Source organism: Paenibacillus apii, from assembly GCF_011043685.1.
Taxonomy (GTDB): Bacteria; Bacillota; Bacilli; order Paenibacillales; family Paenibacillaceae; genus Paenibacillus_AQ; species Paenibacillus_AQ sabinae.
On sequence record NZ_JAAKGU010000004.1, the window covers coordinates 115,344 to 173,014 of the forward strand.

Consider the following 57,671-nt stretch of genomic DNA (forward strand, 5'->3'; position numbering starts at 1 on the left):
CGCGAGCGGCTGAAGGAGCTGTGCACCACCGAGCACTCCTCGGTGGACCTCGTATGCGGCATGAACGCCTATCTTGCCGAGAAATTCGCCGAGGCTTCGCTTGAGGCCGTACGCATCGCCGGGATGAGCATGGAAGATATCGATCTGATCAGCTCGCACGGCCAGACGGTCTGGCATATCCCCGAAGGAGACGCCGTTGATCCGTATAAGGTCCGCTCCACGCTGCAATTGGGAGACTTGTCCGTGCTGGCCAAGCGGACCGGCCGGCCGGTCGTCGGCGATTTCCGCCCGGCCGATATGGCGGTCGGCGGCCAGGGCGCGCCGCTCGCCCCGTACGGGGACCTGATTCTGTTCCGCCATCCGTCCAAGGGACGGCTGCTGCAAAATATCGGCGGCATCGGCAACTGCACCGCCCTGCCGCCCTCAGCCGGACCGGAAGATGTATTCGCCTTCGACACAGGACCCGGCAATATGGTGATTGACCAAGCCGTGTATCTGCTGTCGGATGGTCAATTGTCTTATGACGCTGAAGGCTCCTGGGCCGCCAAGGGCAGCCCCGACGAAGCGCTCGTTGCCGAACTGCTGGAGCATCCGTACTTCGCAGCGGCGCCGCCGAAATCGACGGGCCGGGAGCTGTTCGGCAAGGCGTATGCCGCCGAATTCGTCTCCCGGGCTGCGGCGCGGGGGCTTGCCGGAAGCGACATCGTCGCTACGGCGACCGCTTTCACGGCGCGCACGATCGCCGAGGGCTGCAAGCGCTTCGTCTTTCCGCGCTGCGCCATCGACGAGGTAATCGTCAGCGGCGGCGGCGCGCACAACCGCACGCTGCTTAAGATGCTGCATCATCTTCTGCCGGGCCAGGCCGTTCGGACCTCGGGCGAGCTGGGCGTCAGCGACGATGCGAAGGAAGCGGTCATTTTCGCGCTGCTGGGCAATGATTTCATGCACGGCATCAGCAACCATCTGCCTTCCGCCACAGGCGCGGGCCGTTCAACGGTGCTGGGAAAGCTGGCTCTGCCTTGAGGAGGCGGATAACACATATAAAATAAAACCGTTCTTCGGTGGTGGAGGCGCATTGCCTTCGTAACCTAAGAGCGGTTTTATTTTTTTAACTGGCCGATATCGCTGCGATATTATAAAGTAAGTACAAGAGAGATTTAGGTAAAAAGGAAGGTGAAAATATGGGCTGTGGTGGCATAACAATGGAACAAAGACATGTGGGCGTGATGTGGAAGACGGTTTCGGAGGACTGCAACCTGGCCTGCGATTACTGCTATTACAGCACATGCGGCGGCAAGCCGGGACCGAAGATCAACCGGATTGATTCCGTTATTTTGGAAAAATTCATTAAAGAATATATGGCCCGGTCGCGGGGAGCGGCTTCTTTTGCCTGGCAGGGAGGGGAGCCGCTGCTGGCGGGTATGGAGTTCTTCGAAGAGGTCGTGTCGCTTCAGGCTCGCTACGCGCCAAAGGGGACGAGCATCGGTAATTCCATTCAGACGAACGGAACGCTGATTAACGACCGCTGGGCGGCTTTTTTTAAAAAATACAATTTTCTGGTCGGCGTCAGCCTGGATGGTCCTGAAGCTATTCATGATGCGCGGCGGGTGGACTCGCGTGGTCAGGGCAGCTTTCACCGGGTAATGAAGGGGATCGAGCATTTACGGCGGCATAACGTGGACTTCAACATCTTGTCCGTGATTCACAAAGGCAATGTGGGACAAGCGGCAGAGATTATGGCTTTCTTTGAACAGGAAGGCTTCAGCTACGTCCAGTTCATTCCTTGCATGGATTTTCGGTCCCAGGAGCCGGACAAGCCGGGCGTCTACGATATTACGCCTCAGGAATATGGCCGGTTTCTGCGCGAAGCCTTTGATTACTGGTACAATGGAGGGAACCCGCGGGTTTCCGTGCGGTTTTTTGACAACATGCTGGCCGGTTATACCGGTCGTGAGGCGGAGCTGTGCATTCACCGGGCCGCGTGCCCGACCACGATTATCCTGGAGCAGAACGGGGACGCTTATCCGTGCGACTTCTACATTTCTCCGGAATGGAAAATCGGCAATGTGGCGACCCATTCGATCGAAGAGCTTCTGGCGCATCCGCTGTATGCCCGTTTTCTCGGGATGAAGCCTGCGCTTCCCGAAGGCTGCCGAACCTGTGAATGGAAGCGTCTCTGTCATGGCGGCTGCCCGCGCAACCGGGAATGGGGAGCTGAGCTTGAGGCTAAGGGTAGAGATTATTTCTGCGCCAGCTACAAGGAGATTTATTCGTACGCCGACGAGCGGATGAAGCAGCTTGGGGAGAGTGTCCGAAGCAACCTATTCCACCAGAACGTGAAATATTACTTAAAAGGAAAGCTCCCTGGCCGCAACGATCCTTGCGCCTGCGGCAGTGGCAAGAAATACAAGCAGTGCTGCTTGGGTGTGGTGACGATTTGATTTAATTCGGACGCTGAGTTGTTATTAATGACTTCTATCCTTATAGTGTACTCGTTAAACAAAAAAATCGCGGCCCTGTATGCCTCGATTTTTTTGTTGTTTTATAGAGTTTTCCTATTAAAAGATGGCTTCATCTGGTCTAAACAATTGGACCCTACTGCTTGCTTTATGTGGTATTTCTGGTTGGTGAGTTGGGTAGATGGTTTATTGGCCGGTGAGTTGCTGGGTTGGTGAATTGGTAGGTTAGTGTGTGGGGGCGGTGGGTAGGTGGATTGCGGACCGGTGCGTTTGGTGAGTGTGGTTAAGGACATTCCTGCGTGTATACATCTTTTTTCGTCCAACTCCTCCCACCCAGACTCAATTCCTGCTAAGGTGCAGGCATTTCCCCTCCTATCCCCTTCTAATCGGCCCACAAGCACAAGTAGCTGCACAATTGCATCTTTTCCTTCTTCCTGCGCGAAATTCACTTGATAAACCTGCAGATTTGCAGGAACACCCCTGCCACCGTAAAAACGGGCATAGATTGAACAGAAAATTCACCTAATAAGCCTTCAAATTTTCAGGAAATCGCTAGCTACCGCACACCCGCCACCCTACAACGGGCAGTCTAAACAGAACTAGTGAGTGGTACCCTTTAGTTAAACAGTTTCTAAATATTGATTTTTTTAATCGCTTTACACTATTAGGGTTTGTGATATCACTTAATATTTTAATTTCATTATTTGATGTTATTATCTTTTTCATGGAGTCAATCTCCCCACGCCCCTCTCATTACTTAAACACTAATTCCCCAAAAAACCCGTTTTGATGGTAATCCGGCGAAGCCGAATCAACCCGGTTCCAGCACCCGTAATGGGGGACCGGCGTTTCGTCGCCGCATTTATAGAAGTTGCCGCGGATGGCTTGGCCGGGCTCGGCCTTGAATCCGGGAAACCGGCTCTGCAGCCAATCGAAAGGAATGGAGAACGACAGCTCCCAATATGTCGCCCCGCTGTGCTCATCGACCCGATTAACCGCTGTTTCGATTTGAAAAATCGCCGGAGAATCCGATAGGGTAGTCCGGTTCTCTCGTCCTTCGCCGATCTGCAGCAGGATAGTGGCGGCCGCGTTAAATTCGAAGTTAAGATAACGGGGATCGGAGCCGGGAAGCGGCTGCATGAAAAATTCGGCGCAGCTGTCCGTGTAGACCGGATCATTCTGCTCCTTGTACCGAACGAGCGGATCTTTTTCATAAACCTTGAAACGGATGTGCAGCCGCCCAGCTGTGTAGTACAGCCTAACCTCAACTTTGGGCGTATAGCCGCTGTCCAGCCAGAGGTACTCGTCCACCGAAAGCGGAGTAATATCCTCCCAATCGGTTCGACCTGTATAGTGTGCAATTGAATATGAGCGGGTTGGGTTCATCATTTGTGTCCTCCTTGGCAGCAAAAAATTGCGGCAATAAATATAGTAACGTTCGAATCCGGTCCTCGTACCGCCAGCCTCACAAAATCCGGGAAAGCTTGCGGTACGCGCGGGGGGAAATGCCCTCCTGGGCCGAAAAGGTTCTGCTGAAATAGTGGATATCCGGATAACCAACCTGCTCTCCTACTTTCTCGACGGGCCAGTCGGTCTCCCTAAGCAGCTTGCGCGCTTCCCGGTGCCGGATGGAACGGAGATATTCGCCCGGAGGCATCCCGGCAATCTGGCGGAACAGCTTGGAGAAATGGTCCTCATGCAGATTCATCCTGCCCGCCATCGACCGGTTGTTCCAGTCCGACGCGGGCATGAGTTCGATCTCCTCCATCAGCGCCCGAATCCGTTCGCCATGCACGGAAGCTTTAGCCAGTCGGCGCGAGCTTTGCGTGCGCAGCAGGGAAGTGAGGATGCCGAGCATGAGTCCCCGGCAGACCAGCTCATAACCGGTCGGGCGCATTGTAAACTCCTGCACGAGCTGCTCCATGGCATGGACACATTCTGGAGGCGGCGCATAAATCGGATCTTCGGACAAGGGCAGAAAGGGCGCGGCCACCGCTTCCACGGCGAATTTACCCGGAATCACTTCCTCTTCATTGACCACCATGTCTTCTTCACGCAAGATCCGGGATTCGCCGAAGAAATCAAAATGGATGCCGAGCAGCTTCGCGGGAGACGACAGGATCGAATTTTGATGATAGACGCCGGGCGCAAGAAAAATGAGCTGGCCGGGAGTCAGCGAATGAAGCGCACCGTTCATCCTGGTCGTCAGTTCCCCTTGGCGTACGTACAGCAGCTCGAAATCATACAGCCTCCGTTCGGGAAAGCTGCAGGGCTGAAGGCTTTGAAACTGGGCGTAGTGGATTCCGGGCGACCATTCGCGAAAGGGCGTTTCTTTTTTAACCGGATGGGCAATCTCATTTTCCTGCATGGCAAGGCCTCCCATAACGAACGGGGCAACCAAAGATATATACCGGAATAATGCAAAAAGTATCTTTTTCCCCTAAATAAATTAAAATTCAAATCTAATATACTATAAAAAAGCTAAGGAAAACAGCAAAACACAGCCACATTTCTATAAAACGGAAAATAACAAAACCGGAGGGTGATCGTAATGAAAAAAGGGATTAACATTTGGTCGTTTAGCGAAGGGACGCCGATCAAGGAGTGCGTGCGGCTGGCCAAAGCGGCAGGCTTTGACGGCATTGAATTGTCACTGAACGAGTCCGGTGAAATGGGTCTGCAAACGACCGAGAAGGAAGCCCGCGAGCTGCGCGATTCGATCGCCGAGGCGGGTCTGGAAATCGCCGGACTGGCAACGGGACTGTATTGGTCCTATGCGATGACGAGCGAATCGGAGGCGAACCGCACCAAGGCGATGGATGTCTGCAAAAAGCAGCTGGAGCTCGCAGCCGTTCTTGGAGCGGATACGATTCTGGTCATTCCAGGCGCGGTAGGCGTCGATTTCATCCCGGGCTCCGAGGTTGTCTCCTACGACAAAGCCTACGACAGAGCGCTGGAGTCGATTGGCAAGCTGGCGCCGGAGGCCGAGCGGCTGGGTGTATCCATCGGCATCGAGAATGTATGGAACAAATTCCTGCTGTCCCCGCTTGAAATGCGCGGTTTCATTGACGCCGTTGGCTCCCGCTTCGTCGGCTCGTACCTCGATGTGGGGAATATCGTTCATTCCGGCTATCCGGAGCAGTGGGTGCGGATTCTGGGCGACCGGATCAAGAAGGTGCATTTCAAGGATTACCGCCGGGAAGCGGGAGGCCTGCACGGCTTTGTGGACCTGCTCGCCGGAGATGTGGATTATCCCGCTGTCGTCAGCGCCCTTAAGGAGATCGGCTACGACGGTTATGTCACAGGCGAGATGATCCCTGCTTACAAGCATTACACGGAGCAGATTATTTTCAACACTTCAGCGTCCATGGACGCCATTTTGGGCCGGACGGATTACAAAGCCTAAGCGGGAGTGAGAGAAATGCTTAAAGTAGGACTGGTAGGATTCGGTTTCATGGGCCGGATGAACTTTGACCAATACGTCAAGCTGAATGAAGACGGCTACCCGATCGCTCTGACGGCAATCTGCGACCCGCGGATCGAAGAACTGAAGGGCCAGAAGGCAGGCGGAAATATGAACACGGCCCATGAGGTCTACGATTTGTCCGCCTATCATCTATATCGGGATTTGGAGGAAATGCTGGCTAACGAGCAGCTGGATGTCGTCAGTCTGGCGGTCCCAACGTATCTGCATGCCGAAATGGCTTGTTCCCTGCTGGAACGGGGCTACCATGTGTTCTGCGAGAAGCCGATGGCCCGGCATTCGGCGGAGGCGGTGAAGATGGCGGAAACGGCGGCGCGGACAGGGAAGAAGCTGATGATCGGACATTGCCTCCGGTTCTGGCCGGCTTACGAATATTTGAAGGGGAAAATAGACAGCGGTGAATTCGGCCAGGTTACGGCAGGCTATTTCTACCGGGGCTCCGGCGCGCCGAAGGGCTGGCTCGTAAATGACGAACTGAGCGGCGGCTGCATGATGGATATGCATGTCCATGACACCGATATGATTCAGTATCTGTTCGGGAAGCCGGGCAAGGTTTCCTCGCTCGGACGCAATGTCGTACCGGGGAGCGGCTACGATATCGTGTCCTCCCATTATCACTATAAGGATGGAAAAGTCATCAACGCGCAGGCGGACTGGACGCTGGAAGGAGATTTCGGCTTTTACATGGGCTACCGGGTCAATTTTGAGCGGGGAAATCTTGTGTTCGACGGCAGTAAAGTCAAAGTCAATCCGAACAGCCAGCCCGGCTTCACGGCCTATCTTTCTCCGCATACGGGCTACTACCTTGAGCTGATCTATTTCCTGAACGCGATTCTCCAGGATAAGCCGGTCAGCGTGTGCGCGCCGGAAAGTACGGCTCTGTCTATTGAAATCATTGAAGCTGAAATAGAATCCGCCCGGAATGAAGGGGTATGGGTAACACTGTTCTAAAGCGACAACACATTAGCGGGAGGCGATTATTGGCATGTTGAAAATAGGATTGGTCGGTTTCGGCTTTATGGGCCGGATGCACTTTGACAATTACGTCCGGCTAATGGAGGAAGGCCGCCCTGTCTCGCTCGTGGCGATCTGCGATCCGCGGATTGAAGAATTAAAGAACGGAAAAGCGGACGGGAATATGAGCACGGCCCGGGAAGTGTACGATTTGTCCGCTTACCATCTCTACACCGATCTTGAGGACATGCTGGCGAACGAGCAGCTGGATGTCATTGATATTGCGGCTCCCACGTATCTGCATGCCGAAATGGCCTGCTCGCTGCTGGAGCGCGGCATCCATGTATTCTGCGAGAAGCCGATGGCAAGGCATTCGGCGGACGCGCGGAAGATGGTCGAGACGGCTAAGCGCAGCGGGAAGAAGCTCATGATCGGGCAGTGCCTCCGGTTCTGGCCGGGCTATGAGTATTTGAAGGAAGTTGTGGACAGCGGCAAGTTCGGCCAGGCGACGGAGGGCTATTTCTATCGCGGCTCCGGGGCTCCGAAGGACTGGTTCCTCGATGAGAAGCTGAGCGGCGGCTGCATTATGGACATGCATATTCACGATACCGATATGATCAACTATCTGTTCGGCAAACCGGAGAAGGTATCGACGCTCGGACGCAATGTGCTTCCGGGAAGCGGCTACGATATTGCCTCCACGCATTATTATTATAAAGACGGGAAAGTCATCAACTCCCAGGTAGACTGGACGCTGGAGGGCGATTTCGGCTTTTACATGGGCTACCGGGCCAATTTTGAAGGGGGAAGTGTGGTGTTTGACGGAAGCACGGTCAAGGTGAATCCGAATGACGCCCCGGGCTTTACCCCGGAAATCTCCTCTGAAGCCGGCTATTACCGGGAGCTGGACTATTTTCTGGATGCGGTCATCCATGACAAGCCCGTTGACATCTGTACGCCTGAGAGCGCGGCGGAATCGCTGGAAGTCGTGGAAGCGGAAATCCGCTCGGCCGATGCCCAGGGAGAATGGGTGAAGCTCGTCTAAGCGGCGGAATCCGTCCGGACAAATAACCGAGTCTTGCTGCGTGCAAAGCTCGGTTATTTGTGCAATAGTCTATATTTGTAACTTATTATTCATCATGCTATCATTTTCAGGTAGAATAAGTGCAAATATAGGTCCGAAGGGGAAGCCGAATGAAGAAGATCAAGAAAGTTCAGACGCACGAAATGGTCTCGAAGGAAATCAAGGATTATATTCAGCAGAACAATTTGAAGAAAGGAGACAAGCTGCCCTCCGTAGAGCAAATCATGGAAAATCTTGGCGTCGGCCGTTCCTCGATCCGTGAAGCGATCCGTTACCTGGAGGCTTTGGATATCATTGAAGTCCTTAACGGCAAAGGCATATTCGTCAAGGAGCCGTCCTTGTATCAATTGTCGACGAAATTTACAGTGGAGGATGAGAAATCCGCGCTTCTTCAGCTGTGCGACGTCCGCAGAGGCCTCGAGGGAATTGCTGTGGAGCTGGCGGCGGTACGGGCCAGTCAAGAGCATGTGGACGAGATGTGGTACTATTACGAGCTGATCGGCAAGACGACCGGAGCGGAAAGCTCAATTGCGGATATGAAGTTTCACCAGGCGATTTACCGGGCTTCGGGCAACGTCATTCTGCAGGAAATCATCGGATCGATCTGGAATACGTTTGTCGAGTTTTGGCGGGCGCCGTTTGGCAACAAGGACTTTTTCTATGACAGCTATCCTTTTCACAAATCTGTCGTTGAAGCGATCGAGGAGAAGAACCCGGAGAAGGCGAGAGTAGAATTCAACAAAATGATGGACGTTATGGTAAAAGCCATCACCGAAGTGGAGTGAACTTTTCTGACATAAGGATTGACACAAGGGAAATGGGGTGTTAAGATTCATTAAGAATTTAACTAAAACTTTGTTCAATCCTTGGAACAATGATTCAAAATTCAACATCAGTGGCATGTAACATGACATGAACCGAAGGTCTTTGGCAAAAAGAATGAAATTCTCAGGCTCCAACCTGTCAGATAGGTTTACAGCATTACTGGCAGCCAGATATTTCCTCCAGCTGATCCCCTGAAGAGAGGGTGAGCAGGAGCCTGCGTCTCAACCTGTATGACAGCATGACAGTATGGAGACCTGGATGCGGCATGAATGAGAATTATGAAGGGACTATGGACCTTTTATAATAATATTTTTTCTGAATGAGGGGGATTTTTGTGAGAATCGGTAAAAAATGGTTCGCATCAACTTTATTGCTCGTAACAGCACTCAGCTCGTTAACAGCATGCGGGAGCGGGACAAGCAGCGAAGGAGCTGCGGGAAGCGGCTCTACGGAACCGGTGAAGATCCGGATGATCGAAAGCTTGACCAGCCCGGCCCGAACGGAAGTTCTCAAACAAATGGTGAGCAAATTTGAAGAGGCCAATCCGGGAATTGATGTGGAACTGATCTCCCCGCCGCTGGACAGCGCCGATACGAAGATTGCGCAAATGCTGTCGTCCAAAGCGGATATCGATGTGCTGGAAGTCAGAGACTCAACGGTCAAGCAATTTGTAACGAACAACTGGATTACCGACTTGTCGGCCTACACGTCCAAGTGGTCCGGTTACGGCACGCTGAACGCCAGCGCACAAATGTCCGCCAATTATATCGAGAACAAGCCGTACTACATACCTTATGGCCTGTATGAGAAGATTTTGTTCTACCGCACCGACTGGTTCAAGGAAAAAGGTCTGGAAGCGCCCAAGACGTGGGAAGACCTGTATGCAGCGGCGAAGGCGATCACCGATCCGTCCAAGAACCGCTACGGCTACTCCTTCCGCGGAGGCAAAGGCGCCGACAGCTACATCGTCGACATGATCCGCGACTACAATGGAACGAACACTAACCCTGATGACGCGATGTTCCTGAAGAACGGCAGCACCATTTTCAGTACTCCGGAAGCCAAGCAGGCGCTGGAGAACCACCTGAATATTTACAAAGACGGCTCTCCGAAAGATTCGGTGAACTGGGGATTCGCGGAAATGGTTGAAGGCTTTGAGGCCGGCGTTACCGGCATGCTGATTCAAGACCCGGATGTCATCGACGTCGTCAAGCAAAAAATGGGCGAAGGCACCTGGAGCACGGCCGCTATTCCGGCAGGCCCGTCGGGCGTAACCCACTACAAAGTCGGCGCAGCCGGATGGGGGATGGCCGCTCATTCCGAGCATAAGGACGAAGCCTGGAAATTGATCGAGTTCCTGTCCAGCCCGGAACAGAATGAGTTCTTCACCCAAAAAATCGGTCTGATTCCCGTGCACACCACCGCCTCGGAGAACGAGTTCTACAAGACCGGCTACTACAAGCCTTACATGGATATGAACGCAGATGCCGCCCACTATATTCCGGTTAAGCCCGAAACGGACTACAAAGGCTTCGGCGAATGGCGCTCGATCATCCAGCAGGATACGCAAGCGATCATTTTCGGCAAGCTGTCCGTGGACGACGCCCTGAAGAAATGGGACGCATACTGGCTCGACCAGAAGAAGCAAGGCAAGTAAATATTCATTCAAACATATGGGTACGGGTGCTGCCGCCCATATGTTTGTTTTAAGAGGAGGTTCCTGTCCTAATGAACAACACTGGCGTCCGCAAACCTCGCCTGAACCGCACCGCCGCTTTTATCCTGTTCTGTCTGCTGCCCGCGCTTATACCGGTGCTTGTGCTTACATATTTTCCGATACTCAAAGGGATCGTGATGGCGTTTCAGAACTACTCGCTTTTTAATTTGAACGACATCCGGTTTATCGGCTTTGACAATTTCAGAACGGTGCTCCAGGACCCGAACCTGCCGACCATTCTGAAAAATACGGGGCTCTGGGTGTTCATCTCCCTGATCCTGCAGTTCGCCATCGGATTCCTGCTATCACTTCTCTTGTACCGGAAATTCCCGGGTAGAGGCGTTTATCAAGGCTTGATTTACTATTCCTGGGCGATGTCCGGCTTCCTGATCGGGATTATCTGGCGCTGGATGTTCAACGGCCAAATCGGCGTCATTAATGATCTGCTGCTCAAAACGGGGCTGATCTCGGAGCGCATCGGATTTCTGTCCGACCCGAAATGGGCGATGTTCTCGGTTATCGTGGCGAATATTTGGTACGGGGTTGCTTTTTTCGCCATCATGCTTACGGCTGCGATGCAGTCCATTCCCGAAGAATTGTTCGAGGCTGCTGATATGGACGGCGCGAACGGACTTCAGAAGATGCTGCACGTCATTATTCCCTACATCCTGCCGACGATCATTACGACCACGGCGCTGCGGGTCATCTGGATTTTCAATTTCCCGGATATTATCTATGCGATGACGAACGGCGGACCGGCCAATTCGACGCATATTCTGTCCACGTTCATGCTGGATAAAATCGTATTCGGCGGGGATTACGGCCTGGCAGGCGCAGTCGGGGTCATTTCGATCGTGCTGCTGCTGCTGTACACCCTATTCTATCTTTTTGCTACGAAAGCGAGTAAGGCGGGTGATTTTTAGATGAAACGGAAGGTTGTAAGAAAGGTTAATTTAAGCGCCAAAGTGATCATACTCGGGATCTGGCTGTTATTCATGATCTTTCCTTTATATTGGATGATTCTTACTTCGCTGAAGCCGAAGAATGATATCTTCCAGTTTCCGCTGGAGTATCTGCCGGAGAAGATTTCGTTTGAGAACTATGCCAACATCTTCGCGATTTCAAAATTCCATGTGTACATCGGCAACAGCCTGCTCGTTTCGCTCTTGTCGGCGTTTATCGTCATTGTTATTTCCATATTGAGCAGCTATGTGCTGGCGCGCTTTACGTTCCGGGGCAGCCGGCAGATTATGAGCGGTTTCTTCCTTACGCAAATGATTCCGATGTTCATCGGATTTGGTCCACTTTATAGCATCATGTCTCAATTGAACCTGCTTAACAAGCAGGGGTCCCTTGTCCTGATGTATTCCGTGCTGCTCATCCCGTTCTGTACGCTAATGCTAAAAGGATTCTTTCAGCGGATTCCTTCCAGCCTGGAGGAAGCGGCGATGATTGACGGATGCTCCCGATTGGGCGGATTGATCCGCATTATCCTTCCGGTGATGAAGCCGGGGATTTCGGCGACGTTTATTTTTGCCTTCGTGCAGAACTGGAACGAGCTGTTCCTGGCCATTATGTTCATCGACCGCGAGGAGGCAAAGACGATCCCCGTTGCTATGAACTCCTTCATTACCAAGTTTGATATTGACTGGGGGGCCATGTCGGCTGCGACGGTTCTGTCCGTCATTCCTACCATGATCCTGTTTGCCCTTTGCCAGCGGTTGATTGTACAAGGCCTGACGGACGGCGCTGTGAAAGGTTAGGGATCTGTGGATACTTAGATGAGAAAGGATATGACGAGTGATGTCGGAAACAGAAAAAATAGCGGCCGGCCGGACACCCGATCCGCAAACCGTTGTCGTTCATGACAAGCATGACGAGCGTCACCAAGGCTCCGTAACGGTGCCGCAATACCAGACAAGCCTGTTCAGCTTTGCCACGCATGCGGAATTCGACCATGCGGCGGCGGAGGAGCCGGACCGGCCGATGTATTCGAGGGGCAATAATCCGACCGTTCAACAGCTGGAGCAGAGGCTCGCCGAGCTGCAAGGCGGAGAGAAAGCCCGCTGCTTCGCCTCAGGCATGGCCGCCATCTCGACAGCCATCCTGGCTGCTGTCCGCACGGGAGATCACATCGTGTGCGTCAGCCAGGTGTACGGTCCGACCCGCAAGCTGCTGGAGAATTTTCTGCCCAAATTCGGTGTGGAACACACCTTTGCCGACGGTACTTCCCTGGACGCTGTCCGGTCCGCCGTTCGCGCGAACACCAAACTGTTTTACCTGGAAAGCCCGACCAGCCTGCTGTTTCAGCTTCAGGATCTGAAGGCTTGCACGGAGCTGGCCAAGAGCGCCGGGGCGCTGACCTACATCGACAATACGTGGGCGACGCCTTGCTTTCAGAATCCGTTCGCGCTGGGCGTCGATCTGGTCCTCCATTCGACCAGCAAGTTTATCGGCGGGCACAGCGATTCCGTCGGCGGTGTGGCCATCGGCTCGAAGGAGCTGATCGGGCGGATCAACGAGAGCGAGTACTTGCTGCTCGGCGGAGTGATGACCCCGCATACCGCTTCCTTGACCATGCGCGGACTGCGCACGCTGCCGCTTCGCATGGAGCGGTTCGAGAAGAATGGCCTGCGGGTGGCCGAAGCAATGGAACAGCTCCCGCATGTCCTCAAGGTCCATCATCCGGGCCTGCCTTCGCATCCGCAATATGAGCTGGGCAAGGAGCAGATGTCCGGTTACAGCAGCCTGTTCGCGTTTGAGACGGACCTGCCGGTCGATGTGATCAAGCGTTGGGCAGACCATCTGGAATATTTCCGGATCGGCGTAAGCTGGGGCGGCTACGAAAGCCTTGTGACCGTTCCAGCTCTTCCTGAAGGCTATGAATCGGCATCCGGCCCGGTCGTCCGGTTATATATCGGATTGGAAGATCCGCAGCTGCTGATTGAGGATATTAAGCAGGCTTTTGAGAAGGTGACCTGAATACATAGCCCTCCAGCAGGTGTCTTGGAAAAATAAAGTATTTTCTTAGTGTATAAAGGACGCAGCCCAAGCGAAGAAGCGGGAGCGTCCTTTAATATTTGTTGAAATGGCAGGATAGCGCAATCAAGAGCTCTTGATTAATGATACGGTTCACCGTAATGTATCCAAGCACAAAGTACATTTTGAACATGAAATTTACATCAGTATATAAAGACAAAGCCACTCCTTTGACAATGGAGTGGTTTCTTCGGATATACTTCTCTTTTATTAATCTATCTCTATTTGTTTAATAGGGCAAACAATCTAACACGCTTTTAGTTTTTCGAGGTTTTGCTTGTGAAATCCCTTCACAATCAACCAGACTGCCAAACTCAATTCATAAACGCCCACAGGTAGAGCAATAAGTCCTTTTGCTGCAGAGAGAGGTTCTACGATACCGAACATTTCTAATAGACCGGCTATGAATACGAGTACAGCTGTAATCATACCAAACAGCGCTAACGGTCTTGGCACCAAACCTGTTTTAAAAAGCAAATAGCTATACAATGCCGTATTGATACCCAGCATAAAATTGGGACCTAACATCGATGTCCAACGATGGAAAGCTTGCAGCATGTAACCGATCTCGTGAAGATTTTCTTCACTTGCTAAGCTGTTTGCTTCATAATGTATACTAAGCTGCAATAAACCTAATATACTCACCACACCTATTGCAATAAGAACAGCTTCCATAAATCGAAAGCATAGATGTCCTAGTGCTAGTTGTTCATTCCAACGACGGAGATAAGGAAACAGCATAACCGCTGTACCTACTGCTGTCAGAACGAGCAAGAGATCGTTAATGACACCGAGCAAAACCTTTGTTTTAAATCCATTTGCCACGGACATATACCATTGTTCTGACAATACCGGCTCATATAAGATAACAGCGATGACTGATGTGACCGCAGCTACAATATAAAAAATGCCGATTATGATCCCATTTATTCTGTCTTGCGTCATTAACCTAACCTCCTTTGGCTGATCACCATTGTAATAATAATCATAGAATATTCTGAAAAAAATGATTGGGGGTTATTATGGACCATTATGAAGTTATAGAGAGTTCTTTAATCTATATTGAGAACAATTTAGACCAGTCTTTAACACTAGAGTCTGTGGCTAATACCTTTAACATGTCCAAATATTACTTTCACAGACTTTTTTCTGCCATGATGGGTTGTTCTTTAAACAACTACATACTATCCAGAAGATTGAACGCATCACTACCATTCATTCAAACCGATCATTTACCACTAACAGATATAGCCTACATGCTAAACTTTGGAACACAATCCTCTTTCAACCGCGCTTTCAAACGCCAATACGGTATTGCTCCAAGCTCTCTGAGAGTAAAAAATTTGAACATACTTCAAAGTCCAGTGCCATCTGTCGTTAAAAGACCCATTAAAAACATCAATGGTGATATTGTCACCGATTTTACTCTAACGGAGCTTAAATCAATCCGGTTGAGCGGCATAGCCTTTGAAGTTGACTTGGCAACTGATGATTACAAAACGAAGATTCGGTCTCATTCAAACAAAACAAGCTGTTAAATGACATTGATGAAACAGTAACTGGCTCATGTTATGTCATTTATTCGAATTGCCAACCTAACTCAACCCGCTTCAAGGTCTTGTTCGGGATTCCAAATGATATTCAAATAGAGAAACCTTTTTATTTTACCGTTGATGTACCGCAGCTCTTCTGTGCCAAGTTTAAATATTTTGGTGATCTCCTTGATATAGGTGATGTTTTCATAACTGATTATGCAAGATTTTTGAAGATTTCCAGGTAGGAAGCTGACGATTCTCACATCGAACTTATTCAATTTTTTGATGACATCCATAATCTTGATTCGGCCTACCACATCTACGCACCTATCAAAAAACTAACGATTGACTCAGATTATTAATATCGCCATATGGTAATCATAATCTTCTTTATGTGCCTCCATTCCGTTTCAGTAATAATTTGATGAACATAAGATAACATCATGGCATAAAATGCACTTTCCAAATCTTGCTGTAATTAAAAAAGCACCTCTACCTGAGATGCATATTCATCAACGATGTGACCTATTTTCTTTTAGTGAATAGCGGTACCACTCGACCTCGCTGTTACTTATGGTACGGTTCAAGACTGGTACTTTACTACATATTTTAAGATAAACTTGAAAAGGGTCTATGATTTGATCACTAAATCAGCGGATTAGGCTGCTTACTATTTCAGAGTTAGTTTTGCCAAGGCTGCAAAAAAGCCGGCAAAGTGATTTGCCGGCTTAAAGAGGATTATATACCGCGGGTTTTAACGAAACATGTAATAACGCTGGATGGCGGAATACAACAGGACGGTACATCAACGAATTTTGGCAAAAGAGATCCAGCTGAGCAGGTTGACCCGTGACTTTTTCCCCTTATCCTTGACCATGCCGTAAAACTGGCCTAAAAAATGCTCCCACTTCCCGCCGATCTCCTTGCTGGAGGCTTGATTGTCCGCCACGCTATGCATGCTTTGATTGATGGCTTCCTCCAAATGCGCGAGCGCTTCCTGAAGATGCTGATCAATGGTCAGGTTCTGCATGCAGTGTGCCTCCTGTCTCTCCGGCTGAAGAGGATTCCGCGGAAATCTCCTGATCCAGCCGCTTTCGCATCCGTTCGAACTGGGCTTCGGCGACAATGTCTTCCATTTCATCGCGGGCGATCTGTACGGCGTATTGAATTCGATCCGTCAGGAATGTGGCGCCCTGCACTCCGGTTTCTGTGAGCGGCTTCAAGGTATTTTTCACAATCGGCCAAAGCGTGGAGGCGGCAAAAGCGAGCGCGGTGCCCACGATAAGTCTGTTTGTGTTTCGTTCCAGCATGTTCGGATAACCTCCCTAAAGTGGATATAAAAAGACTATCCCGCAGCTAGGCTGCGGAATAGACAGGGACCGCCGTTCCCGTCGTCTGTTCCTTTCCTTCGAGCAGGGACAGAATCGGTCTCGAAAGCCAGGAAATCGAGCCGGCGACAAGCAGAATCGGCCCCCAGAGATGCAGAGGAATGGGCGCGGTATGGAAAAACTGGTTGAGCGGAGGCACATACAGTGCACCCAGCAGGGCGAGCCAGGAAATGCTCAACGCGCCGACGAGGAAGCGGTCTTTGCTCCAATCGCCCACCTTTTGCTCGGTGTCCTCCTGGCGCCAGGAGAACGTCTGGATCAGCTGGCCGGCCACCAGTGTCGCGAAAGCGACGCTTTGCGCCACAGCCACGGGCTGACCGGAGGCCAGAGCCAGGCCGAACAGACCGAGCGATCCCGCGCCAAGCAGCACTCCGCGCGTAATAACCTTGCGGTACAGCGGTTTGTCCACGATATTCGCCCGTTTCGTCCGCTTGGCTTTGCTGCCCGGGTTGACGGCCAGAACCATGGCCGGGAGCGCGTCTGTCAGCATGTTCATCAGCAAAATTTGAATAGGCACAAGCGGAATCGGCATACCGAGTATCACCGCAGTGCTTGTAACGAGAATTTCCGCGAGATTGCCGGTGAGCAGACAGCCCAGCGCCTTGCGGATATTGCCGATAATGGTACGGCCTTCCTTGACCCCCTCTACGATGGAGCCGAAGTGGTCTTCCTTCAGCACGATATCGGCGGTTGCTTTGCTGACCTCCGTACCGGCCCGGCCCATTGCGATCCCGACATCCGCCCGCTTGATCGCCGGGCTGTCATTCACGCCGTCCCCGGTCATGGCGACGATATGCCCTTTCTTGCGCAGCAGGCTGACGATGCGCAGCTTATGCTCCGGCGTCATACGGGCAAAGATGGATACCTGATCGACCGACTGCTCCAGCTCCTCGTCGCTCATGCGGTCCAGTTCGTGACCGGTGAGGACCTGACCCGGCCGGTTGCCGCCCGTAATGCCGATTTGCTCGGCAATGGCAATCGCCGTAATCGGGTGATCCCCGGTAATCATGACCGGCTTCACGCCGAGGGAGAGCGCTTCTTCAATGCTTTGCCGCACATCGGCCTTCGGCGGGTCGATCATGCCGGCCATGCCGACATAGATCATCTCTCGCTCGTCAAGGTCTTCCTGCTGCTCATGCTCCTCCGCTTCCAGCGCACGGTAGGCGAAGCCGAGCACCCGCAGCGCGCCGGAAGCGAGCCGTTCGCTTTCCTTCAGGATGTCCGCCCGCAGCTCCATGGTGAGCGGGTGTACTTCGCCGTTCTGCTGGTACCTGCTGCAGCGGCGGAGGATCGATTCCACAGATCCCTTGGAGAAAATATAACAGGCTTGCCCGGACGAAGTGTCCTTGCATACCACGCTCATTTTTCCCGTCCCGGAATCAAAAGGCACCTCCGCGCCGCGGTGCCAGTGGGTTAGCTGCTCCGGCTTGACCCCGCCTTTATGAGCCATTGCCAGCAGCGCGCCCTCGGTCGGGTCTCCCTGTATCGACCAGCCCGAGCCTTCCTTGATCAGCTTGCTGTTATTGCACAAGCAGGCAATCTGCAGGATTCGCTGCAGCTCCGGCTGAGCGGAGGTGCTTTCATTGGCCGCTAAATCCGGCTGGCCTGACCCGACGTCTGTCCGGTTTATTCCACGGAAACCGCCCGCGGGGTCATATCCGCTGCCGGATACCTCCCAGGCATGGCCGACGGCGGCAACTTGCTTGACTGTCATTTCATTTTTCGTCAGCGTGCCGGTCTTGTCCGTACAGATGATCGTTGCATGGCCCAGTGTCTCAAGCGCCGACAGCTTGCGGACGAGCGCGTTTTTTCTGGACATGCGGAAGATGCCCGCGCTCAGCGCGATCGTAATCGTAACCGGGAGCCCTTCGGGAATCGCCGAGGCGATGAGAGTGATCGAGGTGCTTACCAGCTCGGGAATCGGAACGCCGCGCAGAAGTCCGGACACAAATACGACGCTTCCGGCGATAAACGCCCATTTGACGAACTTTTTACTGATGGACGTAACCTTTTCCTGAAGCGGCGTGGCTGTCTTCTCATTCGTTTTGAGCATCGACATCAGGTGGCCGAATTCCGTATTCATGCCGGTCTGGACAACGACGCCCAAAGCTTTGCCCCGGGAGATATCGGTGCCCATATACAACATGCAGCTCCGCTCGGACAGCGGGCAGTCTCCTTCGGCCTCGGTCTCCTGCTTGGCGACAGGCACGGATTCCCCGGTTAACGCGGATTCGTTAACCTCCAGGTTCCAGGCGCGAATCAGGCGAATATCGGCCGGCACCCGGTCGCCGGGCTCCAGACAGACGATGTCGCCCGGCACGAGGTCGGTGGCGTCGATATTTTGTTCCGCACCGTCACGGATGACCTTGCTGACCGGAGGCTGAAACTGGTTCAAGCTTTCGACAATCCGCTCGGCTTTCCGCTCCTGGAACGTGCCGATCGCCGCGTTGGCGAGCAGCACGGCGCCCATGGCAAGGCCGTCGAACAATCCGCCCGTGAACAGGGCAAGCACTGAAGTGCCCAGCAAAATCAGCGTCGTAAATTCTTTGAACTGGCTGGCGTACGATACGATCCAGGGGGTCTGTTCCTTTTCGGCAAGCCGGTTGATTCCGTGACGGCTGCGCAAATCGTTCACTTGAGCAGCCGTTAAGCCGCGCTGCACGTTAACCCGAAGCTGCTCCGTGACTGACTCCCATGGCATCCCGTGCCACACGGCCGCTTCTGCCGCCGCTGCCACCTCGTTGTGAGCCCCGGCGGCACTGGCGGTGTCAGCGGGAAATGCTTGCTGCGCCAGCTTTTGCGTGCGGGAAAGAAAGATCAGCGACAGGGCGTCATTGGTTAAATTGGCAAGCGGGGCGCTCAGCACGCCAAAGGCGGCCAGCAGAGCTCCGAGTACATTCCATTTCTTCGTGATTTGGTAGTGTTGATTTATCGTATTTTCCAGCTTTTGTGCGGATTGTTTGGCGCCCAGCACCTGATCAAGCTGATCGAACGCCACACCGGGAACGCCTGCTTCCATCAAATAGCGGCTGTATTCGCCGGGTGATTCGCTTACGAGGAGCACCCGGTTCCCTTGTTCATGAAGCTTGGCGATGCGCTCCGCCGCTTCATGGATCGGAGTGCTCAGCCAATCCGTATGCAGGCCGAGGCGGGTGATCGCATCCCGGCCGATGCCGGGGGTATCCTCCAGCACGGATATCTGCATGCCCTGCTGCCGCGCCCGCGAGAGCAGGGTCGTCCGCCCGGAGTCGATCTGCTGACCACGGTAGACCAGTCCCTGGGCTATCCAGTTCCCACCGGTTTTTTTCGCCAGGAACAGCACCTCGCAGCCTTTGCTTTCAATGCGTTTAGCCTCCAGGTAATACTGCTCGAAGGCCACTTCATGCCGCTTGCAAAAGCTAAGATTTCCCACACAATAAGATGTATTGCTGATCAGGCCGCTAAATCCGTCCTCTTCTTCGGCGACGTGAAACGCCGTTCGCAGGGTACGGCATGTCAGCTTTGCCTTGTGCAGCACATCTTCTCTCCACGGATGGGCTGTTTTTTTCATCAGACCCGCTGTCAGACAAATGATTTTGTCCGGGTCTTCCTCATGCGATACACATTCCGTCTCCTGAATCTTCGTCTGCATCAGCAGAGAGGTGTCTTCCAGCAGCAGCGTGCCGGTCTGTGCCAGATGCGCTGCCGATTCTCCATTCGGGAGGCCGGCCTGCGCTTCTTTGGAGTAAAGCTCCGCCTGCTGCCAAGCCGTCTTTACCGGAATGGTCGCCGCCCGCGGATTGGCGGCAAGCAGTACGGCAATGGCCCGCATAGGGCTGCGGGTAAAGAGCCAGGTGCCCGCTGCGGCGGCAAGCCCCAAGCGTCCTGCGCGCTCGCTGTAAGCCCGGATTTCGGGAGAGAGCGGCGGGGTATCCATATCGTCCAGCCCGATCCGGCTGCGTTTCCAATTTACATATTGAAGAATACTCAATGCGCCCAGCACGACGAGATTTTCCCGGACGAGCGCAAGTCCCAGCGCAGCGGTCCCGAGAATCAGATCAGGGTTCAGCTTCCCCTGTTCGGTAAGGCGGTTAAAGCCCCTTCGCAGAAAAGGGTAACCGGTAACGGCGGCAACCGCCCCGGACATGTAGAAGGGAACCGGACTGCCAGCCCATGCGGACTTGCCGAAAAACAGTTGCTTCGTTCCAAGCACCAGCAGTCCGCCCATTGCAATCGCGAGCGGAAGAGGGACGCCTGGAGGCGAAGTAGACCTCGGATAGACTGGGGCCGAATCAGTTCCCGGCGCCCCCTGGGTGGCATGTGAAAACGGCATGGAGCCTCCATGTACCGAAGTCTTCAGCGGCAGCTCTGGCGATTCCGCAGAAACGGCCGCTTCGGCGCAGGCCTCCTGATCTGCAGTTTCATGAACAGGCGCCTCCCGGGAAGCTTGTATAACCGGTTTATCTTCTCCAGAGCCTTTATACTTGCTCTCGAGCCGCTCCAATTGCTGCAGCAGCTGGCGCCCGGACGTTTGCCGTTCGTCATAGAATACGAGAATCCGGCCGGTGATCGCGGATGCTTCGGCTTTGGTGACACCCGGAAGGAGCGCCAGAGCCTGACGTAAAGACAATTCGGTTGACTTGCTATGCAGCAGACCCGCAAATTCAAGGCGAATACGCCCTGGCAAAAAGCGGATAAACCTGCTATGAGCCGTAATCGTCATGAAATTGCTCCTTTAAGGTGGTGGTTTTACTGCTTTTTTTCGCCAAAGTAGTATTTGCAATTTAAACCTGGTTATTCGCCGAATCAAAGGATCTTCACGCATAAAACTCCGCATTTTGAGGGATAATCTTTTCACATGTTTAATCCTTTTTTTGGAGGGTTCTTATGATAAAATCACGTGCGGGCTTAATACTGGGCGCAGCGGCATTATTGTTGGCATGTTCGCCGGAGGCCAGAAAAACCGTAAGGAAATGGGCGATCAGGGGAACGGAGACCGTGCTCGATCTGACCGACATGGCGAAGGATGCGGGTTCGGCCGCACAAAGCAGGCTACAATCGCTAACCACACGAAACGAGGAGAAGATTTCCAGTAATCCAGCCGATAACTAGCAGGCAAAATGGGCAATCTGATGAGACCGCAAGATGCGGTTATTCAGATGAATGGAGGGCTTTCCTATGTTCCAGGGCGGATCGCTGTGGGCAGGCCTTCTTTCCGGAGGCATGTCACAGCTTCAGGACACGAAAAGCTTGCAGCAAGGGCAGCTTGGCAGACAGGAGTTCACCGCACGTACGGTGGAGAACGTAACCGGAGCTGTCGGCGTTATGGCTGGAGTCGAGTACGGAGCCGTACTTGGAAGTGCACTTCTGCCCGGCGTCGGCACTGTGGTTGGAGCTACGCTCGGCGGCTTTCTGGGCGACAGGGTGGGCCGGATTGTAGGCGGACAGGCTGGCAGTATGATCAACAGAAGTCAGCTGGTTAACAAGGTTGCAGAGCCGATAAAAGAGGCGGTTCAGTAACAAGCAAGGGCGGAGATGCGTCTCCGCCTTCTTTTTTTGAAATATTTCTACGAGAAACGTACTTGCGTCCTTCAAGGACGCCGTCAGGCGTTTCTTCTTGACCGTTTGAAGGAATAAAATATTGTCCAGACTGGTTAGCACTGAAGTAAAAGAAGAGGTGCCGACATGTCCGAACACATTCATCAATTGGTCGAAACCGCATTGCAAAATCTGAAAGGCATGAACGACGCAGAGACCGTCATTGGCAAGCCAATCCAGACGCCGGACGGTACGGTCGTCATCCCCATTTGCCGAACGAACTTTGGATTAGTGACCGGGGGCACTGAATTCTCAAGCGTGGTTGCTGCAAAGCTGCCGTTCGGTGGAGGGATCGGAGCGGGCATGTCCATTATTCCCGTCGCTTTTCTCATCATAGGTCCTTCCGGAGTGCAGACGGTACCCCTTGAATCCCCGAAAGATGCATACAGCCGCTTAATCGATCTGAGCCCGCAGCTGCTCGACAAGCTGAAAGGCTTGTTAGAACGGTAGTGGTCGGGCAGGAATCTTTTCCCCCTTTTTCCTCACACCCTGCAACATCCACGAAAGTTGGTTAATTAAGTCGAAACGAACCCCATTATTTTACTTTTTTACATGGAATACGGCAGTTTATTATGGATTTATTTCATAACTATGTTAAAAGACCGTTAAATTTTATAAAAAATGAAATATAAGGTAAAACCTCATTGACAAGAAATCCCAGCGCAAGGTACATAAATATATAAGATCAATAATACCCGCCGTAGCTTTTTCTAAAGTCTGATCTTTCAGGAATGGATAGTTAAAATTGCATCTGGTGTTCGCTTAAGCAGTCTGACTAATGTTAAGGGGGATAGCTTAATGAGCAAAATGTATGTTGATCCATCCAAAGAAAGCGGCACATCCAGGCAAAGGATTCTTCAGACGGTATCCGGCGTTACGGGTCACAGGATTGAAGACATTGACGACGAAATGTTTCTGGAAGACGATCTGGGGCTGGATTCGATCAAGATGATTTCGCTGATGAATGAAATGATGAAGCTGATTCCGGAGGAACAGCTGGATGATTTTCAAGACGCCCATCCGGTGGGATCATTGCTGATTATATCCACTGTCCGCGAATTGCTGGGCATTTTTGAGACATGGGAAGCCTCCCTGGGCAAGGCCCTGAATGCTCCTGAAATTGCGGCCACTGCCGACGCAGTCCCCATAACCGGAGAAATGCGTGAGCAGCTCAAGGTGGAGGTCTGCGAATTGATCACCGAAATCACCGGCCATAACCTGGTCGATCTGCATGCGGATATGGATCTGGAAAGTGATCTGGGGCTGGATTCGATCAAAATGATTTCGCTCATGAACGCTATGCTGAGACTCATTCCTGCAGACCAAGTGGACGACTTTACATGCAAATATTCCTTCGCTTCGCTGCTGACCCTGCAGACCGTCGGAGATATTATAGAGTTGTTTGCCGATTGGCGGAAGAATGCCGGTATTGTCCCCCAGCCGGTTCTGAACGCCGACGCTCCTGTTATGGCGGGAGTTTCTGAAAATGATCCTGAATTTCTTGAAATTTTACATACTCAATATTTATTTTTGGTCACGTATTTATCCGTAGCTAATCTCTCCATCAGCACTGGAGTGAAGGTCAGAGGCGAGCTGAATTTGGGAAGTCTGAGAGAGTCCTGGAGAGAGCTGATTGACCGCCATCCTATTCTCCGCAGCGTGTTTACTATTGATCAAGGGACAAGCAGCCTGAAGGGCTACCGCCTGAAACTGCTCAAGGATGTTGCTCCGCCGGAGATTTCCGTGGAGGATATCCGGCATCTGGACCAGCAGGCACAGCAGCAAGTGATCTCCCGAAAATTTGAAGACAGGCTGAATCAAAAATTTGATATTACCCGGTGGCCGCTGCACACCTTCTCAGTGATGCGTACCGCCGATGATGAATTCGAACTCATTCTTGACATTAACCATCTCATCTCGGACGGTCTCGGCAACCAGCAGATCGTGAAGGAATTGCTGGAGATTTACGGCGCAAGATCGCTCAAGACAAACGCCCGGCTGGGACCTGCCCTTCGCGCCAAAGAGTACAACGATATCGTTATGAAGCTTAATCATTGGGAAGCTCCGGAGGAAATTCAAGCCCTGGACGTATACGTACGGCAGCAGGGAAGGGGAACCTATTTTTTCAACCCGTATAAATCCTTAGGCGCACCCGCACCTGAACGTACCAAAGAGGCTGTAATCCATACCCGGAAATTTTGGATCGATGAGCAGACTACGGCTCTCCTGTTCAAGCGTACCAAAGCGTGGCGCACCTCCTTGTTTGTTCTTCTGGTCAGCGCGTATTTAAAGACGATCAAGCAGCAGGGAGAAGAGCAAAGCCGAATTATTCTCAATCTGCCGACAAGCGGCAAGCTGTACCCCAATCAGGATGCAACGGACGTGCTCGGCGCGTTTGCGCAGAATCTGGCCCTCACCTTTACTTGCGACGATGCCGGGGAAGGCTGGGAATCGCTGATCGGCAGAACCAAAGAAGTCATCAATAGCAAGCTATCCTCAGGAATGGACCGGGCGCAGACCTCCAGAGCCGCACACTACTCCAAAGACTCGATCCGCCTGCACAATGGCAGCATGCCGGAAGCGGCGGCTTCCATGATCCGCTCAACGCTCAAATCAAACCTTTACCTCTCCTTCGTAGGAAATACATCTATTGACAAGAGATACGGACAGTACGAAGTCTATGATTATGAAGCTTATACGGGAACCAACCCCGGAACGATAGACAATCTGGTTGAAATCTTTCAAGGCAGACTGATGCTCACATCGAACTATGACAGCGCCTTTTTTGACGACGGGTACATCGACAAGCATATGAGCAGATTTATTGAAAATATTAACCGGCTCGCCGCATTTGAAGGGAAGACCGCAGAGTCTGTCTCTGTGGCGCCAGGACCGCAAGCTGCTCGGAGAACAGGCGAGACAGAAGAGAAGCTGCGGGTCATCGCCCAAGAAATCAGCGCAAGGAAGCTTGGAGCCGAAGATCTGTCCCGTGATCTGGAAGCCGAGCTCGGTCTGGATTCCCTGCAGCGTATCCGGCTCATCACGCGGCTGGGCGGCGTATTCGGGAATATCGATAAGGCGGTTCTATTCGAATGCCGGACACTGAATGAAATGATCTCCAAATTGGACGGCGGCAGCGCTGGTTCGTCATTGGATAGCGAAACGGCGGCAGCGGAGATCCCTTATCTAAAAATCTCCGAGCAATGCAAGCTTACCCCGAACGCCGTCGCTGTTCTGGACGGAGCGCGAAGCGTCACTTACCGCGAACTGGATGAATTATCCAACCGCTTGGCCAACTATCTGCGCTCACAGGGAGTGAAATCGCAGACGCTGGTCGGAATTATGACGCTTCCCGGTCACCTGATGCTGGTCGGCATTTTAGGCATCCTGAAGGCCGGGGCCGCTTATGTTCCTCTTGATCCGGTGTATCCGCCTGAACGGATCAAGTATATTACCCGGCATGCCCAGCTTCAGTTCCTGTTGACGGAACAGCTGCTGAAAGAGCAGGCGGACCAAATCGTTCAGGAAAGCCCGTCTGTCCGGGAATTGATTTATCTGGACGAGGCTGCGGGCAAGCCTGAACGGCAAGTCCAGCCTGATTCGGCGCAGTGGAGGAACTATTCCGAGCGCGATCCTGAGGTTATAAGCTCGCCCCATGATGTCATGGTCGTTCTCTATACATCGGGATCAACCGGAAATCCGAAGGGAGTCGTGCTGAATCACCGGGGCTATATGAACCGGCTGGAATGGCATCAGGAGACGTTCCGGCTGCAGCCCGGCGAACGGGTGGCGCAAAAGACGTCCTGCTGCTTTGACATCTCGGTCTGGGAGCTGCTGTGGCCGTTAATGTATGGCGGGACCGTGTGCCCGGCCAAGCCGGAGGTCGTCAAGAATCCGTGGAGCCTGGCCCGGTGGATGATCGATACCCGCATCAATGTCATGCATTTTGTGCCTTCATTGTTCGGTGAATTTGTCAATTCGCTTGAGGACGAGGGATATTCGTTTCCCGGGCTGCGCTGGCTTATTTTCAGCGGAGAAGGTCTTCCTCTCTCTCCGGTTCAGAAATGGATGGACCGGTACGGGAAGTCCACCGGACTGGCCAATCTCTATGGTCCCACCGAGGCTTCCATCGATGTCACTTACCATATCGTTTCCGAAAGACCGGGATCGAACGGCGAGCTCAGCATCCCTATTGGCAAGCCTATCAACAATGTGTTTATTAAAAATCTGGATGAGCGGATGCGTGAAGTTCCGGAGGGCGAAATGGGCGAGCTGTGGATCGGCGGCATTCAGCTGGCTAAAGGATATTTGCATGATCCGGAGAAGACCCGCGCCGCCTTCCACCCGAATCCGTTCCCAGAAATTCCCGGGGAATTCATTTACCGGACAGGGGATTTGACGGTGAAAAGGGCGGATGGCAGCTTCGAATACCATGGCCGCATCGATAATCAGGTGAAGCTGCGGGGCTTTCGGGTGGAATTGGGCGAGATTGAAGCCGTTCTGGACGCCCATGACCATATCGACGAGGCCGCCGTCATTGTAGTTGAGCCGGTTCCCGGACAGCAAATCCTGCTGGCCTGCCTGTCCGGTAAGACGACCGAGGAACAAGAAATCAAGGATTTCATAGGCCGGAAGCTTCCCTACTACATGATTCCGCATCGTTTGGAGTGGCTGCCGCGGCTGCCGAAGAACCCGAACGGCAAGCTGGACCGCAAAGCGCTGCGTGATCGGTTCGGCGGATCGGGCTATCCGGCGGAGTCTTTAGAGAGTCCTCATCTCACTGAGATGAAAGAGGAGGACACCCTCCCGCTGGCGCCAGCCCAGAGCTGGCTGATGAATTATTTTGAATCCCCGTATTGCTGGGCGGGCTATACCCGATTTGTATACAACCGGCCGCTGGATTTGCAGCGGTTCAAGAAAGCCGTTGTTGTATTGAACGGGCGTCATGATGTGCTGAGAAGCGTTCTGGTACAGAAGGATTCCGGATGGGAGCAGCGTTTCCTTTCGAAGGAAGTGGACAGCAATGTGGATTTCTACGACGGCACCCATATGGAGGAAGCTGAAAGAAATGAAGCGATTGGGGCAGCCCTGACCGAAGCGATCAAGGGATTGCAGGTTGACCGGTGGCCTTTATGGCGAATTGTCGTCGTTCAGATTTCGGAGTCGTCGTACGATATTGCGGCGGTTGGCCATCATCTGATTTCGGATATTATTACCAACCAGCTGTTGGTTCGGGAAATTTGGCAGATTTATGCCGGTCTCGGGCCGGAAGAGCAGCAAGTGCAGCTCCCGGAGCCTCATTCATATGCCGATTTCATTAAGGCCGTACAGGAACACAAACAAATTAACGGCAAAAACTATGCGGATTACTGGTCATCCCAGTTCCCGCCGGAGTCCGTGTTCAAGCTCCCTGCCGATTATATCAAGGGGCCAAACGATGAGCAGTCCGCAAGGCTTGTCCGCTTCGAATTTGACAAAGAGCAGACTTCGAAGGTACTGGGCCGGGCCAAAAAGCACTTTGGCAGCAATGTATATCCGATTCTGCTGGCTCCGCTTTACCGGCTGCTGGGCAGTCTCTATCAGCGCCCTAAGGTCATTGTCAGCCACCGGGTGCATGGGCGAGAGCTGGGGAGCGAGCAGAGCTTTATGCAGACGCCCGGTAATTTTGCCGTCAATTTTCCCATGGGTATTCATGTGGAGCAGAACAGCAGCTGGCAGGAACTTGTCCGCAGCATTCGCCAGAGTCTGGAAGAGGTTCCGCTTGGCGGGGTGAGCTATGATCTCGTCTCCGAGAATTTACCGATGTACATGTACCCGGACGTCAAATTGACGCCGATCAGGGCCAATTATCTCGGAAACCGGGATATGCCGAAGCTGCCCGGCTTTGAATTCTCGAAGGAAGGGCTGGACCGCCGGTTTGCACTGCCTGAGCAAAAAAGAATATCCGTCATTGAATTTTTCTTCTCCATCGAGGAGGGCAAACTGGCCGTTGAGATTGAGTATTCGTCCAATCTTCATGCGGCATCAACGATCAATCTCTTGGCGGAGCATTACACCGAAAATATGCTGAACCTGCTCTCGTCGATCGAATCGCCGGCACCGCAGCTTAGTTTAAGAGAAGGACTGCTGTCCAATAAAGTGGCCATTGTGACGGGCGGCAGCAAAGGCATCGGACGGAGCATCGCAGAATCCTTGGCCCGGGAGGGAGCCGACCTTGTCCTCATATCCAGATCGGATCAGAAGCTTCAAGAGACAGCGAAAGAGATCCGCAAGTTAGGTGCGGAGGTTCAGGCGATATCGGCGGACGTCAGCGATATTTCAAGTGTATATAAGGCCGTAGATCAGGCCATGGAACGCTTCGGCCATATCGATATTCTGGTCAACAGCGCCGGAATCACCGGAATGGCGGCGGCGGCCGATATGAGCCCCGAGACGTGGAGCGAGATTATTCAGGTGAATCTGCTGGGAACATATCACTTTTGCTATGCGGTTATCCCGCATTTGCTGAAACAGAAGCAGGGCAAGATCATCAATATCGGCTCCGACTCCTCATTTATCGGTTATCCGATGATGAGCGCCTATGCGGCATCCAAGCATGGTGTCCTTGGTTTGACCCGATCTTTATCGGAAGAGCTGAAGAACCGCAATATTCAGGTGAACGCGCTGTGCCCGGCGCTTGTGGATACCGATATGGCCCCCGCAGCGTTCAGAGGAAGGGCCATCCCTCCATCAGGCGTTGCCGACGCGGCGGTATTCCTGGCTTCGTCCGCTTCAGATTATATTACCGGCGAAGCTCTGCAAATCTATGGCAAGCAGGATATGAACTGGTTTGGAGCACAGCAGATGCAAATGCTGCAGGCGGTCATGCGCAAGCAACCAACATTGTAAAAGGGGCTTAAGCGAAAATGGAGCAACAATCGGGCAACTTTCATGAGCTCTTTGGCGGAAGCAAAGGGATCATTTACAGCATTGCCCTTCTGGTAGGAACCTCCATGGGCGTCATCAACCCGCTTTCTACTACCCACATGACCACCAACCATGGAGATGAAATCTGGATTGGCATCATTTCTTCCTCTTATTTTTTCTTTATGGCGCTGGGTTCCGTATTTGTGGACCGCACAATGAGAGGAAGCAATGTGAAAAGGGTCATTACGACAGGGCTGCTGCTAACCTCAGTTTGTGCATCGATTTTCCCGTTTTTTACCATTAATAGTATTTGGCTGGGCCTCATGTCCGTGATGGGGATTGGCATCAGCTGCAATATGGTGGGGATGCAGACGGCGCTGCACAATCTTTCGAGTGCAAAAAGTCTCGGGATGATCAACGGAATTTACAGCTTATGCTATGCCTTGGGGCTGATTGTCAGCGCGGCGCTGGCGCCGCAGGTGTACGGCTATGCCGCATGGCTGCCCTTCGCTTTCAGCGGTCTGTGCCTGGTGCTCGCTGCGGGAATTATTCATTTTAAGCTGACCGATGTATTGGTCATTCCCGGGCGCGCAAGGGACAAGGTCATATCCAAAATTACGCTGGCACTCTTCGGGGCTTTTGTGTACGGGTTCAGCGAAACGATTGTCGTTTCGCTGTATCCCCTCTATTTAATAAGGGAGCATGTCGCGGTTTCTCAGACAGGGTATGCTTTAAGTATTTTTGTAATCGGCAGCATTATCGGTCTTCTTCCATTAACCTATCTGGCCGACCGGATGGGACGGAGGAAGTGCCTGGCTATATGTGTGCTTCTCTCGATTGTGGCCGTGATGGGCATCGTGTACGTATCGGATATGTCTCTTAAAATGCTATTTTCCTTCGCCGCCGGGTTTATGATCGGGCCGCTGTATCCTCTCTCAATGGCTCTTGCGGTTCAGGATTTGCCTCAAAGCGAGAGGTCTTCGGGAAATGCATGGTTCACCACCTTTTACGGCTTTGGTTCGGCGGCCGGGCCGTTTTTCTCCTCAGTCGTGATGGACGTTTGGGGGCACCGGCATATTTTTACGGCAAGTCTGCTGCTGTTTGGCTTGTTTCTGACCCACATGTTTGTGACAAGAAAAGGTTCAAAAGTACGATTAGCCAAGGAGGAAATGTTGTGAGCAGATTCAAGAGGAAGAGTAAAGAGAATCTTTCTATTCTCAAGGGAAAAAGCATAACCGGCAAATATGCCGAGCTCGGCAATCTGGCGAATGCCCTCGTTCAAGTGACGGGCAACCCGGAAAGAGGCATTACTTTTATCCAAAATGATAACTCGGAATTCTTCCTTTCGTATCAGGCGCTCTTGGATGGAGCTACCCGCCGCCTGGGAGGTCTGCAGAAACAAGGGTTTAAGCCGGGCGAGTATGCGCTGATTTTGCTGGAAGACAGCAAGGATTTCATTCTTACCTTCTGGGCCTGCATCCTTGGCGGCATTATCCCTGTTCCGGCATCCTACCCGGCATCCTCCAAGGTAATCAATACCTCGCTTAGCAAGCTGCTGGCCATTTGGGAGGTTTTGGAGCGTCCCCGGATTCTGTCCGACCGAAGTCTGCTGGAGTCCCGTGAAGAAATGGAAACGACACTCGGCATCAGCGGATTGCAGATTCTTGAAGCTTCAAGCCTGGATGAGGCGCAGCAGAACGGAATTCTTATGTTGGCTGACGCCCATTCGCCCGCGCTGATCCAGTTTAGCTCCGGCAGCACGAATATACCTAAAGGGACGATCCTGACCCATGACAATCTGTTAACCAATTTAGAAGCCATTATATCCAGCATGCGGATGTCGGATAAGGACCGTTCCCTCGGCTGGATGCCGTATCACCACGATATGGGGCTGATCGGCTTTCACCTCTCCACCTTGGTCTGCGGCATCAATCAATTCAATATGACGCCGATGAAATTCGTCAAGCGGCCGACCCTGTGGCTCGATATGATCGACAAGCACCGGATCACCTTCTCCGGCTGCCCCAATTTCGGACTTCGGCTCGTTCACAGCAGGGTGAAGGAGGAGCAATTGAACTCCTGGGACCTGAGCTCGCTAAGATTGCTCTTTAACGGCGCCGAACCCATTTCAGTCAAAACAATGCGGAAATTCATGGATAAATTCGCAAAAAGCGGATTCAAAAAAAATGCCATGTTTCCGGTCTACGGGATGGCCGAGGCCTGTCTGGCCGTAAGCTTTCCTACCTTGGGCGAAGAGCCTCTGGTTCACTCGCTGGACCGCGAATTGCTGGCGGGTGAATCGCGCGCCGAGGCCATTGACGAGGACGACAAGCGGGCCACATTAATGGCTGATGAAGGCTATCCTGTCACGGGCATGGAAATTCGAATTGTTGAGGCTGAAACCGGTGCTGTCGTTCCCGAGGGAACCGTGGGTGAAATTCAGATTCGCGGCCGGAATGTCACTTCCGGTTACATCAACAACCCTGAGGCGACGGCCAAGTCCTTTCAGGACGGCTGGTTAAAGACCGGCGATACCGGCTTTATTTTGAGCGGGCGTTTAACGGTCAGCGGACGGATCAAGGACATTGTCTTCGTCAACGGCCAGAACTTTTTCGCCCATGATATAGAAGCGGTTATCGAAGAGCTGGACGAGGTCGAACCCGGGAAAATGGCCGTTTGCGGATGGCATGACGAGGAAGAGGGAAAAGAAAAGGTAGGGCTGTTCTCTACTCAGCGGCTGCAGGAGAAGGACGTAAAGCCGGTCTATTCCAGAATCCTCCGCCATATCAACGAGACGATGGGTATTCCTGTCGACTATGTCTCATTCATCCGCTCTATTCCCAAGACGACCAGCGGCAAAGTGCAGCGATTCAATCTTGTCGGATCATTCAAGAAGGGCGAATTTCAGGATAAGACGTATCCTGGCTCTTATTTTGCAGCCGAAGCCAAGCCGATGGAACCGGAGAAAAAACCGGGCGGCGAAGCCGCTTCCGGTGCATTTATAGAGACCATTCGGAAGATATGGGCGTCTGTTCTTCATAAACCGGTGGAAACCATACCGTACGATGAGCCCTTCCTGTCTTTGGGAGGCACCTCGCTGAAAGCAATGCAAGTTCTTGGGGCGCTTGAGGATGAGCTGCACATGGAACTGACGCATGATTTGTTAATCAAATGCCGTACCGTGCGTGAAATGGACGAGTACCTTGCCGTCTGGGTTAACTCCAAGGGCAGCCCGTCCGAAGAGCGGAAGGAGCCGTCCGCTTCAAGTGGCGGCAAGTCCGGCGGCGGAGATATTGCCGTGATCGCCATGGCCTGCCGGTTCCCGGGAGCGTCCAGCCCGGAGGAGTTCTGGAACAATCTGGTGCAGGGAGTGACGTCTATCGGCGAAGTGCCCGGCAGCCATTGGAATATTGACGACTATTACAGTCCGAATCCGGAATTCGGCAAGACCTACTGCCGCACAGGAGGCTTTCTTGACAATCCCTACGGCTTTGACGCCGGCTTGTTTGGCATCTCCGATGAAGAAGCGGCTGTGATGGACCCGCAGCAGCGAATGGTTCTGGAACTGACATATGAGTTAATCGAACGGGCGGGGTATTCCCGGCAGCAAATGAGCGGGAAGAAGGTTGGGCTATTTGTCGGCGCGGGAGGAAACTCCTATTTTGAATATCATCTGAATACCTTGAACCGGATGAAGCTGCAGAGCTTCGACAGCTTCGCCGTACTCAGCGGTGAGCAGCAGGAGCAGATTATGGAGGAGTGGAGACGGAAGCTGGGGATCACGGGCGACCATTCCAATCTGCTGGTCGATAATATTGTCAATATGATTCCGGCGCGAACCTCGCAGGAATTCAATTTCAAAGGGCCGAGCATGGCCGTGGATACGGCGTGCTCATCGTCGCTGGTTACGCTTCATCTTGCCGCCGATTCCATTCGCAGAGGGGAATGCGAATCCGCTATAGCTGGAGGAATCTCACTCCTGCTGACGCCTACCTCGTATCAATATTTCAGCAATGCCGGCGCTTTATCTGTCAGCGGGCGCAGCAGCGTCTTTGATGCCGGCGCCGACGGCTTCGTACCCGGAGAAGGGGGCGGGCTGGTAATGCTCAAGCCCCTTGAGCAAGCGCAAAGAGACGGAGATTCCGTTCTGGCGGTTCTTAGGGCTAGTGAAATCAACAACGACGGCCACTCCATCGGTGTAATGGCCCCTAACCCTGACGGGCAGAGAGAGCTGATCGAGTCTCTCTATCTGCGGAATGGGCTGAATCCGGCGGATATTCAGTATGTGGAAGCCCATGGAACGGGCACGAAAATCGGCGACCCGAGCGAAGTCAGAGCGCTGGATAAAGCCTTTAAGCGCTGGGGGCTTGCCGCGCAATCGATTGCCATTGGTTCGGTAAAATCCAATATCGGGCATCTGCTCGGCGCGGCGGGAATCGCCAGCTTTATCAAGATCGTCATGGCCCTGCGTAACAAAACGATGCCGCCGCAGGTGAATGTCGTTCAGCCGAATCCGATGCTGAAATTTGAGCAGACCCCTTTCCATCTGCTCCCTGAAGCGAGCGAATGGAAAGTGGCGGAGGGAGCGGCCAGACGAGCGGCCATTAACTCCTTCGGCTTTGGCGGGACCAACAGCCATATGGTCGTTGAAGAGGCGCCGCAGGGACATACGATAAGCAGGGAAGCATATCCGGAGCGGCCGAAGCATGTCATTGTTCTGTCCGCTCATACCGCTTCCGCGCTGGAGCAAAAAAAGGCGGAGCTGGCGGCCTTTCTCGAACAATCCGGGGAGTATTCGCTCGGGGATGTCTGCTATACAGAGAACGTGACACGTACTGCGCTGCCGCACCGTTTCCATGCGGTAGCCGATTCGGCTCAGGACCTGATCGGCAAATTGAAGCTCCCTTCGTCTGAGCCGGTCCCGGCCCTCATTTCGCCGAAGATTGCTTTGATGTTTACCGGACAAGGCTCGCAATATGCGGGGATGGGAAGAGCTTTATACGATCAGCTTCCCGTTTTTCGTCAAATTGTGGACGAGTGCTCCGAGGCCTTTTATCCCTATTTGCAGATGAAGCTGACGGACTTGCTCTACGGCACGGGTGCCGACAATCAAGTTCTTGCGCAGACGAACATCACTCAACCGGCCGTCTTCACGATGGACTATGCCTTTGGCAGACTGCTGCTCGATTTGGGCATCCGGCCCGCTTACCTTCTCGGGCACAGCATCGGGGAATGGGCTGCCGCTTGTCTCGCGGGCGTCGTCAGCCTTGCAGATGCGGCAAGATTGGTAGCCGCAAGAGGCAAATTAATGAGTGAGCTGCCGGCGGCGGGAGCCATGGCGGCCGTATTTACTTCAGCCAGCAAACTTGATGCTTTGCTGAAGTCCTTTGAAGGTTCCTTGTGGGTCGCCGGATACAACGTCACGCATCAGGTTGTGTCCGGAACGGCGGAAGCGGTGGAAGCATTCGTGTCCGCGCTGCAGACGCAGGGAATCGGAGCCAAGAGACTGAACGTTTCGCAGGCCTTCCACACGCCGCTGATGGAACCGATGCTGGAAGCGTTCAAGAAGGAGCTGGAAGCCACGGTGTTCCACGCTCCGCAAATTCCGGTCATTTCCAATGTGACCGCTGAAGTCATTCAGGAGCCGCCAACGGCGCAGTATTGGATGCAGCATATTCTGGATGCAGTTAAGTTTGAGCAAAGCATAACTTACGCGATAGAACAGGAGGTCTCGGTTCTGGTCGAGTGCGGACCGGACGCTATCCTTGCCGGTATGGCCGGAGGCTTGCAGCACGCAAGCAAACCGCAGGTGCTTCATTCTCTTAGCCGCAAAAGAGAGAACTGGGAGACCTGGCTCGGTATGCTTGGGCAGTTATTTTCGCTGGGAGCGGGCATCAATTGGACAGCGATAGAGCCAATGCATGTCTACCGGAAAGTGGCGCTCCCTGCGTATCCTTTCGAGCATAAGACGTTCAAGCCGGACTTTGGAGCAGGCTCGGAGGCTGGGGCAAATGGCAGCGGCTTGTTCCACGAATGGCAGTGGAAACCTGCGGACCTTACCGGCGGCACCCCGGTTAATGAAGGAGCCCTGCTCGTATGGAACTGCAGCCAGGAGATCGGAGGGGAACTGGAGCGCCTGATGGACGCTGACCGAAACCCGGTCTACTACGTTGCCTCCGGCGATAAATTCCATTTCGACGGCAAGCGCAGCTTTACCATACGGCCCGACCATGCAGAGGATTATGCGGATTTGCTGGAGCAGGTGCCAGGCAGGCTGTCGGCAGTTATTCATTTATCCCATTATCTGCAGGAAGTGCTTCATGCCGACAATCTGCTGAAGGATGGCGGCGTAAATGAACATTTTTACAGTCTGCTGTATTTGGGGCAAGGTCTGGTCCGCCACAGGCTGAGCGATGTGCAGTTGGTCATTGTTACGGATAAAGCTTATGCACTGCCAGACGATGCAGGCGGGGGCAATCCGAATCAGGCGGCGGCGGCCACACTGGGCCAGGTCATCGATTCCGAGAATGACAGAATCCGGGTATCGGTGATCGATATGAACAAGGAGGAATACCCGGCAGGCCGGGATTTTGCCAAAGCATTGACTTTAGCCATGCAGCAGCAGGCCGATGAGGAGTCGATCTCAGCCATACGCGGCGGGGTCCGTTATGTGCGCACCTTGGAGAAAATGCCCGCGCCGGCCGTCGGACAACCTATTCACCTTCACGATGGGGAAACGTACCTGATTACCGGCGGCACCGGGCTTGTAGGCGGCCAAATTGCTTTGGCGCTTGCGCGGCAAGCACGGATCAATGTCGTTCTTACCGGCCGAAAACAGCTTCCGCCCGATCATCGCCTCTTACCGAAGCTGGAAGAGCTGGGCGCTCAGGTGATGTACGCGGCCGTAGATGTTACGGATCAGGCTCAAATGGAGGAGCTGCTGCGCAGCATTCACGCCGCCTATGGCCCACTGCACGGAGTTGTTCATGCCGCGGGACAGCTGGAATACACGCCTCATAAGATTTTAAGCCGAAGTGTAAGCGATATGGACAGCATTCTGGCTCCCAAATGGAAGGGGACCATGATTACGGACCTCGTAACCCGTCAAGAGCCCCTGCGATTCTTCGCGGCCCTGTCTTCGGTTTCGGCCACCCGCAAAGCATGGGCTTCCGGTCTTGGCGATTATGCCGCGGCCAACGCTTTCTTGAATGGCTACAGCTCCTATCGAACGAAGGAGCAGGCTCCGGGGCGTTCCTTGTCGGTCAACTTCTCGCTCTGGTCGGACACGGGGGCGGGAACGGAGTTTGGAAATCTTCTTGAACTGACGCTTAGATCACAAGGGCTGAAGCCGCTTGTTCATTCGAAAGCCGCCGATGCTTTCTTGAGAGCCTTGGGAACCGCCCGGCCGGATGTCATTCATATCCTGGACCTGGTAAAAAGCGATGAGAAGAAGGAACGACCGGCCGCTCTTAAAGCAGAACGTCAGCCCGCAGCAGCCGCCGATACCGGCGTCCGCACGCCGGTTTACCGCACTGCAAAAGAAATCCGGGAAACGGTATTCCGGACAATAGCCGGGCAGCTGCAAATCCCTGTAAGCCATCTGGAGGCGGGCAAGAACTTCATGGAACTTGGACTCGATTCGCTCGGGGCGGTTCAGGCGGTGTCCAAGCTTGGCGGCATCTTTAATACCGAGATGTACCCGACGCTTATTTTTGAATACCAGACGCCCGAAGAATTATCCGCGCACATTGAAGAGCTGCTCACGGCCGAACCCGTCAAAGCAGCGGCTCACGGTGAGAACAAGAAAACCGGGGAGAGCGGAAAGAATGAAATACTCCGAGATATCGCCATTATCGGGATCGGTCTGCGCATACCCGGAGCGAGCAATCCGGAGGAATATTGGGAGCTGCTGCATAACGGACGAAGCGCCATTCGCCCCGTCGATCCCGGAAGATGGTCTAATGATGAGCATGTGAATACCGATGCCACGGCGCTTCATACGACTTACATCAGCCGCGGGGGCTTTATCGACGCTCCGTACGACTTTGATCCGTTGTTCTTTGGAATGTCGCCGAAAGAAGCGGAGGCCACCGATCCCCAGCAGAGGATCTTTCTGCAGATCGCCTGGGAGGCCTTGCAGCAAGCGGGGTATGGGGGGAAATACCGCACCCGCAAGATCGGCGTGTTCGCAGGCTGCGAGCAGAACACCTATATGGAGCATTTCGCCAATTACCGTTCCTATAAGCTGATCAAGAGCCGTTTGGCGGACAGCCCCGCCTTCAAGCGGATGAACCCTGAAGAACGGCAGGAAATTCTCGCCGGCATTTCCGGCGTGCTGGAGCCGGCCCGCCTCGTTCCCGATACGGTTGCCGGCAATGGCTTGAATGAGGTTGCGGCGCGGGTAAGCCACTGCTTGAATTTGACCGGACCCAGCCTGATCGTAAATTCCGCCTGCTCCTCTTCACTGGTAGCCATTCACATGGCCTGTGAAAGTCTGCGCACCGGGGAGTCTGAAATGGCCATTGCGGGCGGCGTGAACCTGAATTTGAGCCCAACACCGTTCGTCTCTCTCAGCCGGGTGACCGCGCTGTCTCCGACCGGAGTCTGCTACCCGTTTGACCAAAGAGCAAACGGAATGGTGCTGGGTGAAGGAGCCGGAGCTGTACTGCTGAAGCCGCTTGAAGCCGCACAAAGAGATGGCGATTATATCTATGCGGTCATTAAAGGCTCGGCCATCAACAATGACGGCCGCTCCCAGGGAATTACTGCGCCAAGGCCGCAGGGGCAAGCAGAGGTAATCAGGGCAGCGTTCCTGCGGACGGGAATTCATCCCGAAACGGTTTCTTATGTCGAAACGCACGGCACGGCCACGCCGCTTGGCGACCCCATTGAAATTGAGGGAATGACCCAGGCGTTCAGCACCTTTACGGACAAGAAGCAATTTTGCGGAATCGGTTCGGTCAAATCCTCCGTTGGCCATATGCTGTCCGCCGCCGGGGTGACCAGTCTGATCAAGGTGGCTCTTGCCTTGAAGCATCAAACGCTGCCGCATACGCTGAATTATGACCGGCCGAATCCGAATATCGATTTTGAGCAATCCCCGTTCTATGTGGTCGATAAATATCCAAGACCCTGGAAGGCGGAAGGAATCACGCCGCTCAGAGCAAGTGTCAATGCCTTCGGATTCGGAGGTACCAACGCCCATGTTATTTTGGAACAGGCACCGCAGACTTCGGATGTTCTTTCTCCGGCGGATAACGGGCCGCATCTTCTGATGCTTACCGGCAGAAATGAACAAAGCATGAGGGCCGTCGCCGGACAACTCAGAGCGCATCTTGAGAAGCATGGGGAGGTTAGCGCAGCTTCCGTATGCTGCACAATGAATCTTTCACAGAAAGAAATGTCCGCCAAAGCGGCGGCCGTTATCAGGTCCCGAGGGCATTTGACGAGCGTTCTATCCGCGGTTGAAAATGGCGAGTCTTTTGCTGAAATTACCAAAGGACGCTCCAATCCAAGCCGAACGACAGCGGTACATCTTATGCTGGACGGCAACCTGACGGTTAGCGGCAGCGAAGTGGATGCGCTCTGCTCCCGGTTCCCTGGCTTCGACTCGGCCTATCAGAAAGCGAAGCAAGAAATTAAGAATGGCGGAGAGCAGCTTAAGTCCTTTGCCCTTCAATACGCGACTGCAAAGCTTCTGCTCGAATTAGGGATTCGTCCTGCCGGAATTTTTGCGGAGGGAACAGGCATACTCGCCGCGCTCGTTCTCACGGGTCAGGTTTCGCTGCGGCAAGCCGTATTATTTATGCAGGAGGGAATCGAGCAGCCCGGCGAGACGACAATCGATGATCACGAATTTGTGAAATGTCCGGTGGTAACTCCGCTAGGCGTAATCTATCGCGGCCATAACAGAGACCTCTGTTCTTTCGTTAAGAACGCTGCCGGGAATAAACTGGAGGAACAGGATTTTACGGATGCCATGGGCGCGGGCGAAGCGCTGATTTATTTCGGAAGCGATCTTCGCTCGGTTAACCTGCCGGCCGGTCAGCGCGATACAGTCCAGACCCTTAGCATCTCGCTGGAATTGGACGCCGTAGAGAATCTTTTGCAGGGCATGGGCAAGCTGTATGTTCTTGGCGTTCCTTTCGATCCGTCCGGACTCGGTAGTCCCGATCAGAAAAAGGTGCTTTTGCCGACCTATCCGTTCGCTAATGAGATCTATAAGGTTTCTTATGAACAAGAGGAAGTGCCGGTCATAAAGGCAGGACTCCGAAAAATCGAGGTATAAAGGGAGAGGGGCATGAGCAAGGGCTACAAAATAACAAGAACTGTAATCCTGTCTGTCATTGTTCTGCTCGCCCTGCTGGCATTGACCTTGTTCACTGCCAGCGGCGCGTTGAAGAAGGCCGAATATCTCGATCCCTGGAAACGGGATTATGCCAAGCAGTTCGAGGACCCGCGACTGCAGCTCGTGGCTCATGGATTATTGGCCGCGAACAGCCATAATCTGCAGCCGTGGAAAATCCGCTTGGACCAGCAGAACCCGCTGCTGTTCTATCTTTACACCGACAGCGAACGGCTTGCGACGGAATCGGACCCCTTGGCCCGGCAAACGCTGGTTTCACAAGGTACCTTTTTGGAGTATTTGCGGATAGCCGGCGAGCAGCTGGGATACCCCGCAGAGATCGCGCTGTTTCCGGATGGGGAGTACGATGAACAACATTTAAGGGAGAGCATGGAACGGAAGCCGGTGGCGAGGATTACGTTGTCCAAGGCGAACCCCAGGCGAGATCCGCTTTATGAATTTATGTTCTTGCCGGATACGAACAGAATGGCCTATCGGGCGGATGAAGTAACGCCAGCTCAAATCCGGAAGCTGAGCGCAACCGACACGGAGCAGGACCTGATCTTATCCTTTTTAAACGGTCAAAAGGATATCGAGAAGTTTGGCGCCTACGGTGTGGAGGGCACGGATATCGAAACCGGTCTGCAGCGGATGAACGACGAGTCGGCCCGGATTTTTCGTTCCAATGAGTATCAGAAGAATAAATACCGTTTTGGATTTTCATTTGAAGGGCAAGGAACGACGGGCTGGAAAAAGCATCTGCTGCAAGGATTAATCACGCTCATTCCCACCCTCAACAATGAGGAAGCCGCGGCCAAGCTCGCCGTCCAGACGGCCCGAACCGCAGCGAGCCATACTCCGGCGTATGCCTTGGTCCTCAGTAAGGATAACAGCCGGACCAGCCAGGTTAAAGCGGGAATGCTGTACAGCAGGCTTATCCTTGCCGCGCATGAGGAAGGACTCGTGATGCAGCCGCTCAGCCAGGTCTTGGAGGAATATCCGGAAATGCGAGAGGCTTACGGCAGAATCCACAGGGAGTATGCGTCGCCGGGCGAAACGATACAGTTCCTGATCCGCTTGGGCAGACCGACCCAAGAGACACCGCTCAGCATGAGACGGGAGGCTGTGGATTTGATTCGGGAATAGGAATGGCTTGCAGGTTAAAAGTACAGATAAACTCGGGCAGTGAGTAGGGGAGACATTCCTCTGTTCACTGTCTATTTTTAAGGAGTGGAAGGACATCAATGGTTGAGGTCTATGCACTGCTGGTGCCGTATGAAGAGGGTTTTCCGCAATATATGGAATTGTGCGATTATGTGTCGCCAGAGAAAAGCATACGCATCAAGCGCATGGCAAGCCCAAAAGACGCGCAGCGGCTTCTTTGGGCCGAATTGCTCGTTCGCGCTCTGATTATGGACAAATACAAGCTGAAAAACAGAGAGATTTCGTTTGTTACCAATCCACACGGCAAGCCTGTTTTTGAGAGAGATCCAAGCTTTGCATTCAATATCTCCCACTCGGGAAATTGGATCGTTGCGGCCGTTGCCGAACAAGGACAATGGATAGGAGTTGATATAGAAGAAATCCGGCCGATTGAGCTTGATATTGCCGAACGATTTTTTGCGCCGTCGGAGTACCGTCATTTGACTAGGGAAAGCAAGTCCCGTCAATTGGAGTATTTCTATGATTTATGGACACTCAAAGAGAGCTATCTTAAAGCTACCGGCGCAGGATTGACGCTTCCTCTTAATTCATTTGAGATCCATAAGGACAGGGAAGCAGGCGCCATTTCCGTTGCCCAGACGCATTCCGCGCATACGTTCTTTTTTCGGCAATACGATGTTGATCCTTCCTATAAACTGTCCGTTTGTTCTACGGAGGAAAGCTTTGTCGACGCTGTTAAAAGGGTTGAGTGTTCCGAGGTTTATGAGCGGGTGGCTGGAGTGCCGATGCAAAAGCTTTAATTCATAAGAAACATTCAGCATCCGGTAACTTCGATGATTCTTATTCAAACCCTTGTTTGTCTTGCAATAGTAGTTCCGAAATCGTCTTGCCCAGGATTCGTCCTGCTGTTTTAGGGGCCACAATTCCTGGCAGACCCGGCGCCAATAATGCCTTAATGCCCTGCTCCTTAGCAAAGCGAAAGTCGGTTCCACCCGGACGGGAAGCCAGATCGATAATAAGCGTTTCTTTGGAGATACAGGTTAAGATATCTTGAGTAATAATCAATGAAGGAATGGTATTAAAGATAATATGAACGTCTTTCACCTGACATTGTAAGTCCGATGTATAGAAGGCGTTAAAGCCCATCTCCCAGGCTCTTGCATAAACTTCAGGCTTGTTGACTCCAGCTTTAACGCTGGCTCCCAGCCCATTTAGGGTTCTCGCGAGAGTCATCCCGACTCTGCCCAGGCCGAGTACCATGCAGGTGGAGCCATGAATCGTAATAGCCGTATGCTGGATTGCCATCATCACAGCACCCTCGGCCGTAGGAATGGAATTATATATGGCTACGTCATCTCGTTCAAACAGCTCTATAAGCTCTAAACGATGGCTCTTACATAAGTCTCTAAGATAACGATTGGCTATACCAGTAAATATTTTGGCATGTTTGGGAATCAAAGCTACCAGATCTTCAGTTAGAATCAACTCCTCTGACGAGAAAGCAGATTCTGCTTTTCCATATTCATCTGTTCCGGTTACGGGGAGAATTACCGCGTCCGCCTGGCATAAAGATTCCACGCTTAGGCTAGTCTTAACAGCTCCGTCCAACGACAACAGATTATCAAAGCCAATGGCTTGAACGTCAGCTCCCTGCTCGGCAAGCACCCGAATCACTTCCAGTTGGCGGTTATCTCCGCCAATCAGAACAACCTTTTTACCGATTAATGACTCCACATGCTCAGTCCTCTCAGCTACTTTTACTAAGAGATTCGACATCTGTATTTTGATTCCTTTACCTATACGAGAACGTGCTCGAGTTCTTGCTCGATAATGATTACACCCCATGTAAATTATACTTGCCAGCTTCTCTGTCCCCATGGTAGTATCGATAGAAATAATTGGAAGGACATAGAGATCAACGACTTCCGGCAAGTTGCATGCCTGGGTCTTTTTTCTATAGAGGAAGGAAATCCGGGGAGGGAATGTTAATGTCGGCCATACGTGTACAGGGCTTAAGCAAGGTGTTCAATGTCAAGGAAAAGCGGCGAGGTCTTCGCGGCAGTATGCAGTCTTTGTTCCGGCCGGTATACAGGGAGAAGACAGCGGTGAAGCCGATTGATTTTTCGGTAGAGGAGGGAGAAATCCTGGCCTTTATGGGACCTAACGGCGCGGGAAAATCAACCACGATCAAAATGCTGACCGGTATTCTCCATCCGACATCAGGCCATGCAGAGGTGCTGGGTCTGTGCCCCTGGAAGGAACGCGGCAGGCTGGGCTTCGTGGTCGGCTCCGTCTTCGGGCAGAAATCGCAGCTCTGGTATCATCTTCCGCCTGTGGACTCCTTCGAGCTGCTCGGCGCCGTCTACGAACTCCCGAAAACGGATTTCCTGCGCCGCAGAGACGATCTGGCCGAACGCTTCGAGATAGGCCCTTATATGAACACTCCTGTACGCAGGCTGTCTCTTGGCGAAAGAATGCGCTGTGAGATTGTGGCGGCGCTTCTCCACAGCCCAAGAGTGGTATTCCTTGACGAGCCCACCATCGGACTGGATATTGTCGTCAAGCAGAAGATTCGCGACCTGATCGTGGAGATGAACAGGGAGGAAGGGACTACGCTGTTCCTGACCTCTCATGACGCCGGCGATATCGAGCAGTTATGCAAAAGAGCTATCGTCATCAACCATGGCGATATCATTCTCGATCAGGAAGTATCCCGGATGAAGCGGGATTACCTCACCTACAAAACCATCAACCTGCGGCTGAAGGAGAAGCCCGCCTCTATGGAACTCCCCGGCGTACAAATCTTGAAGCAGCAAGGGAATGGGCTGAAACTTAACATAGACACCGCTGTAATTAACATCGAAGAGGTTCTCGGTTATATCGTCGCTCACTACAGGGTAGAAGATGTAACCATTGAAGATCCTCCAATGGAGGAGATCATCGCCAAGATTTACGAGCGAACCGGCGGCGCCCATAGCTCCATAGCCAAGTATCCTGCAGACGCGGAAAAAGGAGCTGCTAGTGCGGGCGTCTTGCACCGCGGCAAGGCTTCAGGAGGTTCCCTATGAATGTATCGGTCAAGCTGCGCAAATATCGGGCCGTTAGCCGCATAACCGTCAAAAATCAACTCATGTATGTTATGGATTTGTTGGTAAGAACGCTGTTTCTGCTCATCATTCTCTATATCTTCATTCAGCTGTGGACCGCCACTTATGCCGGTACAGGGGAGAAGGTTATCGGAGGCTACCGCTTCGAGGAACTGATCTGGTATCTCATTTTTTCCGAATCTCTCGTGACGGCTATGCCGAAGCTTCATATTACTGTGGAGGACGAGGTGAAGACGGGTGGCATCGGGTACCTGCTGTGCAGACCTGTGAGCTACATCCTCTACCGGTATGCAGAGTTTGCCGGGGAATTTGCCGTAAGACTTGTCGTTAACCTGCTGGTGGGAGGCGCCTTGGGCCTCACGCTTTTCGGACTCCCGGGCTTCGGATGGGGGTGGCTCGGCTTTGTGCCGGTGGCTGCTGCGGCGGTAACGCTGAATTTTATGATCCGGATGATGCTGGCGCTGTGCGCTTTCTGGGTGGAGGAAATTCAAGGCTTAATCTTCGTGTATGACAAGCTGCTGTTTACAATTGGAGGGATGCTGCTTCCCTTGGAACTGTTTGCAGAGCCGTTCCGGAGCATCTGCCGCTGGCTGCCTTTTCAGACCATGATCTATTTTCCGGTCAAGACGGCCGTTCAATTTGAAGCCGGGAGAATGCTCCAGATGCTGGGAATCCAGGTTGTCTGGGGGCTGGTATTCGGTCTGCTGCTCAGCCTGGTGTTCAGGAGAGGGGTGAACAAGCTTAATGTTAACGGCGGTTAAACGAAAATACGGCTTTGTTTTTACGGCGTGGAAGCTGAATTTGGCCGGCGCCATGGAGTTTCGCCTCAGCTTCTTCATGACGGCGGGGATGATGGCTTTAAGCAACACGGTGTTCCTGTTCTTCTGGGCCATGTACTTTCAGCGGTTTCCCCTGATCAACGGATGGACCTTGAGCGATGTGATGATGGTCTGGGCAGTCAGCACGGCCGGCTTTGGCATATCCAATATGCTGTTCGGCAATACGCTGCGCATCGCTTTTATCGTGGCGAACGGCGACTTGGATTTGTATCTGGCTCAGCCCAAGCCGGTGCTGCTAAATGTGCTGGTCAACCGGATGTCGCTAACGGCGGTAGGAGATTTTGTGTTCGGGCTGGTAATCTATGCCTGGTTCGGACAGCATACCCCGCTGGGGCTGTTAAAATACGCCGCTGCGGTGCTTCTGGCCGCCATGATCTTCACTTTTTTTAACCTGCTGATCCAGTCTCTTGCTTTCTATATCGGAAATGCGGAAGGAATCGGGTATCAGATGTTTATAGGCTTCATATCGTTCAGCACTTACCCTACGGATATTTTTAAAAGCTGGGGCAAGATCATGCTGTTTACCATTTTACCTGCCGGGTTCATCAGCTATCTGCCGGTTGGTTTTTTGCGGGAGTTCAACTGGGGCTTTATGGTCGGACTGCTGGCTGCGGTAACTGTGCTTGGGATAGGCGCGTTGACGACGTTCCATCGGGGGCTCGCCCGGTATAGTTCCGGTAACCGGATGGGGCTGCGGGGATGAAGGGAATATGGCAGGCAGATTGATGATCTTCTTGGTGAAAATAATAAAAACCCCTTGGATACCAAGGGGTTTGTCATTTGTAAGTATGGTCGAGACGACAGGATTTGAACCTGCGACCTCTTGCTCCCGAAGCAAGCGCTCTACCAAGCTGAGCCACGTCTCGTTAACGGAAATTATCAGTGATGTTTCGTCCGAACAATTAGAGATTATACGCCTGTTCGCGTTTCTTGTAAAGGAGTGTTTTTGGGAAAAAAGAGGTGAAAATATGAACATCTGGCTGAAGTAGGTTTAGAGACCGCCAGTATGTATAATGTCCATATGAGAATTTTTAACAGGGCGGTATCATCCGCCATCTAAGGGGGAGTTAACATGGACCTGGGTTTAAAGGGGAAAAAAGCAATAGTGACCGGCGGCAGCAAAGGAATCGGTCTGGCCACGGCCATTCTTCTGGCGAGTGAAGGCGCGGAGGTGGCTATCGTCGCCCGCACGCTTGAGCCGCTGAACGCAGCCGCGCGCCACATATATGAAGTGACGCGCAAGGAGCCGCTCGTCATCCAGGCCGACATCTCGTCGGAGGAGGGCGCACGGCGGGCAGTCGAGACGGCCGGAGCGCATTTTGGAAGCGTCGATATTCTGATTAATAATGCCGGAACCTCCGCCGCCAAGCCGTTCGAAGAAGTGGACGCTGAAGGCTGGGACGCCGACCTTGACCTGAAGCTGCTGGGCGCGGTGCACTGCGCGCGGGCGGCGATCCCGTATATGCGCGGGGCGGGCGGCGGCGCGATCGTCAATGTCACGGCGGTGAAAGGCAAGGCTCCGTCTGCATCTTCTCTGCCAACGTCGGTCAGCCGGGCCGCGGGGCTCGCCCTGACCAAAGCGATGAGCAAGGATTTAGCCGGAGAGGGCATCCGTGTCAACGCGGTATGCATCGGCCTTATCCGCAGCGACCAGATCGAGCGGAAGTGGAAGCAATCTGCTCCAGAGAAGAGCTGGGAGGAGTTCTCGGCCGATCCGCGGCACGGCATTCCGCTGGGAAGAATTGGCGAGGCGGAAGAAGCGGCCAAGGTGATCGCGTTCCTCGTATCCGGTGCGGCTTCCTATGTAACCGGAACGTCCGTTAATATCGACGGCGGCTCTTCGGCAGTGTTGTAACCGTTAGCGGTTAAACCGGACAGGCTCTGTCTAAAGGCTGGCGCACAGCTAAGAAATAGGATTGCCACGATCTGGGGCAGCCGGTTGTCATAGCAGATCCAGTAAGGCTGTTTGACAGAAACGATGGACATGGATATACTTATAATGTTAAAATGCGTTAACCTCATAGCTATGAATACAGTGATGAAATGAAGTACGCCGGAAACAAGGCTTCAGCAGAGAACGGATTCCCTTGCGGGTAACGCAAGCGGCTGCGAGAATCCGGGAGACGGGCCGGCGGAAAGCTGATTTCGGAGTGCGGGTAAAGCCCGCCGGATGGCCCCGTTAACGGCTGTAACAAGGCGATCGCTCGGCTGCGGCGTGTCTTTAAGCACCTTTACTGGATGCTCAAGACGCAAATGGGTGATAACCAGGGTGGTACCGCGATATGAATCGTCCCTGAATTTATTCAGGGGCGTTTTTGTTTTCATTTTTTCGAAATCCTGGCAAGGATCGGACGAGCGCTTATCCGTTGCCAGATTTTTACGATTCTTCTTAAACTTCAATCGACGGGAGCTGTATTTAGATGAAAGCTAGTGAAATCCGTTCCAAATGGCTGGAATTTTTTGCGGGAAAAGGTCATAAAATCGAGCCCAGCGCGTCTCTGGTTCCGCATAACGACCCCTCGCTTTTGTGGATTAACGCAGGGATGGCGCCGCTTAAAGCTTATTTTGACGGCCGGGTGAAGCCGGAGAATCCGCGTCTTGCGAACTCGCAGAAGTGTATCCGCACCAATGACATCGAGAATGTGGGCAAGACACGCCGGCACCATACGTTTTTTGAGATGCTGGGGAACTTCTCCATCGGGGACTATTTTAAGGAAGAAGCGATTACATGGGCTTGGGAGTTCCTGACGGGCAAGGATTGGATCGGCTTCGATCCGGACCGCTTGTCGGTTACTGTATACCCTGAGGATGAAGAAGCGTTCAAGTTCTGGAATGAAAAAATCGGGCTGCCCGCAGAGCGCATCATCAAGCTGGAGGACAACTTCTGGGATATCGGCGAAGGGCCTTGCGGACCTTGCACGGAAATTTTCTACGACCGCGGCGAAGCCTACGGCAGCGACATGTCGGACCCGGAAATGTACCCGGGCGGCGAGAATGAGCGCTACCTCGAAGTGTGGAATCTGGTGTTCTCGCAGTTCAACCATAATAAAGACGGCAGCTATACGCCGCTTCCGAACAAGAACATCGATACCGGCGCGGGTCTGGAGCGTTTCGCTTCCATCCTCCAGGATGTGGATTCGAACTTCGACACCGACCTGTTCCAGCCGATCATTCAAACAACGGCCAAGCTTGCCGGCGTAAACTACAAGGACAATCTGGAGCAGGATATCGCGCTGAAGGTTATCGCCGACCACATTCGTACCGTGACTTTCGCGGTAGGCGACGGCGTACTGCCTTCCAATGAAGGACGCGGCTACATTATCCGCCGTCTGCTGCGCCGTGCGGTTCGTTACGGCAAGACGCTTGGCCTGGACCGTCCGTTCATGTACGAGCTGACGAGCGTTGTGGGCGATATTATGGGCGTCTACTACCCAACCGTTGTAGAGAACCGTGAATATATTGCCAAAATCATCCGCACGGAAGAAGAACGCTTCCATGAGACGCTGTCCGACGGCCTGGCCATCCTGGGCGAAATCAGCGACCGGGCAAAGGCAGAAGGCGTGGACACGATCAGCGGAGCGGACGCGTTCAAGCTGTATGACACGTATGGCTTCCCGTTCGACCTGACGGAAGACTACGCGGCCGAGCAGGGGCTGAAGGTTGACCGCGAAGGGTTCGACGCGGCGATGCAGGAGCAGCGCAACCGGGCAAGAGCGGCCCGTCATGACAGCGGCAGCATGAAGGTGCAGGGCGGCGCGTTGTCCGAATTGACGGTTAAAAGCAAATTTGTTGGATATAATGACCTCGTAGCCGAAACGAAAATCGCCGCCATCCTGGTCGGGGATGAGCTGGTGGACACTGCAGGAGAGGGCGCTGAAGCGCAGGTTATTCTGGAGTCCACTCCGTTCTACGCCGAAAGCGGCGGTCAAGTAAGCGACCACGGCGTACTGACGGGCGGTGCGGTTACAGCGAAGGTCAACGGGCTCTTCAAGGCGCCCCGCGGCCAGCATGTCCATCTGGTGACTGTGGAATCCGGTGAGCTGAAAGTAGGAGATACGGTCCGAGCCGAAGTGAACCGGGCGGAACGCGAAGATGTGGTGAAGAACCACACGGCTACTCACCTGCTGCATAAAGCGCTGAAGGAAGTGCTCGGCGGCCATGTTAATCAGGCGGGCTCGCTCGTGGAAGGGCAACGTCTGCGGTTCGACTTCTCGCATTTCGGCGCGATTACGCCGGAAGAGCTAACGGAAATCGAGCATAAAGTCAATGAGCAAATCTGGAGAGCCCTTGATGTCGTCATCGAAAACAAACCGATCGACGAAGCCAAAGCGATGGGCGCAATGGCGCTCTTCGGCGAAAAATACGGCGATATCGTCCGCGTGGTACAGGTCGGTGATTACAGCCTTGAGCTGTGCGGCGGCTGTCATGTAAGAAACACCTCGCAGATCGGCATCTTCAAGCTCGTCAGTGAGAGCGGCATCGGCTCCGGCGTGCGCCGGATCGAGGCTGTGACCGGCCGTTACGCTTACCAGTACACGGAGAGCCAGCTCGACTTGCTGAAGCAGGCTGCCGCGCTGCTGAAATCGTCGCTGCCGGACGTGCCGAAGCGGATCGAGGCTTTGAGCGGCCAGGTGCGCGAGCTTGCACGCGAGAACGAGTCGCTGCAATCGAAGCTCAGCGCGGCTGCGGCTGCCGAGCTGACGGGCAGCGTGAAGACGGTCGGCAGCGGCGTTCAGGTGCTGACGGCCGCCGTACAGGCCGGCAGCATGGATGCGCTGCGCTCCATGGCTGACGAGCTGAAAGCGAAGCTGCCGGAGGCCGTCATAGCGCTGGGCGCCGCAATGGATGACAAAGTCAACTTTGTCATCGCGGTGCCGCAGGCGCTGGTGAAGCAGGGCTACCATGCCGGCAAGCTGGTGAAGGAAGTCGCCGCCGTATGCGGCGGAGGCGGAGGCGGCCGTCCGGACATGGCGCAGGCCGGCGGCAAGGACGCTTCCAAGCTCGCAGCCGCGCTGAAGAAGGCCGAAGAGCTGGTAGCGGCTCAGGGCTAGAGAGCCGGCTGCCTGTCCATTTGCCCTCTCCCCGCGAGGGGAGCGGCACAATGGACGCACTTTGAGCGTGCCCTGTCTGAAAGGGCCGGGAAGCGCGTGGAGTCCCGGTGCAAAGGGGCTTTAAATGAATTGCCGGCCGAAAGGCTTGCTCCTTTGAGCCGGGCCTTCAGTCAGCGCCCCAAGCAGGCTTTAGGCCCCTGCGGGACAAGTTTTGCGCTTTTTCATCTCTTCTGTCCGCTGCCCATTCTTAAAATTGCGGGTTTTGCAGGCAAAATCCCAAAAAAGCGCTATATTCCGGCAGGATTTTCTTGTTTGGCCGTGAATATGTTATGATGGGGACAGATATAAATCAGTAATACAGCAACTTTGCGAGTGCCGCTATTAAAATCGGCTGCGCAGGAGGAAGGTGTCACAGATGGACTCCATGGACAAAACGGTCAAATTCAATGTGAAGGGCGACGAGAAAGAGGCATCTCCCCGGGAGATTCTGCTCACCGTCCACAACGCCCTGTTGGAGAAGGATTATAATCCGATCAACCAGATTGTAGGGTATCTTCTTTCCGGTGATCCGGCTTATATTCCGCGCCACAACAATGCGAGAAGTTTGGTCCGGAGGAAAGAACGTGACGAGCTGATTGAAGAGCTGGTCCGGTTCTACCTTGCCAATCAGCCGGCGGATAAGGTCAAATGAGGAAGCTCGGTCTGGATTACGGTGACCGCCGGATCGGCGCGGCCGTAAGCGATGCTTTTGGCTGGACCGCTCAGGGACTGGAGACCATCGAGCGCCGCCGGGACGGGAGCGAGCTGGAGCGAATTCGTCACCTGATCGAGGAGTATGAAGTGTCCGAGGTTGTGGTCGGCCTGCCCAAGAATATGAACGGCACAGTAGGCCCTCGCGGCGAGATCTGCATTGAATTCGCAAACGCGCTGCGGGAGAAACTGAACTTGCCCGTACACCTTTGGGATGAGCGCCTGACAACGGTATCCGCGGAGCGGGTGCTGATTGAAGGCGATGTCAGCCGTAAGAAGCGCAAAGGAATTGTGGATAAAATGGCCGCAGTTCTGATTTTGCAAAATTATTTGGATGCTAACAGTAAAAGGTGAGGGGTGCGCACACATGGCAAACGAGCAGATCGGCATGGAAGAGGAACCGGAAATTATTTATATTCCCGATGATGAAGGCAACGAAGAGGAATTCGAGGTTATTATGAAGTTCGAGGTTGACGGCTCCGATTCCAAGTACATGATGGTCGTCCCGCTCGATTCCGAGGACGATGAAGCCGATGAGGTATACGCATTCCGTTATGAAGAGGACGGAGACGATCTGCAGTTGTTCATGATCGAGGACGACGAGGAGTGGGCGATTGTCGAAGAAACCTTCAACACGCTGGTTGACGAGCTGGACGGAGGAGCGGAGAATGACTGAGTACTCTGCCGACCAGGTGATATGGACCTCCAGGCTGAAAGAAGCTTTTGGAGAAACCGTGGAACTGGAAGACGAGAACGGCACAGCCTCCGTATACGAGATCATCGCCGAATTTGAAGTGCAGGGCCGCGGATATGCGGTGCTGAAAGAGTCGGACAAGGACGGGGAGCCGGAAATTCTGCGCTTGCTCGTTTCCCCGGATGGCCTTCCGGAGCTGGAAAGTATTGAAGACGACGACGAATGGGAAGATGTCTCGGAGCTATACGACGAGCTGACTTTTCCGGACGACGAAGTGTAAGCATATACGGCTTGCCGCTTTCGGCCCTCGGGCCGGCTGCTGCAGGCGCATGCAGGGGAGGGCGGAGCATTCCGCGCTCCTTTTGCATGATTATTTTTTTAAAATATCTATTGAATTTAAATGAATACAATTTTATATTTATAGTCGGAAAGCGAGGAGTAGGTTTGAAATCCGCCATTCGCAATCTGTTGATTGTCCTGCTGCTGTTGATCATTGCGGCGGGGGGAGGAATCTGGTACGTATGGAACGGCATGAAGCCGGTTGAGCCTTCTGGCTCCGCAGTAACCTTTACGGTACAAAAAGGAATGGGCAGCTCAGAAATTGCCGACCTTTTGGAGAAGAACGGCATTATCCGCAGCGCTCTTTTATTTAAAGGCTATTTGAAATGGACCAATGAAGGCTCGCAGTTCAAGGCGGGAACCTACAGCGCCGCGCCCGGCGCAACGTATGATAATCTGATTGCCCAGCTGAACGCGGGAGACGTGGTAAAAAAGGAAACGGTCGTGTTCACCATCCCGGAAGGCTATACGGTGGAGCAGATTGCGGACAGGCTTGCTCAGGCGTGGGGCAAGGAAGCATCGGTCTTTTTGTCGCTGATGGACAAGGGGGAGGGCCTTAAGGAGACGGAGGTTCTCGGCGTTCCGCAGGATCAGGATTTGCGCCACCGGCTGGAGGGTTATCTGTTTCCGGAGACGTATGAGCTGGTCAAGGGCAGCACCCCGCAGCAGATTGTCGAGAAACTGATGGACGAGCTGCAAAAGAAGCTCGATAGTATTCCGGATTGGCAGACCCGGCTTAAAGAACGCGGGATGACTCTGCACGAGCTGCTGACCGTCGCTTCGCTCGTGGAGCGTGAGGTCGTTGTGGACAGCGAGCGGCCGCTTGTGGCCGGCGTGATCTATAACAGGCTGAAGAAGGGACAAAAGCTGGAGATCGACGCCACTGTCCAGTATTTGCTGGGCCGCCAGAAGGAAAGATTGTTGTATAAAGATTTGGAAATCAAAAGTCCGTATAATACGTACCGGAATACCGGGCTGCCGCCGGGACCAATTTGCAACCCCGGATTAGCCTCGATCAAAGCGGCGCTTGCGCCAGAGGCTTCGGATTATTATTTCTATGTCACGAAAAAGGATGGAACGCACACCCATCTGTTCGCCAAGACGTACAAGGAACATTTGTCCAATGTGAAAAAAAGCCAGCAGGGAGCGAAGGAAACGTCCTCATAAGGACCGCATCGTTTCCAGGGCAATATATAGCACTTATCAAAATCGTAAGAAACAATAAGAATGCCGTCCGGGGCCGACTCGGACTGCCTAAGACGGCATGACAGGAGGATACACGATGAAGAGCAAACCGGAGCTGCTGGCGACGGCCGCTTCCCTTACGGAAGCGGCCGCGCTGCTGGATGCCGGAGCCGACGGGCTGCTGATCGGCGACGACCGGTTCGGCATGCGGCTGGCGGGACATTTCAGCCTGGAAGATACGGCGGCAGCCGTGGAGCTTGCCCATGCGCACGGCCGCAAAGTATACGCCGGACTCGGGGGGCTGATGCCGAACCGGCTGCTGGACGAGCTTCCGGCCTATATCAAGGCCATTGCCGAAATCGGGGTGGATGGCGCGGAGTTCGGTGATCCGGCCGTGCTGGCCGTGGTAAGGCACGAGGTGCCCGGCCTCAGGCTACATTGGAACGCGGAGATGACGTCGACCAATTTCGCGACATCCAACTACTGGGGGCGCAAAGGCGCTTCCCGCGCCGTGCTGGCCCGGGAGCTGAACATGGACGAAATCACGGAAATGGTACCGAAGCTTGAGGTGGAGGCCCAGGTTCAGGTTCACGGCATGACCAATATTTATCACTCCAAGCGGAAGCTTGTGGAGAGCTATATGGCTCATCAGGGGCGGCCGGTCACCGGCGGAAGCCTTGGAAAGGAACGCGGCCTGTTCCTGATCGAGGCCGAACGGCCTGACGAGAAATTCCCGATTTACGAGGATCGTAACGGCACCCATATTATGAGCTCGGACGATATTTGCATTTTGGAGGATTTGCATGTGCTGATGGAAGCCGGGGTACACAGCTTTAAAATTGAAGGGCTGCTGAAGCTGACATCTTACAACGTAGCGGCAGTCAAGGCTTACCGCAAGGCGATCGACGCCTATGCGGCCGATCCGGCAGGCTACGCCTTCCAGGAGGAGTGGCTGGACGAAGTCCGGGAGCTTCAGGACCCGGAGCGGGAGCTGACCTTCGGCTTCTTTTACAAGGAGCAGGTTTATTAAAAATCTAATTAATTGGAATAAAGGAGAGGAGAACAGGGATGAATACTGTGGCCAAGCCGCAATTCAAAGGCAAGCGTTACCGCTTGGATAAACCGGAGCTCCTGGCTCCGGCGGGCAATCTGGAAAAATTGAAATTTGCCGTGCATTATGGCGCGGATGCGGTCTATATCGGCGGGCAGAAATACGGCCTGCGTTCGAATGCGGACAACTTCAGCTTCGAGGAAATGCGCGAGGGTGTGGAATTCGCCAAGAAATACGGCGCTAAAGTATTTGTCGCGACGAATATTTACGCGCATAACGAAGATATCGCCGGAATTGAGGAGTACCTGCGCAATCTGTATGAGGTCGGCATCGCCGCCATTATTGTTGCGGACCCCGCGATTGTGGACATTGCCCAGCGGACCGTACCTGGCCTTGAGGTACACCTCAGCACCCAGCAGTCTACTCTGAACTGGCAGGCCGTGTCCTTCTGGAAGGAAGAAGGACTTCCGCGCGTCGTGCTGGGCCGCGAGACGAGCCTTGAGGAAATCGCCGAGATCAAGCAGCATGTCGATATCGAAATCGAGGCTTTTATCCATGGAGCGATGTGCTCCTCGTATTCCGGCCGCTGCGTGCTGTCCAACCACTTTACGGACCGCGACTCCAACCGCGGAGGCTGCTGCCAGTCGTGCCGGTGGAAATACGATTTGTTCGAGGATACGCGTGAAGGCGGAGTCCGGGTCTCTGAGGAACCAAGCGCCGGACAGCTGCCGCAGCGCCTGGTTCCCGGCGTAACGCAGCTTCCGCTGCACGAGCCGGAGGATAATCCGTTTTCGATGGGCGCCAAGGATCTGTGCATGCTGGAGCGCATTCCCGATCTGATCGAGGCGGGCATCGACAGCTTCAAGATCGAAGGCCGGATGAAGTCCATCCACTACGTCGCCACCGTGGTCAATGCTTACCGGAAGGCGATCGACGCCTATATGGCCGACCCCGAGCATTACGAGATGAAGCGGGAATGGATGGATGAATTGAACAAAGCGGCCAACCGTCCGCTGAACACAGGATTTTTCTACGACACGCCGGATCATGAGGATCATATCTACGAACCGGAAGAAAAAGCCGCTCCATTTGACTTTGCCGGCCTTGTGCTGGAGTATGACGCGGAGACGGGCACGGCGCTGATTCAGCAGCGAAACCATTTCAAACCGGGTCAGGAGGTTGAATTCTTCGGACCGGACCGCAGCCCGTTCAAGCAGATTGTGGGCGAGCTGCGGGATGAGGAAGGCACTGTACTGGACGCCGCGCGCCATCCTTTGCAGCGCATCCGGATGAAGGTCGACCAGCCGGTGGCTTATTTTGATATGATGCGGAAGAAGAAATAACAAAGCGGAATGTATGGAACGGGCGGGTTTCGGATGACGGAACCCGCCTGTTTTTTTGTACAAAATTACAAATTTACAAAGAAAGTAGGTCTACAGACATAAAAAATGAAGAAAGGTATAAGAAAAATCTCCCAGTCTGCCGATATAGTGGATAACGCTTACATCATGCAGTGCAAATTCATCAGGCAGGTGATCAGGAATGGGAGAGGCTGAAAGAGAGAGAAAAAAGGGTCAACGCAAAGAAAGCTTAGTGAAGGGTCAGCGTGATGAAGGCCGGCCAGGACAGAACCTGACGACAAGGGAGAAGACGGGCGGCTGGTTTGCGGGCATATCGGCACACCAGGATTGGAAGCGCTTGCTGACTCAATCCGCAGGGCAATTCAGAACGGTCAATCCCGCCAAGTCGGTCGGGGTCAAGCTGTTTCTGATTTTTTTATCGTCCATTGTCGTTGTAGTTATGTTTCTGGGATTAATGTCTTATACGAAGGCCAAGAACACCATCAAGGATAATGTGTCCGAAGCGAACCGCCAGACGATTATTCAAAATGCCGAGAAGCTCGATATTATTTTGAACCAGTACGAGACGCTCGCTTTGCAGCTGTTCTTTGATCCGGAGGTTCAGGCGCAGATTGACAATCTGAAGAACGCCAAATCGTTTTATGATCAATTTGTGGCGATGGATAACATCGGTGAGAAGCTGACCAATCAGACGACCGCAGATTCCAATATCATCAGCTTTTCGCTGATCCCGGATAACGCTAAACAGCAAGTCATGACAAGCGGCAATTCCAAGCTGGTTTCGGAGGATATGCGGGACAAGGACTGGTACAAGCAGGCGATTGCCAATACGGAAAATTATAAGCCGACTTTTGCGGGTGACTCCTTCAGCTCAAAGTTCTTCTGGTTTCCGGTTAGTGATGTTGTGAAGGAAAGCACCAACATCGCTATTGTGCGAAAGCTCCAGAATATGGGGGACACTTCCGGGTACGTCGTGGTGATCGAAATCAAGCAGGATACGCTTGAAAGCGCCTTCCGAAGCGTAAATCTGGGGAATGGATCACATATCCAGCTGGTTTCGCCCGAAGGCACCGTTATCGCTTCCTCTGTCAAGGAGGAGGACGGTAAAGCGTCGGCCTATGCTTTTATCAAGGACAGCAAAGCCAATAACAGCAGCATCGAAACCCGGGACGCGAAGGGTCGTGACCTGCTGGCCGTGTTCAGTCCGCTCACAAAAGCCGACTGGAAGCTTACGGGCATCGTTCCGACCGATGCGCTCGTGAAGGACGCGAAGCCGATTCTTTTTACTACTTATATCGCGGCTGGAGCGGCGGCCCTGCTGGCGCTGCTGCTCGGCGTATGGATGGTGCGCATGATCGCCCGTCCGCTTGCACGTCTCAAGGATCTGATGGGCGAAGGCGCCAAGGGGAATTTGACGGTACGTACACCGTATACTTCCTCAGATGAGATCGGCCAGCTGTCGGCTTCCTTTAATCTGATGATGGAACGCATTACGGAGCTGGTCTCCCAGACGACGGAATCAGCCCGCGATGTGCTGGGGACGGCAGGCGAGCTCGGAGTAGCTTCACGCAAGACGGCGGTATCCGCCAAGGAAATTGCGGCTGCAACCGAAGAAATCGCCGAGGGAGCCGGCAGTCTCGCGCTTGATGCCGAGAAAGGCAACGAGCTGACCGAGGCCTTGTCGGCCCAAATGGAGGCGGTCATTCACTCCAACCGTGAAATGGACGACAGGGCGCGTATTGTCGGGGAATCCAGCGGCAAAGGGATGATGCAGCTTGAAGAGCTGCTGAAGCAGACGGGGCGCACGGGCGAGATGACCAAAGCACTCGTCGATAAAGTGGACAACCTGAAGCAGACGGCTCTGTCCGTCCTGAAGGTGCTTGACGTGATGAAAAATATTACCCAGCAGACTAACATTTTGTCTCTGAACGCGACGATCGAAGCGGCGCGCGCGGGCGCGGCCGGCCGGGGCTTTATGGTGGTGGCGGGCGAAATACGGGCGCTGGCCGATCAATCGAAGGAATCGATCGCGCTCGTTGCGAACATCACCGACAAGATCATGACGGAAATGAACGAAACGGTGGATGTGCTGTCAGAGGTGACGCCGCTGTTTGCGGAGCAGATGAGCTCGGTCAAGAATACGAGCGATATTTTTCTATCGGTTCGGGAACAGATGGATGGCTTCGTTGCGAGCCTGCAATCGGTAACATCTGCGATCGACAGTCTGAAAGCTTCCCAGACGGTGTTGTCTGAGGCGATGAGCAATGTAAGCGCTGTGGCGGAGCAGTCGTCGGCGACCTCGGAGGAGGTGGCGTCGCTCAGCAGCGAACAGCAGAGTGTAAGCGACCAACTGGTCATGCTGTCGGCCAACCTTGAAAGCGTTTCGGGCCATTTGAAGGAAAAGCTGTCGCTCTTCAAAATTTGACCGCAGCGCAAGCAATCGGCTGTCCCTAGAGGACTACGGTTAATAGCGGACCTTCGCATCAAACGGTGCGGAGGTTTTTTTTGCATATTTAAGCGACATACAAGGACGATAGCGGGCATTGTTATCGCGGACGCTGGACATAATAGGAAAAATTACGCTTTCGGAGGCGATCCGATGCCAAGCAAACGCCGCTACAAAAACAAACGAATTTCTGTCACCCTGATTCTGCTCGCTGCCGTCTTCGCTCTGCTTGTACTGCGGCTCGCCTGGATTCAATTCGTCATCAGCGGGCGCCGTGTTCCCGGGGGGCAGTATCCTCTCGCCAAAATGTCCCGGATTCAGAGCGAACGGGAGGTTGTGCTCGACACCGGCCGGGGACGGCTGTATGACCG

Annotated in this window: 41 protein-coding genes and 1 tRNA gene (2 of these 42 cut by a window edge); 33 read left to right on the forward strand and 9 right to left on the reverse strand. The window is 53.4% G+C overall.

Annotation, left to right across the window (positions count from 1 at the left end):
* Window positions 1–1,023, forward strand: partial view of an anhydro-N-acetylmuramic acid kinase gene (locus tag G5B47_RS10845; protein WP_165097762.1) — the 3' portion only. It extends 165 nt beyond the left edge of the window; only the last 1,023 of its 1,188 coding nucleotides appear in the window; the start codon falls outside the window, past its left edge; it ends in the stop codon at window positions 1,021–1,023.
* A gap of 179 nt (window positions 1,024–1,202) precedes the next feature.
* Entirely contained in the window at window positions 1,203–2,441 is a 1,239-nt protein-coding gene (locus tag G5B47_RS10850; protein WP_235949827.1) for an anaerobic sulfatase maturase, read from the forward strand.
* A gap of 771 nt (window positions 2,442–3,212) precedes the next feature.
* On the opposite strand, the gene G5B47_RS10855 is transcribed toward G5B47_RS10850, so the two are convergent.
* Window positions 3,213–3,848, reverse strand: coding sequence for a carbohydrate-binding family 9-like protein (locus G5B47_RS10855; RefSeq protein ID WP_165097767.1), 636 nt, complete (start codon window positions 3,846–3,848; stop codon window positions 3,213–3,215).
* A 76-nt stretch (window positions 3,849–3,924) separates the two neighbouring features.
* Window positions 3,925–4,827 carry a helix-turn-helix transcriptional regulator gene (locus G5B47_RS10860; protein WP_165097769.1) on the reverse strand — a complete coding sequence of 301 codons (903 nt, stop codon included), beginning with the start codon at window positions 4,825–4,827 and terminating at the stop codon, window positions 3,925–3,927.
* A gap of 183 nt (window positions 4,828–5,010) precedes the next feature.
* Between G5B47_RS10860 and G5B47_RS10865 the strand changes: the two genes are divergently transcribed.
* The 8 genes from G5B47_RS10865 (at window position 5,011) to G5B47_RS10900 (ending at window position 13,505) form a co-directional block, all read left to right on the forward strand.
* Window positions 5,011–5,865, forward strand: a complete 855-nt coding sequence (locus G5B47_RS10865; RefSeq protein WP_165097771.1) for a sugar phosphate isomerase/epimerase family protein — start codon at window positions 5,011–5,013, stop codon at window positions 5,863–5,865.
* Between the two features lie 15 nt (window positions 5,866–5,880).
* Entirely contained in the window at window positions 5,881–6,894 is a 1,014-nt protein-coding gene (locus G5B47_RS10870; protein ID WP_165097773.1) for a Gfo/Idh/MocA family protein, read from the forward strand.
* 34 nt (window positions 6,895–6,928) lie between these two features.
* Window positions 6,929–7,942: a Gfo/Idh/MocA family protein gene (locus G5B47_RS10875; protein WP_165097775.1), complete on the forward strand. Its 1,014-nt coding sequence runs from the start codon at window positions 6,929–6,931 to the stop codon at window positions 7,940–7,942.
* A gap of 149 nt (window positions 7,943–8,091) precedes the next feature.
* The gene (locus G5B47_RS10880; RefSeq protein ID WP_165097777.1) at window positions 8,092–8,766 is read left to right on the forward strand and encodes a FadR/GntR family transcriptional regulator; all 675 of its coding nucleotides are present in this window, start codon (window positions 8,092–8,094) and stop codon (window positions 8,764–8,766) included.
* A 374-nt stretch (window positions 8,767–9,140) separates the two neighbouring features.
* Complete coding sequence (locus G5B47_RS10885) at window positions 9,141–10,463, forward strand: ABC transporter substrate-binding protein (RefSeq protein ID WP_328804511.1); 1,323 nt, start codon at window positions 9,141–9,143, stop codon at window positions 10,461–10,463.
* Between the two features lie 71 nt (window positions 10,464–10,534).
* Entirely contained in the window at window positions 10,535–11,446 is a 912-nt protein-coding gene (locus G5B47_RS10890) for a carbohydrate ABC transporter permease (protein ID WP_165097780.1), read from the forward strand.
* The gene (locus G5B47_RS10895) at window positions 11,447–12,286 is read left to right on the forward strand and encodes a carbohydrate ABC transporter permease (RefSeq protein WP_165097782.1); all 840 of its coding nucleotides are present in this window, start codon (window positions 11,447–11,449) and stop codon (window positions 12,284–12,286) included.
* Between the two features lie 40 nt (window positions 12,287–12,326).
* Window positions 12,327–13,505, forward strand: coding sequence for a trans-sulfuration enzyme family protein (locus tag G5B47_RS10900; protein ID WP_165097784.1), 1,179 nt, complete (start codon window positions 12,327–12,329; stop codon window positions 13,503–13,505).
* A 303-nt stretch (window positions 13,506–13,808) separates the two neighbouring features.
* Here the strand turns inward: G5B47_RS10900 and G5B47_RS10905 are convergent, their stop codons facing one another.
* Window positions 13,809–14,507, reverse strand: coding sequence for a DUF4386 domain-containing protein (locus G5B47_RS10905; RefSeq protein ID WP_165097786.1), 699 nt, complete (start codon window positions 14,505–14,507; stop codon window positions 13,809–13,811).
* 77 nt (window positions 14,508–14,584) lie between these two features.
* On the opposite strand from G5B47_RS10905, the gene G5B47_RS25555 reads away from it, so the two are divergent.
* Window positions 14,585–15,100, forward strand: a complete 516-nt coding sequence (locus tag G5B47_RS25555; protein WP_235957140.1) for a helix-turn-helix transcriptional regulator — start codon at window positions 14,585–14,587, stop codon at window positions 15,098–15,100.
* Between the two features lie 802 nt (window positions 15,101–15,902).
* Here the strand turns inward: G5B47_RS25555 and G5B47_RS10915 are convergent.
* Genes G5B47_RS10915 through G5B47_RS26020 form a run of 3 tightly spaced genes read right to left on the reverse strand, consistent with a single transcriptional unit; the run spans window position 15,903 to window position 21,187 of the window.
* Window positions 15,903–16,127, reverse strand: coding sequence for a hypothetical protein (locus G5B47_RS10915; protein WP_165097788.1), 225 nt, complete (start codon window positions 16,125–16,127; stop codon window positions 15,903–15,905).
* A complete protein-coding gene (locus G5B47_RS10920) occupies window positions 16,108–16,407 on the reverse strand; it encodes a DUF5132 domain-containing protein (RefSeq protein ID WP_165097790.1) in 300 nt (99 codons plus the stop codon). The genes G5B47_RS10915 and G5B47_RS10920 overlap by 20 nt, the downstream gene beginning before the upstream one ends.
* Window positions 16,408–16,453: 46 nt before the next feature.
* Window positions 16,454–21,187 (reverse strand): HAD-IC family P-type ATPase, encoded by a 4,734-nt coding sequence (locus G5B47_RS26020; RefSeq protein WP_165097792.1) that lies wholly within the window; start codon window positions 21,185–21,187, stop codon window positions 16,454–16,456.
* Window positions 21,188–21,351: 164 nt separating this feature from the next.
* Between G5B47_RS26020 and G5B47_RS10930 the strand changes: the two genes are divergently transcribed.
* The 8 genes from G5B47_RS10930 to G5B47_RS10965 all read left to right on the forward strand — a co-directional run bounded on the left by G5B47_RS10930 (window position 21,352) and on the right by G5B47_RS10965 (window position 41,277).
* On the forward strand, window positions 21,352–21,576 hold the full coding sequence (locus G5B47_RS10930) for a hypothetical protein (protein WP_165097579.1): 225 nt from the start codon (window positions 21,352–21,354) through the stop codon (window positions 21,574–21,576).
* A 66-nt stretch (window positions 21,577–21,642) separates the two neighbouring features.
* A complete protein-coding gene (locus G5B47_RS10935; RefSeq protein ID WP_165097793.1) occupies window positions 21,643–21,984 on the forward strand; it encodes a hypothetical protein in 342 nt (113 codons plus the stop codon).
* Window positions 21,985–22,149: 165 nt separating this feature from the next.
* A complete protein-coding gene (ytfJ, locus tag G5B47_RS10940) occupies window positions 22,150–22,512 on the forward strand; it encodes a GerW family sporulation protein (protein WP_165097795.1) in 363 nt (120 codons plus the stop codon).
* Between the two features lie 348 nt (window positions 22,513–22,860).
* Window positions 22,861–28,950, forward strand: coding sequence for a non-ribosomal peptide synthetase (locus tag G5B47_RS10945; protein WP_235957141.1), 6,090 nt, complete (start codon window positions 22,861–22,863; stop codon window positions 28,948–28,950).
* 17 nt (window positions 28,951–28,967) lie between these two features.
* Complete coding sequence (locus G5B47_RS25575; protein ID WP_165097797.1) at window positions 28,968–30,146, forward strand: MFS transporter; 1,179 nt, start codon at window positions 28,968–28,970, stop codon at window positions 30,144–30,146.
* The gene (locus tag G5B47_RS10955) at window positions 30,143–39,256 is read left to right on the forward strand and encodes an SDR family NAD(P)-dependent oxidoreductase (RefSeq protein ID WP_328804512.1); all 9,114 of its coding nucleotides are present in this window, start codon (window positions 30,143–30,145) and stop codon (window positions 39,254–39,256) included. The genes G5B47_RS25575 and G5B47_RS10955 overlap by 4 nt, the downstream gene beginning before the upstream one ends.
* Window positions 39,257–39,268: 12 nt before the next feature.
* Window positions 39,269–40,459 (forward strand): Acg family FMN-binding oxidoreductase, encoded by a 1,191-nt coding sequence (locus tag G5B47_RS10960; RefSeq protein WP_165097801.1) that lies wholly within the window; start codon window positions 39,269–39,271, stop codon window positions 40,457–40,459.
* A gap of 98 nt (window positions 40,460–40,557) precedes the next feature.
* Complete coding sequence (locus G5B47_RS10965) at window positions 40,558–41,277, forward strand: 4'-phosphopantetheinyl transferase family protein (protein ID WP_165097803.1); 720 nt, start codon at window positions 40,558–40,560, stop codon at window positions 41,275–41,277.
* A 40-nt stretch (window positions 41,278–41,317) separates the two neighbouring features.
* Here G5B47_RS10965 and dpsA read toward each other — a convergent pair whose 3' ends face one another.
* Window positions 41,318–42,211, reverse strand: a complete 894-nt coding sequence (dpsA, locus tag G5B47_RS10970; protein ID WP_328804513.1) for a dipicolinate synthase subunit DpsA — start codon at window positions 42,209–42,211, stop codon at window positions 41,318–41,320.
* A 254-nt stretch (window positions 42,212–42,465) separates the two neighbouring features.
* On the opposite strand from dpsA, the gene G5B47_RS10975 reads away from it, so the two are divergent.
* Genes G5B47_RS10975 through G5B47_RS10985 form a run of 3 tightly spaced genes read left to right on the forward strand, consistent with a single transcriptional unit; the run spans window position 42,466 to window position 45,126 of the window.
* Window positions 42,466–43,545, forward strand: coding sequence for an ABC transporter ATP-binding protein (locus G5B47_RS10975; RefSeq protein WP_165097807.1), 1,080 nt, complete (start codon window positions 42,466–42,468; stop codon window positions 43,543–43,545).
* Window positions 43,542–44,345: an ABC transporter permease gene (locus G5B47_RS10980; protein WP_165097810.1), complete on the forward strand. Its 804-nt coding sequence runs from the start codon at window positions 43,542–43,544 to the stop codon at window positions 44,343–44,345. Before G5B47_RS10975 ends, G5B47_RS10980 begins: the two co-directional genes overlap by 4 nt.
* Entirely contained in the window at window positions 44,329–45,126 is a 798-nt protein-coding gene (locus tag G5B47_RS10985) for an ABC transporter permease (RefSeq protein ID WP_165097813.1), read from the forward strand. The genes G5B47_RS10980 and G5B47_RS10985 overlap by 17 nt, the downstream gene beginning before the upstream one ends.
* Before the next feature lie 86 nt (window positions 45,127–45,212).
* On the opposite strand, the gene G5B47_RS10990 is transcribed toward G5B47_RS10985, so the two are convergent.
* Window positions 45,213–45,289 (reverse strand) — tRNA-Pro (locus tag G5B47_RS10990).
* 206 nt (window positions 45,290–45,495) lie between these two features.
* Between G5B47_RS10990 and G5B47_RS10995 the strand changes: the two genes are divergently transcribed.
* Window positions 45,496–46,278: an SDR family NAD(P)-dependent oxidoreductase gene (locus G5B47_RS10995; RefSeq protein ID WP_165097816.1), complete on the forward strand. Its 783-nt coding sequence runs from the start codon at window positions 45,496–45,498 to the stop codon at window positions 46,276–46,278.
* 212 nt (window positions 46,279–46,490) lie between these two features.
* On the opposite strand, the gene G5B47_RS11000 is transcribed toward G5B47_RS10995, so the two are convergent.
* The gene (locus tag G5B47_RS11000; RefSeq protein ID WP_165097819.1) at window positions 46,491–46,748 is read right to left on the reverse strand and encodes a hypothetical protein; all 258 of its coding nucleotides are present in this window, start codon (window positions 46,746–46,748) and stop codon (window positions 46,491–46,493) included.
* Between the two features lie 95 nt (window positions 46,749–46,843).
* Here G5B47_RS11000 and alaS point away from each other — a divergent pair, with 95 nt between their 5' ends.
* The 10 genes from alaS to G5B47_RS11050 all read left to right on the forward strand — a co-directional run.
* Window positions 46,844–49,474 (forward strand): alanine--tRNA ligase, encoded by a 2,631-nt coding sequence (alaS, locus tag G5B47_RS11005; protein WP_165097822.1) that lies wholly within the window; start codon window positions 46,844–46,846, stop codon window positions 49,472–49,474.
* Between the two features lie 415 nt (window positions 49,475–49,889).
* Window positions 49,890–50,165 (forward strand): IreB family regulatory phosphoprotein, encoded by a 276-nt coding sequence (locus tag G5B47_RS11010; RefSeq protein ID WP_124694781.1) that lies wholly within the window; start codon window positions 49,890–49,892, stop codon window positions 50,163–50,165.
* Window positions 50,162–50,578, forward strand: coding sequence for a Holliday junction resolvase RuvX (gene ruvX, locus G5B47_RS11015; RefSeq protein WP_025334055.1), 417 nt, complete (start codon window positions 50,162–50,164; stop codon window positions 50,576–50,578). The genes G5B47_RS11010 and ruvX overlap by 4 nt, the downstream gene beginning before the upstream one ends.
* Window positions 50,579–50,591: 13 nt before the next feature.
* The gene (locus tag G5B47_RS11020) at window positions 50,592–50,900 is read left to right on the forward strand and encodes a DUF1292 domain-containing protein (protein ID WP_025334056.1); all 309 of its coding nucleotides are present in this window, start codon (window positions 50,592–50,594) and stop codon (window positions 50,898–50,900) included.
* Window positions 50,893–51,198: a DUF1292 domain-containing protein gene (locus G5B47_RS11025; protein ID WP_165097824.1), complete on the forward strand. Its 306-nt coding sequence runs from the start codon at window positions 50,893–50,895 to the stop codon at window positions 51,196–51,198. Before G5B47_RS11020 ends, G5B47_RS11025 begins: the two co-directional genes overlap by 8 nt.
* A 164-nt stretch (window positions 51,199–51,362) precedes the next feature.
* Window positions 51,363–52,424 carry an endolytic transglycosylase MltG gene (mltG, locus tag G5B47_RS11030; RefSeq protein ID WP_235957142.1) on the forward strand — a complete coding sequence of 354 codons (1,062 nt, stop codon included), beginning with the start codon at window positions 51,363–51,365 and terminating at the stop codon, window positions 52,422–52,424.
* Between the two features lie 115 nt (window positions 52,425–52,539).
* The gene (locus G5B47_RS11035) at window positions 52,540–53,472 is read left to right on the forward strand and encodes a peptidase U32 family protein (RefSeq protein WP_165097828.1); all 933 of its coding nucleotides are present in this window, start codon (window positions 52,540–52,542) and stop codon (window positions 53,470–53,472) included.
* 38 nt (window positions 53,473–53,510) lie between these two features.
* Window positions 53,511–54,836 (forward strand): peptidase U32 family protein, encoded by a 1,326-nt coding sequence (locus tag G5B47_RS11040; RefSeq protein ID WP_165097830.1) that lies wholly within the window; start codon window positions 53,511–53,513, stop codon window positions 54,834–54,836.
* Between the two features lie 199 nt (window positions 54,837–55,035).
* Window positions 55,036–57,279, forward strand: a complete 2,244-nt coding sequence (locus G5B47_RS11045) for a methyl-accepting chemotaxis protein (protein ID WP_165097832.1) — start codon at window positions 55,036–55,038, stop codon at window positions 57,277–57,279.
* Between the two features lie 174 nt (window positions 57,280–57,453).
* On the forward strand, window positions 57,454–57,671 hold the start of the coding sequence (locus tag G5B47_RS11050) for a peptidoglycan D,D-transpeptidase FtsI family protein (RefSeq protein ID WP_165097834.1). Its footprint extends 1,639 nt past the window's final position; only the first 218 of its 1,857 coding nucleotides appear in the window; it begins with the start codon at window positions 57,454–57,456; the stop codon falls past the right edge of the window.

Excerpts from the sequence above, each read along its gene's own strand:
- G5B47_RS10850 (WP_235949827.1), top strand. The coding sequence starts at position 1,203 with ATGGAACAAAGACATGTGGGCGTGATGTGGAAGACGGTTTCGGAGGAC.
- G5B47_RS10855 (WP_165097767.1), bottom strand. The coding sequence starts at position 3,848 with ATGATGAACCCAACCCGCTCATATTCAATTGCACACTATACAGGTCGA.
- G5B47_RS10860 (WP_165097769.1), bottom strand. The coding sequence starts at position 4,827 with ATGCAGGAAAATGAGATTGCCCATCCGGTTAAAAAAGAAACGCCCTTT.
- G5B47_RS10865 (WP_165097771.1), top strand. The coding sequence starts at position 5,011 with ATGAAAAAAGGGATTAACATTTGGTCGTTTAGCGAAGGGACGCCGATC.
- G5B47_RS10870 (WP_165097773.1), top strand. The coding sequence starts at position 5,881 with ATGCTTAAAGTAGGACTGGTAGGATTCGGTTTCATGGGCCGGATGAAC.
- G5B47_RS10875 (WP_165097775.1), top strand. The coding sequence starts at position 6,929 with ATGTTGAAAATAGGATTGGTCGGTTTCGGCTTTATGGGCCGGATGCAC.
- G5B47_RS10880 (WP_165097777.1), top strand. The coding sequence starts at position 8,092 with ATGAAGAAGATCAAGAAAGTTCAGACGCACGAAATGGTCTCGAAGGAA.
- G5B47_RS10890 (WP_165097780.1), top strand. The coding sequence starts at position 10,535 with ATGAACAACACTGGCGTCCGCAAACCTCGCCTGAACCGCACCGCCGCT.
- G5B47_RS10895 (WP_165097782.1), top strand. The coding sequence starts at position 11,447 with ATGAAACGGAAGGTTGTAAGAAAGGTTAATTTAAGCGCCAAAGTGATC.
- G5B47_RS10900 (WP_165097784.1), top strand. The coding sequence starts at position 12,327 with ATGTCGGAAACAGAAAAAATAGCGGCCGGCCGGACACCCGATCCGCAA.
- G5B47_RS10905 (WP_165097786.1), bottom strand. The coding sequence starts at position 14,507 with ATGACGCAAGACAGAATAAATGGGATCATAATCGGCATTTTTTATATT.
- G5B47_RS25555 (WP_235957140.1), top strand. The coding sequence starts at position 14,585 with ATGGACCATTATGAAGTTATAGAGAGTTCTTTAATCTATATTGAGAAC.
- G5B47_RS10915 (WP_165097788.1), bottom strand. The coding sequence starts at position 16,127 with ATGCAGAACCTGACCATTGATCAGCATCTTCAGGAAGCGCTCGCGCAT.
- G5B47_RS10920 (WP_165097790.1), bottom strand. The coding sequence starts at position 16,407 with ATGCTGGAACGAAACACAAACAGACTTATCGTGGGCACCGCGCTCGCT.
- G5B47_RS26020 (WP_165097792.1), bottom strand. The coding sequence starts at position 21,187 with ATGACGATTACGGCTCATAGCAGGTTTATCCGCTTTTTGCCAGGGCGT.
- G5B47_RS10930 (WP_165097579.1), top strand. The coding sequence starts at position 21,352 with ATGATAAAATCACGTGCGGGCTTAATACTGGGCGCAGCGGCATTATTG.
- G5B47_RS10935 (WP_165097793.1), top strand. The coding sequence starts at position 21,643 with ATGTTCCAGGGCGGATCGCTGTGGGCAGGCCTTCTTTCCGGAGGCATG.
- ytfJ (WP_165097795.1), top strand. The coding sequence starts at position 22,150 with ATGTCCGAACACATTCATCAATTGGTCGAAACCGCATTGCAAAATCTG.
- G5B47_RS10945 (WP_235957141.1), top strand. The coding sequence starts at position 22,861 with ATGAGCAAAATGTATGTTGATCCATCCAAAGAAAGCGGCACATCCAGG.
- G5B47_RS25575 (WP_165097797.1), top strand. The coding sequence starts at position 28,968 with ATGGAGCAACAATCGGGCAACTTTCATGAGCTCTTTGGCGGAAGCAAA.
- G5B47_RS10960 (WP_165097801.1), top strand. The coding sequence starts at position 39,269 with ATGAGCAAGGGCTACAAAATAACAAGAACTGTAATCCTGTCTGTCATT.
- G5B47_RS10965 (WP_165097803.1), top strand. The coding sequence starts at position 40,558 with ATGGTTGAGGTCTATGCACTGCTGGTGCCGTATGAAGAGGGTTTTCCG.
- G5B47_RS10975 (WP_165097807.1), top strand. The coding sequence starts at position 42,466 with ATGTCGGCCATACGTGTACAGGGCTTAAGCAAGGTGTTCAATGTCAAG.
- G5B47_RS10980 (WP_165097810.1), top strand. The coding sequence starts at position 43,542 with ATGAATGTATCGGTCAAGCTGCGCAAATATCGGGCCGTTAGCCGCATA.
- G5B47_RS10985 (WP_165097813.1), top strand. The coding sequence starts at position 44,329 with ATGTTAACGGCGGTTAAACGAAAATACGGCTTTGTTTTTACGGCGTGG.
- G5B47_RS10995 (WP_165097816.1), top strand. The coding sequence starts at position 45,496 with ATGGACCTGGGTTTAAAGGGGAAAAAAGCAATAGTGACCGGCGGCAGC.
- G5B47_RS11000 (WP_165097819.1), bottom strand. The coding sequence starts at position 46,748 with ATGAAAACAAAAACGCCCCTGAATAAATTCAGGGACGATTCATATCGC.
- alaS (WP_165097822.1), top strand. The coding sequence starts at position 46,844 with ATGAAAGCTAGTGAAATCCGTTCCAAATGGCTGGAATTTTTTGCGGGA.
- G5B47_RS11010 (WP_124694781.1), top strand. The coding sequence starts at position 49,890 with ATGGACTCCATGGACAAAACGGTCAAATTCAATGTGAAGGGCGACGAG.
- ruvX (WP_025334055.1), top strand. The coding sequence starts at position 50,162 with ATGAGGAAGCTCGGTCTGGATTACGGTGACCGCCGGATCGGCGCGGCC.
- G5B47_RS11020 (WP_025334056.1), top strand. The coding sequence starts at position 50,592 with ATGGCAAACGAGCAGATCGGCATGGAAGAGGAACCGGAAATTATTTAT.
- G5B47_RS11025 (WP_165097824.1), top strand. The coding sequence starts at position 50,893 with ATGACTGAGTACTCTGCCGACCAGGTGATATGGACCTCCAGGCTGAAA.
- G5B47_RS11035 (WP_165097828.1), top strand. The coding sequence starts at position 52,540 with ATGAAGAGCAAACCGGAGCTGCTGGCGACGGCCGCTTCCCTTACGGAA.
- G5B47_RS11040 (WP_165097830.1), top strand. The coding sequence starts at position 53,511 with ATGAATACTGTGGCCAAGCCGCAATTCAAAGGCAAGCGTTACCGCTTG.
- G5B47_RS11045 (WP_165097832.1), top strand. The coding sequence starts at position 55,036 with ATGGGAGAGGCTGAAAGAGAGAGAAAAAAGGGTCAACGCAAAGAAAGC.